Genomic DNA, 56,398 nt, shown 5'->3' on the forward strand with positions numbered 1-56,398 from the left:
CGCCGTCTCCCGCCTCGACGACGGCCGCACTCGTCGCATGGAGACGGTCCTGGTGCCGCATCTGGTCGTCCGCGGCAGCACCGCCCCGCCCAGACCCGAGTACGGGCCAGGTGGCGCCTAGCAGCGGAGCAGCCCCGCCCTCTTCTTGGCCTCGAGCACGTGCCGGGCCGCGTCGCCGACCCGCGCCCGGAATGCGGCGTCGTGTTCGGCCCGGTCGATCAGGGCCCCCGCCATCGGCGCCGCGTCCGACGGCCTGATCGTCAGCACCACGTCTCCGCCGGCGGCGACGAACCGCACCGCCCGCTGCCCCACCGGCACCGCGCTCACCGCGCCGGCGGCGCCGAGGTCGTCCGACATGATCAGCCCGCGGAACCCGAGCCGCTCCCGCAGCAGCCCCGTGACGATCGGCCCGGAGAACGCGGCGATCGCCGAGGGGTCGAGCCGCGGATACTTCGCCGACGACATCATCACCGCGGCCGACCCCGCCTGGAGGCCGGCCTTGAACGGCGCGAGGTACGGATCATTTACGGTCGCCGTGGTGTCGACGGCCCTGGTCGACGTGTCGGTGTTTGCTCGCACCCGTCCGAGCCCGGGGAAGTGCTTGAGCACGGTGAACACGCCCACGTCCTGGCTGGCGGGCACCACGGTGCGGATGTCGGCGGCGACCCGCGCCGGGTCGGAGCCGAACTGCCGGTGCCAGTAGCCGATGGGCGGGTTTCCCTCGCCCAGCGACGCGGGCACGGTGTCGGCCACCGGCGCGAGGTTGATGTTCACCCCGATCCCGGCGAGGCGGCGCGCGCTGTCGCGGGTCGTGTCGCGCAGCGCCGACGGTGAGCCCGCGCCCAGCTTTTCCGCCGACGGCAGGAGCGGGAAGTCGGCGCCCTTGAGGGTCTGCACGTTGCCGCCTTCCTGGTCGAGCGAGATCAGCAGCGGCAGCCCGGCCCGCTTCTGCAGTCCCGCGATGCCGCCGCGCAGCGACGCCGCGCTGCGCGTGCTGCGCCCGTGCAGGAAGACGCCGCCCAGCTGGTACCGGCGCACGGTGTCGCCGAGACCGCTCGGCGCGTCGACCGAGGTGCCGACCATCAGCACCTGGCCGGCCCGCTGGGCGAGCGTGAGCCCGTGGAGCGTGCGCGTGACGCAGTCGGCGCTCGGCGCGGGCGACGGCGCCGGCGAGGGTGTGGGCGATGCGGAAGGTGACGGCAGCGCGGCCGAGGTGGGCACGGTGGACGGCGCGGACTCAGGCTCGGGCGGCGGCGAGGTGCTGCACGCGGCCAGAGCGAGCACGGCACTGCAGGCGATCACACGGGTGCGCATCGCAGGCAACGCTAGCCCGTCGACGCACCCCCGCGAAGGTCGACGATGCGCCGCATCTTGCCCATCGAACGTTCCACCCCATCGGGTTCGATCACTTCCACCCGTACGGAAACGCCGATGTTGTTCTTGATCGCGGTGACCAGATCGTGGCCCGCTTGCGTGGCCACCGCGGGATTGGCCTCGGCGCGCCGCTCCACCTTGACCGTGAGCGCGTCGAGACGGCCGTCGCGGGTGAGCACGCACTGGAAATGCGGCGCGAGCGCGGGCGTACGGAGGATGAGCTCCTCGATCTGGGTGGGGAAGAGGTTGACGCCGCGGAGGATGATCATGTCGTCGGTGCGGCCGGTGATCTTCTCCATGCGGCGCATCGGGCGCGCGGTGCCGGGGAGCAGCCGGGTGAGATCGCGCGTGCGGTAGCGGATCACCGGCATGGCCTGCTTGGTCAGCGACGTGAAGACCAGCTCGCCGGCCTCGCCGTCGGGCAGGACCTCGCCGGTCAGCGGATCGATGATCTCGGGATAGAAGTGGTCCTCCCAGATGTGCGGGCCGTCCTTGGTCTCGATGCACTCGTTGGCGACGCCGGGGCCCATCACCTCGGAAAGGCCGTAGATGTCGAGCGCGTGCATGTCGAGCCGCTCCTCGATCTCGCGGCGCAGATCTTGGGTCCAGGGCTCGGCGCCGAAGATGCCGACCCGCAGCGACGTGCCGCGCGGATCGACGCCCTGCCGCTCCATCTCGTCGACGATCGCCAGCATGTAGCTGGGCGTGACCATGATGATCTCGGGTTCGAAATCTTGGATCAGGCGGACCTGGCGCTCGGTCATGCCGCCGGAGACCGGGATGACCGTGCAGCCCAGCTCTTCGGCGCCGTAGTGTGCGCCCAGACCTCCGGTGAAAAGGCCATATCCGTACGCGATGTGCACCCGATCGCCGGGCCGGCCACCGGACGCACGGATCGAGCGCGCCATCAGTTTTGCCCATGTTCGCAGGTCGTCGCGGGTGTAGCCGACGACGGTGGGCTTCCCGGTGGTGCCCGAGGAGGCGTGCACCCGGGCGATCTGCTCGCGCGGCACGGCGAACATGCCGAACGGATAGTTGTCGCGCAGCGTCGCCTTGCCGGTGAACGGGAACTTCGCCAGATCGGCGAGATCGCGCAGGTCGCCGGGGTGCACCTGATGCTCGTCGAACATCTTGCGGTACTGCGGCACATTCTCGTACGCGTGCTGGAGCGACCATCGCAGGCGGCCGAGCTGCAGCTCGCGCAGCTCGTCGACGGAGGCGCGCTCGATCGGGTCCAGATCTTCGGGGCGGGGGGAGCGGTCCTGCACGGGTGACCTCCTAGAGGCGCAGTCCGTCGAAGGCGATGGCGGTGACGGCGTCGGCGATGGAGCCGGCGCCGCCGGGGCGGGGTTTGTACCACTCGGTCAGCGAGTTGACCATGCCGAGGAGCAGGCGGGCCGCGGTCGCCGGTTCGACATCGGGGCGAACGCCACCCTCGGCCTGTGCCTGTTTCACGAGCTCGGTGACAACGGCATCGAACTCGCGCCGGCGGGCGAGGGCATGCTGCTCGGCCTCGGTGTTGCCACGCACTCTCAGCAGAACCGTCACGAACTCGAAGCGCTCGGCCAGCACGATCACGCTGCGCCGGATCAGCCGCTCGAGGCGGTCGAGCGCGGGCACGTCGAGATCGCGCACCTCCTCGGCCGCTTCGAAGAGTCCGTCGAGCGCCCGGTCCATCGCCATCTGCAGCAACTGCTCCTTGCCGCTGATGTGGTGGTAGACGCTCGATTTCGTGATGCCGAGCGACTCGGCGATATCGAACATGCTGGTGGCGTCGTACCCGCGCTCGTTGAACAGGCGCACGGCGGCGGTCAGCACCGCGTCTTGATCATGGCCGGGGCGCCCGCGGCGTCGGGGCGCGGTCATGAGGCGCCCTCCGCGCCGACGGTGCGGCTGCGCCCGCGGAACTCGGCGACGATGTCGCCGTCGCAGGTCACGGTCACGTCGTAGATTCCGCTGCGTCCCGAGGTCGCTCTTTCTTTCGCGTACGCGATGAGCACGTCGCCCGCCCTCGTGGCGCGCAGGAACGAGATGTCGGCGCCGGCGGCCACGGTGACCGGGCCATGGCTGTTGCAGGCACACGCGAAGGCCGTGTCGGCGAGGATGAAGACGTACCCGCCGTGGGTCATGGCGTGCCCGTTGACCATGTCGCCGGTGACCGTCATCTGCACCGTGGCCTGCCCGTTCCCGGCGTCGAGCAGCTCGATGCCCAGGGATTTGGACGCGGTGTCGCGGCCGAACATGTCGTGCGCCGCCGTCTTCCCGGACGCCGCCGGCTTCCCGGAACTGGTGTGTGCCACCCTGACTCCCGAGGGTTGATTACCGACCGAACGGACGGTAGATAATGAGGAACAGCCAACCGCAATGGAGCGCAGATGACAACCCCCACCGAGTTGTACGAGACGCATCGCGAGCTGCTCGACCGGGCCATCAAGGCCGCGCGCGAGCGCGACTACTGGTCCGCCTTCAACGAGTCGCCGAGCAAGTCCGTCTACGGTGAGGACGCCGCGCCCTCGGGCGAGCGCGCGTTCACCTCGCTGCTCGGCAACACGTTCCCGATCGACGTGCCCGGCGCGGTGGGCACGGTCGCCACCGAGCGCTCGCCGTACGGCATCGAGCTCGGCGTGAGCTACCCCAAGGCCGACCCGCTCGCGTTGGTCGCCGCCGCCCGCGCCGCCACCCCCGCGTGGCGCGCCGCCGGGCCGTACGGCCGCGCCGGGGTCGCCGCCGAGATCATCAAACGCATCAACGCGCGCAGCTTCGAGCTCGCCCACGCCGTCCAGCACACCACCGGCCAGGCGTTCGTGATGGCGTTCCAGGCCGGCGGCCCGCACGCGCAAGACCGGGCGCTCGAGGCCGTGGCGTACGCGCTGGCCGCCTCCACCCGCATGCCGGCCGACGCCGGCTGGGCCAAGCCGCAGCGCGGCGCCGACCCGCTGCGCCTCGAAAAGACCACGACCGTGGTGGGCCGCGGCGTCGCCCTGGTGATCGGCTGCAACACGTTCCCCACCTGGAACAGTTATCCGGGACTGTTCGCGAGCCTGGTCACCGGCAATCCGGTGATCGTCAAGCCGCATCCGGGGGCGGTCCTCCCGCTCGCCATCACCGTGCAGGTCTGCCGCGAGGTGCTCGCCGAGGCCGGGCAGAACCCCGACCTGGTCACGCTCGCCGCCGAGGAGCCCGGCGACGGCATCGCGGCCACCCTCGCCACCCACCCCGACGTGCGCATCGTCGACTTCACCGGCTCCAGCGACTTCGGCAACTGGCTCGAGGCCAACGCGCGCCAGGCCGTCGTCTACACCGAGAAGTCCGGGCTCAACACGGTGATCGTCGACTCGACCGACGACTACAAGGGCGTGCTGCGCAACCTGTCCTTCTCGCTGTCGCTCTACAGCGGGCAGATGTGCACGACGCCGCAGAACATCCTGGTTCCCCGCGACGGCATCGAGACCGACGCCGGCCACAAGAGCTTCGACGAGTTCGGCGCCGACCTCGCCGGCGCGCTCGGCAAGCTGCTGGGCGACCCGAAACGCGCGGCCGGCACGCTCGGCGCGATCGTCAACGACGGCGTGCTGGGCCGGCTCACCGAGGCGGGCGCCTCGCCGTCGGTCGTGCACCCGTCGGCCGAGGTCGCCGACGAGCAGTTCCCCAACGCGACGATCCGCACGCCGGTGGTGGTCCGGCTCGACGCGGCCGACGACAAGGTCTACACCCGCGAGTGGTTCGGCCCGGTGTCGTTCCTCATCGCCACCGAGTCCACCCCGGCGAGCCTGGCTCTGTTCGTCGAGACGGTCCGGGCGCACGGCGCGCTGACGGCCGCGGTGTACTCGGCCTCGCCCGACGTGCTGGCCGCGGCCCGCGAGGCGGCGCTCGACGCAGGCGTCCACCTGTCGGAAAACCTGACCGGCGGCGTCTTCGTCAACCAGACTGCGGCCTTCAGCGACCTGCACGGCACCGGCGCCAACCCGGCCGCCACCGCCTCGCTGACCGACGACCACTACGTCACCGGCCGGTTCTTCGCCCTCCAGTCCCGCCATCACGTCCCGGCTCCGGAGTCGGCGGATGTCTGAGGTCCACCGGGTCGTGGCCATGGTCCTGGAGCGGCCGTGAGCACGGCGACGCTGCGCATCGAGGAGCTCGACGACCGGGTCGTGGTGACCCTGTCACGGCCCGCGGCGCGCAACGCGATCAACGCGGCGATGGTGCGCGAGCTGCACGACGTGTGTGCCGGGCTCGAGGAACGGCCACGGCTGCTGCTGCTCACCGGCGACGGGGGCACGTTCGCGGCCGGGGCCGACATCGGCGAGCTGCGTGAACGCGGGCGCGACCAGGCGCTCCAGGGCATCAACAGCCGGTTGTTCGACCGCATGGCCCGGCTGCCGATGCCGACCGTCGCCGCGGTCGACGGGTATGCGCTGGGCGGTGGAGCCGAGTTGGCGTACGCGTGCGACGTGCGCCTCGCCTCCCCGGCCGCCGTCTTCGGCAACCCGGAACCCGGCCTCGGCATCCTGGCGGCGGCCGGCGCCTGCTGGCGGCTGCGCGAGCTGGTCGGCGCGTCGGTCGCCAAGCAGGTGCTGCTGGCCGGCAAGCGGCTCGACGCCGACGACGCCCTCCGGTTCGGCCTGGTCACCGAGATCGTCCCGGCCGGCGAGCTGCTCAAGCGGGCGCACGCCCTGCTCGACCGGATGACGCGGTCGGGCCCGCTGGCGCTGCGGCTGACCAAGCTGGTCGCCGACGCGCCCGGCGGCCATCCGATCGCCGACGACCTCGCCCAGGCGATCCTCTTCGAGTCGTCCGACAAGCGCGACCGGATGGACGCCTTCCTCGCCGGAGGCCGCCCATGACCGACACCATCTCGCCCGCGGTGCCCAAGCTGGTCGGCGTGATCGGCGGTGGGCGGATGGGCGCCGGCATCGCGCAGGTCTTCGCGGTGGCGGGCTCGGTGGTGTGCCTCGCCGAGCGTGACCCGGCCGCCGCGGTCGCCTCCCGTGACCGGGTCGCCATGGGCCTGCTGCGCGCTGCCGAGAAGGGGAAGCTCGCCGAGTCGGCCGACGCCGTGCTCGAGCGGCTGGTCCTGGTCGACGCCGTGTCCGCGCTGCCGGCCGACGTCGACCTCGTCGTCGAGGCCGTGCCCGAGGACGCCGCGCTCAAGGTGCGGGTGCTGGCGGCGGCGGAAGAAGCGGTCGCCGAGCAGGCGGTGCTCGCCAGCAACACCAGCTCGCTCTCGATCGCCGGCATCGCCGGCGGGCTGCAGCGGCCCGAGCGGTTCCTCGGCCTGCACTTCTTCAACCCGGTGCCGGCCAGCAGCCTCGTCGAGGTCGTGATCGGGCCGGCCACCGGCGACGACACCGCCGGCGCGGCGCGTTCCTGGATCGCCGGGCTGGGTAAGACCGAGGTGGTGGTGCGCGACTCGCCCGGGTTCGCCACCAGCCGGCTCGGCGTGCTGCTCGGCCTCGAGGCGATCCGCATGCTCGAGGAAGGCGTGGCCGACGCGGCGTCGATCGACCGGGCCATGGAGCTGGGCTATCGCCACCCGATGGGCCCGCTGCGCTCCACCGACCTGGTCGGCCTCGACGTGCGCCTCGCCATCGCCGAGCATCTGCATCGCGAGCTGGGGGAGCGGTTCACGCCGCCCGCTCTGCTGCGCGACAAGGTGGCCCGGGGCGAGCTGGGCCGCAAGACCGGGCAGGGCTTCTTCACCTGGGAGGCATCATGAGCGAGCGGGTCTTCGCCGAGACCATAGAGAAAGACCAGCGGGTCGAGCCGCGGGACTGGATGCCCGACGGCTACCGCAAGACGATGATCCGGCAGATCGCCCAGCACGCGCATTCCGAGATCATCGGGATGCAGCCGGAAGGCGCGTGGATCACCCGGGCGCCGTCGTTGCGCCGCAAGGCGATCCTGCTCGCCAAGGTGCAGGACGAGGCCGGGCATGGGCTCTACCTCTACTCGGCGGCCGAGACGCTCGGCGCCGACCGGGGCGATCTCACCCGGCGGCTGATCGAGGGCCGGCAGAAGTACTCGTCGATCTTCAACTATCCGACGCTGACGTTCGCCGACGTCGGGGTGATCGGCTGGCTGGTCGACGGCGCGGCGATCTGCAACCAGGTGCCGTTGTGCCGCAGCTCCTTCGGGCCCTACGCGCGAGCGATGATCCGCATCTGCAAGGAGGAGTCCTTCCACCAGCGGCAGGGCTACGAGCTGCTGATGACCATGATGGGTGGCACGCCCGAGCAGCGCGAGATGGTGCAGGACGCGACGAACCGCTGGTGGTGGCCGTCGCTGATGATGTTCGGCCCGCCCGACGCCGACTCGCCCAACAGCGCGCAGTCGATGGCCTGGAAGATCAAGCGGCACAGCAACGACGAGCTACGGCAGCGATTCGTCGACATGTCGGTCCCGCAGGCCGAGGCGCTCGGCGTCACCCTGCCCGACCCGGCGCTGCGGTGGAACGCCGAGCGCGAGCACTACGACTTCGGCGCGATCGACTGGGTCGAGTTCAAGCGGGTCATCTCCGGCGGCGGCCCGATGAACGAACAGCGCATCGCCCACCGGCGGCGCGCCGACGAGGAGGGCGCCTGGGTGCGCGAGGCAGCCGCGGCGCACGCCGCCAAACGAGCAGCCGCGGCGCACGCCGCCAACCCAGCAGCCGCGGCGCACGCCGCCAACCCAGCAGCCGCGGCACACGCCGCCAACCCAGCAGCTGCGGCGCACGCCGCCATATCAGCGGAGGTGCGCGCATGAGCGACGAGATCAAGCACGAGTGGCCGTTGTTCGAGGTGTTCGTGCGGGCCAAGCGCGGCCTCAACCATGTGCACGTCGGGTCGCTGCGCGCCGCCGACCACGGAATGGCGCTGCACCACGCGCGTGACCTCTACACCCGGCGCAACGAGGGCGTCAGCATCTGGGTGGTCCGCTCCGACGACGTCGTCTCCTCGGGGCCCGGCGACAAGGACGCGTTCTTCTCGCCCAGCGGCGACAAGGTCTACCGCCACCCGACGTACTACTCCATTCCCGACTCGGTTCCGCACATCTGAGGCCGCCATGTCCTTCGACGACGACGCCTACGGCGCACTCACCGACCACGCGGACGACGCACGCTGGGCCTACGGCACCGGCTTCGCCGACCCCCTCGCCGGCGTGCCGACGGCCGTGCCCGACGGGGTCGACCGCGCCGGCCTGGCCACCTACTGCCTGATGCTGGGCGACGACGCCCTGGTCATGTCGCACCGGCTGCAGCAGTGGGTGACCCGCGCGCCCGAGCTCGAGGACGAGCTGGCCCTCGCCAACATCGGCCTCGACCTGCTCGGACAGGCCCGCCTGCTGCTCACCCGCGCCGGCGAGGTCGAAGACGCGGGCCGCGGCGAAGATGCGCTCGCGTATCTTCGCGACGCCGGCGCCTTCCGCAACGTGCGACTCGCGGAGCGCGACGACGACGACTTCGCCCACCTCGTGGCCCGGCTCCTGGTCTTCTCGTGCTGGCGCCTCGCGTTGCTCGACCGGCTTGCCGCGTCCCGCGACCCGGTGCTCGCCGCGATCGGCGCCAAGGGCGTCAAGGAGGTCACGTATCACCGGGAGTACGCGGCCCAGTGGGTCGTCCGCCTGGGCGACGGCACCGATCTCTCCCACCAGCGCATGCGCGCGGCAATCGACGCGATTCTGCCGCTGGCCGGCGAGCTGTTCGAGCCGCACGAGGTGGAGACCCGCCTCGCGGCCGCCGGCGTCGCGGTGGACCCGTCGCTGCTGCGCCCCGAATTCGACGCCGCGATGACCCAGGTCCTCGACGCGGCCACCTTGAGCTCGCCGTCCGGCCCGGCTGCGCCGACCGTGACCGGCCCGGCGGCGTCGACCGTGACCGGCCGCGGGCGCGACGGCGTCCACGGGCCCGAGCTCACCGAGATCCTCGCCGAGATGCAAGAGCTCGCGCGGGCGCTGCCCGGAGGTGTCTGGTGAGCGCCGCTGCCGACGTCGTCGCTACCGTGACCGACCCCGAGCTGCCGATGGTCACCCTCGCCGAGCTCGGCATCGTCCGGGACGTGCGCGAGGAGCAGGACGGCGTGGTGGTGGCGATCACGCCGACGTACTCGGGGTGCCCGGCCATGGAGGCGATCCGGGACGACATCGTCATCGCTTTGCGGGCGGCCGGGTTCGGGCACGCGGAGGTCCGTACCCAATTGTCGCCGGCCTGGACGACCGACTGGATCAGCGAAACCGGCAAGGCGAAGCTCGCCGCCGCCGGGATCGCGCCGCCCGGAGCGGCGCCTCGGCGATCCGCGGGACCGGTGCCGCTCGCGCTCGGCCTGCCCACGGAGTCCGTCGCGTGTCCGCAGTGTGGGAGCCCCACGACGGAGCGGATCTCCGCCTTCAGCGCCACCGCCTGCCGTGAGCTGCGGCGATGCCCGTCCTGCCGGGAGCCGTTCGAGCACATGAAGGAGATCTGACGTGGTCGTGCGTGACTTCCATCGGCTGCGCGTGGCCGGGATCGAGCGGCTGTGCGACGACGCCGTGGCGGTCACCTTCGATGTGCCCGAAGATCTGGCGACCATCTATGCGTTCCGGGCGGGGCAGTCGCTGACGGTGCGACGGCCGGCCGATCCGGCGGACGAGCGCCGCAGCTACTCGATCTGCGCGCCGGTCGGGGCGCGGCCGCGGATCGGGGTGCGCGAGGTGCCGGGCGGCGTCGTGTCGTCGTGGCTGGTGCGCGACCTGCGGATCGGTGACGAGGTGGAGGTGGCGCCGCCGACCGGGACGTTCACCCCCGACATCGATGCGGGCGGCCGGCACGTGATGATCGCCGCTGGGTCGGGGATCACGCCGGTGCTGTCGATCGCGGCGTCATTGCTGCGGCGGCCGGGGGCGCAGGTCAGCATCCTGTACGGGAACCGGCGCGCCGACACGGTGATGTTCGCCGAGGAGCTTGCCGACCTCAAGGACAGCCACCCGTCCCGGCTCGAGCTGGTGCACCTGCTGTCGCGGGAGGCGCGCGAGGTCGAGCTGCTCAGCGGGCGGCTCGACGCGGCCAAGATGCGCACGCTGCTGCCCATGCTCATCGATGTCGGCGCGGTCGACCACTGGTGGCTGTGCGGGCCGTTCGGCATGGTCACCGACGCGATCGAGGTGCTGACCGAGCACGGGGTGCCTCCGGCACGAATCCATCGCGAGCTGTTCTGGGTCGACGAGCTGCCACCCGAGCCGCGTCGCGAGGAGCGGGCGATCGAGGGGCCGAGCAGCGAAGTCACCGTGGTGCTCGACGGGCGGGCCACGACGGTCACGGTCGCGGAGGGCGACACGGTGCTGGAAGGCGCGCAGCGGGCGCGGCCCGACCTGCCGTTCGCCTGCAAGGGAGGGGTGTGCGGCACGTGCCGGGCCCGGGTGACCGAGGGGGAGGTGACGATGCGTCGCAACTTCGCGCTCGAGCCGGCCGAGCTGGCGGCCGGGTTCGTGCTGACGTGCCAGTCGCGGCCGGCGAGCCCGAAGCTCGAGGTGACCTTCGACGACTGAGAAGAGTGAGGGCTGACGCTGGAGCGCCCCAACAACGCCCCAGCGGCAGCGGCTCATCCCCGCTTACAAGGCTGCGCCAGTGCCGAGCTCCGGCGCCTCCCTGGCCGGGGAGGCTACCGCCATTAGTGGATCTTCTCCACCATGTGATCGTCCTCATTAGAACGCCGAACGGAGGAGGCCACGCGAGGACGGGGTACGAGACGGGGCAAGACCACGGGTCAGGCGCCCGAGGTCACCCCGCCGCGGCGAAGACCTTGGTCACCCGCTCCGACGCGATCCGTTCCTCGACCCGCGCCCGATCCGGATTGGCGCACAGCACGATCGACGCCCCCGCCGACAGCGGCGCCATCAGCCAGATCAGCGGTTCCTCGCTCACCGCCGTGTCGATCAGGACACGGTCCCCGCGCGAGATGCCGCGCGACGAAGCCATCTCGAGCGCCACCGCCCCGTACTCGCCGAACGTCACGCCACCCGCGGCCGCGACGTCATCGACGGCGACCGACCACGACGGCGCGGCCGAGCCGAGGTGCGCCCGCACCGAGGCCACATAGTCGCGATAACCGGACGGCGTGTTCCCGAACAGTGAGAACTGGTGCCGCCCGCCCGGAACGTCGTCGAGCCAACTCCCGGCCCGCCGCGACGCCACGAACGTCGCATCCAACGGCGCCCCGGCCGGCGACAACCCGGCCGCACCCCACCCGCGGAACGACACTTCCATCCCGGCCGACCACGCACCCAGCAACACGACGGCGGTCTGCCAATGCGGCGGCAACAGCACACCCACCTGCCCGCCCGCCGCAAGCCCGCACTCCGACGTGAGCAGCGAGGCCGTCGCCGCCGACCACGACCCGACCTCGGCGGAGGTGAGCCCGACCCGCTCACCCGAGTCGTCGTCGTAGTAGGTGATCAGCTCGGCGGGCAACTCAGAGCTCATGCGGGCACCCTATCGGCCGCACATCAGGCAGCCATTCCCTGATTGAGCTCTCGAATCTCGTTCGCATACCGCGCCAGCAGGTGCACTGTCCGCGGTCCCGCGACCCCATCGGCGTCGAGCCCGACCCGTTCCTGGAATGCCCGCACCATCAACGCGAGCGATTCACCCTCACCCACCGGCATACCGACCTCGGCGAGCAGCGACCGGACCACCTCCGGGTCGGCCGGCGGCGGCTGATCCGACCACCCGATCAGCCCACCGACCGCGGTGCCGACCACGCTGAGCATTCCTCGTGCGGACATCGTCTGCCTCCTCCGGGAAGCCGCAAGCTCCTGAAACCCAGCTTCCGCGGAAAGGCTGTGCCCCGCATCGGACCACGGTCTTGGCTCTCTGTGCCCCGGCTCAGACTTTCGGCCGACCCTCACACGCCGTGGTCCGCGCCAGCGTGACGAGCTTCCGTGCGTCCCCCAGCGCCACCCCCTGCTCGCTGATCACCCCGGCCACGACCGCGTCCTTCTCGCCGGCCGCAAGGCCCTGACAGGCCTGAACCCCCAGCGCCTCGACCTCCTCATCCCTTCGGTCGAGCGCGATGGCCGGCAGTTGCCGCTGCACCGCCGCCACGAACCGATCAAGCCCGGCGTCCCCGCTGCCCGCCGCACCGGATTCCGCGGCCGTCCGCGCCGGCTCCGGCTGTCGCGCGCGAGGCGCCGGCGTGGTGCCGCGAGACCTGGGCGTCGCGCTTTCGGCCGGCTGCGTTTTTCTTTCCCGTACGGGGTGAAGCGCCGCACTCGCCGAAACGACAGGAGCGGCCGCCGTCCGTTCGGCGGCCTCCCCACATCCAGCCAGCCCCGACACCACCACCGCGACCACGGCAAGCACCCCCCTCACGACCGCACCCTTTCGCCGGCCCCCGCGGGGGCGCCCGGAACGACCGGCAAAAGAGCCGTCTCCCCACCAGCGACCGGCGCGACCGCCGGTGAGCCCGCACCGTCGACCCGCGTCGGTCGCATCGGCACGGTCTCACCCGCCCAGCCGGGCAGGCGGCCGCCGGCCGGGCACGCATCCGGCTGAGGCTGAGGATCCGGCTGAGGCTGCGCGTCCCGCTGAGGCTGCGCATCCGGCCGAGGCGTCAAGTAGGCGGGCCGGCGAGGCGGCAGCGGCACCAAGATGGTCGAAAATCGGGCGAAAGGCACCGGAAGACCCTAGGCCGCCTCCGCCCGTGACCGTCCCGCCGCGCCCACCTGCGGGTAGCGACGCGACCCGACCGGGTGACCCGGTGATCCAGGGCATACAGCGAACCCACAGAGGCCTCACCGCTGGCCAACAAGAACCCGGGCAACTGTTGAGGCACCAGCCCAACGAAGCGAGGCGTCGCCATGACCGACCTGATGACCCGGCCCCGGGACGACCGGGACGAGACGTACTCCAGCGACCAGACGTTCACCGGGAACCGCGACGACCACACCATGCCTCCGCCGCCGCCCGCACCGCCGTACGCGAACCCCCCGGCCTCGGGCGGAAGCCGCTGGCCGCGCCGCATAGCCGGTGGGGCCGCGGTGCTCGCGCTCGTCGCCGCCGGAGGCACCGCCGGTGGCGTGCTCGCCGAGCGTTACCTCATCGACGACCAGCCCGTGGCGGCCGGCAGCACCACGGTGACCACCACCTCCGCGACCGTGACCGATGGCGACTCCCTGGCCTCCGTCGTGAAGGCCGTACAGCCGAGCATCGTGACCGTCATGGTCGACGGCGCGCGCTCGTCGGCGCTGGGCTCCGGCGTGATCATCAGCTCGGACGGCCTGATCCTCACCAACAACCACGTGATCGACTCGGACGGCACGGTCAGCGTGCGGCTGTCGAGCGGCAAGACCGTCCCCGCCAAGGTCGTCGCCACCGACTCCACCCACGACCTCGCGCTGGTGCAGGCGACGGGACTGTCCGGCCTGACCCCGGCCACCTTCGGCACCGATGACAGCGTGGTGGTCGGCGACACCGTGCTGGCTTTCGGGGCGCCGCTCGGCCTGGAGAACACCGTCACCTCCGGCATCGTCTCGGCCCTCGACCGCAGCGTCGACACCGGCACCGAGAAGCTTTCCGGCCTGATCCAGACCGACGCCGCGATCAACGAGGGCAACTCGGGCGGCGCGCTGGTCGACACGTCCGGTCAGGTGATCGGGATCAACGTGGCGATCGCCACCGCCAGCAACACGGACTCCGGCAGCATCGGCGTCGGCTTCGCCATCCCCGCCGGCACCGTCACCAGCGTCATCAAGCAGCTGGAAAGCCAGATCAACTGACCACCGGCGCGGGTCGCCGCCTTCCCCGGGGCGGCGCCCACGCCGGGCCGATCAGCGCGGCGCGCCGAACCATTGCGTGAGGGACGCTCGCAAAGTCTCAGCATCCGGTGTGGTCTCTTCGGAAGCCCACGCCACGTAGCAGTCGGGGCGGACGAGCAATGCTGTCGCGCCGTCGACCGGCACGGTCACCACGTCGACCCGGTCGCTCCACGGCGCGGCGACCGAGCAGAGCGTTCCGGTGCTGTCGACGAGCAGCGGACGGCCCGAATGGGTGGCCGGGCCCAGGTCGGGGACGAACCTTCCCGCCAGCGGCGATGCGGGGCTCGACCCGTACCGGATGTCGGCCCCGGCAATGAGGTCGGCGATCTGCTGGAGCACCGCGGGTTTTTCGAGCAGTTCCCCGAAGAGCGTGCGCAGGGCGGTGACCTGCGGACCCGGCCCGATCAGCACCGACTGCGCCTGGGTGTGCATGGTGACGCGCTCGCCGGCGGGGCGGCGCTCGGTTTCGTAGGTGTCGAGCAGGCCGTCGGGCGCCCAGCCCTGGACGGTCGCGGCGAGTTTCCAGGCCAGGTTCACCGCGTCCTGCAAGCCGAGGTTGAGGCCGGGACCGCCGATCGCCGAGTGCACGTGCGCGGCGTCACCGACCAGCAGGACCCGTCCTTCCCGGTATCGTTCGGCCACCCTCGTCTGACCACCGGAGAGCCGGCGCAGCAAGTGCGGGCCGTCGCCGGCCGGCGGCCCGAGCGGCACCTGGACGCCGAGCACGTGGGCGAGCGCGTCTTGGAGCTCGGCGATGCTGAACGGCTCGTCGCCCTCGGGCAGGTCGAATGTGTTCACGCTCAGCAACGTCCGGCCGTCGGGGAACGGTGCGTAGGCGATCAGCCCCCGCTCGGTGCGATGGTGCAGGAACGGCCGGATCACCCCGTAGCCGGGCACGCGCAGGCCGCCGGTGACCGCGTCCCGGTACTCCGGCGGCACCGTGACGTGCGCCGTCCGGGCGACGGTGCGATCGTTGGTCACGCCCGGGAAGCCGATTCCGGCCAGCTTCCGCGTGGTGCTCTTCCCGCCGTCGGCGCCGACGAGATAGCGCGCCTCCATTTCGTAGGAACCGTCCGGCCCATCGACCGCGACAACGACGGCGTCGTCCTTCTGCGTCAGACCGGAGACGGCGTGGCCGCGCCTGACCTCGACGCCGAGTTCCGCCGCCCGCGCGTCGAGCATGGCCTCGATCTTCCGTTGCGGAACCATGACCGTGCAGACCGGATTGTCGGCGAGTTGATGCAGCGGAAGCGGAAAGGCCGCAAACATGAACTGCGGCGCCGGCGTGGGTGGCGCGGCATTCCCGGTCAGCCGGCCGAGGAGCCCACGCCGCTCGAACAGCCGGACCACCTGCCCGACCATCCCGTTGGCCCGCTGCTCGTCCGTGGGTGCTGTCCGCTGCTCGAGCACCACCGGCCGGACCCCGGCCAGCGCCAGCTCGCAAGCCACCATGAGCCCATTCGGCCCACCACCGGAAATGACAACGTCGAAAGACATGACAAACCTCACCGCCCATTCATAAGAGGCCGTGCGTTTTCTGTGTCAGGAGGTAATTCAGTGGGACGGAGGGGGCAGACCCGCGGAGATCTGCTGCAGCGCATCCGTGATCAGCACGTCGATGCCCTGGTGGGTGGTCATGAACACCCGCCTGACCACGTCCTCCGCGGCCAGAGCGGCCGCCGCCACCAGATTCGGATACATGTCGCCGGCGGGGTCTGTTCCCGTGCGGGCGCCCACCGCCGCGGCCACCGCCTCGGCTGCCTGCGCTGCCGCCCGTAGTGTCGCTGCCTGGATCGCCGGCACCTCGAACATCAGCCTGAGCCCCGCCGTCCAGGCGTCCGGGTCGGGCCGGGGGTGCGCGGTGACCTCGGGCCCCGGACGATACTGCTCGATCATGGCGTGGGTGATGGCCTCCCACAGCGGCTCGCCGGCCGGCCTTTCCCGCAGCGTGTCGGCCATCCGTTGCATCCGGTCGAGGTGGCGCGACGCGACCGCCTCGGCCTTGCCCCCGAAGTAGTTGTTGAACGTGCGGGGCGAGACACCGGCTTCGTTGGCGATGTCCTCGACGAGCACGCGGTCGTAGCCCCGCTCGACGATCAGCCGAATGGCCGCCCAGCTGAGCGCCGCCCGGGTCTCTTGCTTCTTCCGCTCCCGCAATCCCACACCAGGAACGCTATCAAAAACTGCGTGCCCCGCAAAGATGCGGGGCACGCAGTTTTCTCAGCCCACTCTCAGCCCGCCAGGTGGCCCCAGCGGTCCTGCAGCTCCTGCCACGTGCCCTGGTCCTCCACCTTGCCGCCGATCAGGACGACCACCCGGTCGGCCTGGGCCAGGGCCGCCCGCTTGGACGTCGAGCCCACCACCGTGACCCCGTGCGAGCGCAACGCCTGCCAGAGTTCCAGCTCGGTGGTCACGTCCAGCGCGGACGACACGTCGTCGGCGATCAGCAGCTCGGTTCGCGGCGCCAGCGCCCGGGCCAGCGCCAGACGCTGCAGCTGGCCGCCGGAGAGCCGCGTTCCCTTGTGGCCGATCAGCAGCTGCAGGCCGCCGCCCGACGCCGTCAGGTCGTGTTCCAGCTGAGCGGTCGACACCGCGTCGGCCGCGTCCAGCTCGTGGCCGAGCTGAATGTTGTCGGCGACCGTGCCGGACAGCACCCGTGGCAGCTGGGCGACGTAGCCCACCTGGTTGGGGCGCAGGAACAGCTCGGGCTCGTCGACCGGGTTGTCGTTCCAGCGCAGCTCGCCCGTGTGGTGCACGATGCCGGCCAGGGCGCGCAGCAGCGACGACTTGCCCGAGCCGACCGGGCCGACCACCAGGACCAGCTGGCCCCGGTCGACGGTCAGGTCGACGTCCTGCGCGCCGACCGTGCCGTTCTCGTGGACCGCGCTGAACTGCCGCAGCTCGAGCGTGCGCAGCGGGTTGCGGGCCGCGGTCGGCGGGGCCGGCGCGGTGCCGGCCGAGATGTCGACCCCGGGCACCTCCGACGTGTACTCGGCGGTGCCCGACATCGCGACCGTCCGCCTGGTCCACACCCGGGCCGACGGCAGCTGCGACACCAGCGACGCCGTGGTCCACGCGAACCACCGGGCCGCGCCGAGCGTCGCCACCGCGATCAGCGTCGCTCCCGCGGTGAGGTGGCCGCCGAGGTACAGCGCCCAGGCCGCGATCGGCAGCAGGCCGCTCACGATCGACGGCGTGGACCGCGCCCAGACCTGGATCACGATCTCGTGCCGCTGCCGGTCGCTGCGTACCGCGTCGAGCCGCGCCAGGTGTTCCAGCACCGGCCCGGTCGCGCCGGCCAGCTTGACCGTGCGGGCCGCCGACAGCGACGACACCAGCGCCGTCGCGAAGGCCGCCCGCCCGGCGACCGTGCGACGCGCCGCCTTCTCGAGCCGCGGGCCGAACAGCGTCGCCGCCAGCCCGGAGATCACCATCGTGCCGAGGAAGAACAGACCCGGCACGATCGACTGCGACACGGCCGTCATCACCACGATGAGGATCAGGCTGGTCACGTTGTCGATCAGGTTGTCGGCCAGCATCACGACCCGCTCGGTGTCGCCGCCCTGGGCGACCACCTCGGCCGGCGTGTACTTGCTGACCCGGCGCGGGCCGATCTGCCCGTGCACCAGGCGCAGGCTGATCCGCAGCATCTGCCGCACCCACCACTCGGGGAACCAGGCGCCGGTGTAGTAGAGCGTCGGGATCGCCACGACCAGCCCGGCCGCGATGCCGATCGCCGGGTAGAGCGGGTTGCCCACCCCGTCGACCACGTCGGTCCAGAGCAGCGGCAGCACCGGGCCGTCCAGCCCCAGCACCATCAGCACGATGAACAGCGCGACCGCGCCCATGCCGAAGCGCGGATCGTTCATCGCGAGGCGGACGATCTCGCGCATGGTTCGGGTCTGCGGCGGGTCGGGCAGCGGCGGCGGCTCGACCGGGGGCAGCGTGTTGGCCAGCACGTCGGCGCCCAGCTCGACCTGGACCGCGCCGATTTCCGAAGGCTCGGCCCAGTCGCGCTCGGCGATCAGGACCCCGCCGCCGGCGGCCGAGGCGGCCGGCACGGCCAGGTTGCTCGACGCCATCAGCTCGGCGAAGCGCACCGACTCGCGCAACGGCCCGGCCTCGAGGACCTCGCCGTCGGCGAGCACGACCACCTCGTCGCAGCGCTGCACCGAGGAGAGCCGGTGCGCCACGATCACGCCGATCCGGCCCTCGAGCAGGCGGTCGGTGGCCCGCTGCACCCAGCTCTCGGTCACCGGGTCCATCCGGGCGGTGGCCTCGTCGAGGATCACCACCTGGGGGTCGCGGACCAGGATCCGCGCGAACGCGACCAGCTGCTCCTGCCCGGCGGAGAGCTTGTAGCCACCCTCGCCGAGCTTGGTGTCGATGCCGTCGGGCAGGCTCGCCGCCCACGGCGTGAGCCCGAGCTCGTCGAGCGCCGCCTGCGCCCGGTGGAGCAGGTCGGGGTCGAACAGCGCGATGTTCTCGGCCAGCGTCCCCGCCAGGATCTCGGTGCGCTGCGGCACGATCGCCGTCCACCGGCGCAGGGCCTCGACGTCGAGGTCGTTGAGGTCGGTGCCGCCGAGGAACACCGTGCCGCGCGGCACGTCGACCGCACGGGTGAGAACCTTGGCGAGGGTGCTCTTGCCGGAGCCGGTGCGGCCGATCAACGCGTACGACCGGCCGCGCGCGAAGGCCAGCGAGACGTCCTTCAGCGCGGGCGGACGACCGGAGTCGGACTCGCCGTACCGGAAGGTGAGGTCGCGCACCGCCAGGTCGCCGTCGACCGGCTCGAGGCCGCCCGTCGGCTCCTGCGGCACGTCGCGCAGCAACTGCACCCGGCTCCACGCGCCGAGAGCGTTCTGCAGCTCGGGAACCATGCGGGTGACGTGTTCGAGGGTGCCGCCGAAGCCGAGCGCGAGCAGCCACACCGCGGTCAGCCGCGCGCCGCTGATGGTGCCGGCGTACAGCGCCCACGCCCCGACCACGACGAGCGTCGCGATCAGCGAGCGGGTGATCGCGCCGGCGCCCATCGTGATGCGCGCGCTGGTGTGCCACACCAGCCGCCCGCGGCGCAAGACCTCGGCCGCGCGTTGCGCATAGAGCCTTCGCACGTACGGCGCGGCCAGGCTCGTCCGCACGTCGTCCTGCCCGTGGATGGACTCCTCCATCACCGCGGCCAGGTCGGACCAGGACTCCTCCTCGGAGATACGCAGCGGCGAGAGGCGCTGGATCGGCTTGTTCATCGTGAGGTACAGCAGGATCGACACGAGGATCATGCCGATCGCGGCCGGCCACCAGGCGAAGAACGCCGTCACGATCGACAGCGTCGCCACGGCGATCGACTGGACGATACGCACGCCGCTGCCGCGCAGCTCGGAGCCGACCTGGTAGACGTCGGAGTCGATGCGGTCGAGAAGCTCGCCGACCGGAGTGTTCTCGAGGGCCGGCAGATCTTGCCCGAACGCCACCCGGTTGAGCCCGCGCCGCTGCCGGGCCGCCCAGTCGGCGGTGAGCCGCGCCGAGATCAGCCCGACCACGACGTCGCTGAGCACCGAGACGACCAGCGCGCCCGCGAGGACCGTGAAAACCGACATCGACCGATTGACGAGCACGGCCCCGGCGAGCGCGAGCGCGGCGGCCTGACCGGCGGCCCCGACGAGGATGAGGAAGGCCACCAGCGCCGTCCGGCTACGGGACGTGGCCCATAGGTCACGAAGCAGACGCATCAGACACCCCGTTGTTCGGCGATTGGCGGTATCCCCATCCTCCGGATGAGCAGGAAAGTCTTCAACGCAATTACGTGGCCGGTGGATATCGCGTGTGTCACCATCGGCGTTCGTGCGAGGCCTTCCGCTCGTCGCCTCTGTCGTCCACGGACAGCCGGGCGACGAATACCGGGCCGGCGTCGCGGCGGCCCGTTGCCAGCCCCGCGCCGCGCGGCTCGCGCAGCAGCGATTCGCCGTCGCGCGAGACGCTGAAGTACACGCCGGCGCCGCCGCCCGCCCCCTGCAGCGGCGGCAGGACGGTACGGCGGGCGGCCGCCGGGTCGTACTCGATGCGGAACCGGCCCTCGTCGTCGGTGACCGACGAGCCGAGCGGATCGTCGTGCACGAGACCGGCGTCGCGCGCCGTGACCCTGGCCCCGGCGATCGGCTCGCCGCCCGGGTACGCGACCAGCCGGCCGGCGATGACATAGCGGCCGAGCCGCCGGCGAATCGACGCCCAGTCGTCCGCCGGCACGATGTGTTCGAGGCTCGCCGGCGGCTCGACCGTCGCGGCGGTGAACTCCACCGACGGCGCGAGGCGGACGTCGACGCGCAACGGCCCGGAGTCGTCGCCGACCGAGAGCTCCGTGACGCCCTGCCGATCGGTGACGGCATCGGCCACCACGAGGCGCGGGGCCGCACGCGGCGCGACCAGGGCCACCGTCGCGGCGGCGATCGGCTCGCGCAGGTCCGCGCTCAGGGCTCCGAACAGCTGAATCCGTACCAGGGCAATGGTTCAGCCTTACCGGCTGCCGCCGGAGCCGGTCAACGCTTCTGGTCGATGTCCGACACCGCGGACGACATCCCGGAGCGCAGCGTGAGCAGGGTGATCTCGCTCGGGGCGAAGACCCGGAACGGCGGCCCCCAGAAGCCGGTGCCCCGGCTCGTGTAGAGCTGGGTGCGCTCGGAGTGCCGGGACAAGCCCTGCAGGACCGGCTGGTCGAGGCGCACCAGGTAGTGGAACGGCCACATCTGGCCGCCGTGGGTGTGGCCCGAGATCTGCAGGTCGACGCCGTGGGCGACGGCGCCGGTGATCTGGGCGGGCTGGTGGGCGAGCAGCAGGACCGGCAGCGACGGGTCGGCGCCCTCCAGCGCCGCCTCGTGATCGGCGTGGTGGCCGGGCACGCCCGATCCCGCCGCCGTCCGGTCGTCGACGCCCGCGACCACCAGGGAGTCGCCGTCGCGGGACACCACCAGGTGGCGGTTGTGCAGGGCCTCCCAGCCCAGCGCCGCCATGTGCTCGACCCAGCGCTGGGCGCCGCTGAAGTACTCGTGGTTGCCGGTCACGTACACCCGGGCCAGGGTCGCCGAGATGTCGGCCAGCGGCGCCGCCTGCTCGCGCCGCTGCGACACCTCGCCGTCGGCGATGTCGCCGGTGTGGGCGACGACATCGGGCCGCAGCTCGTTGACCGCCGCCGTCACGCCGCGCGACCAGCGCACCCGGTCGATCGGGCCGTAGTGCGTGTCCGTGATCAGCACCAGGCGGAGGCCGTCGAGACCGCGGCCCAGGCGATCGATGGTGACCTCGACCCGGCGGATCCGCGGGACACGCATCGCCTCGGCGTACCCCCAGAGCAGCAGAACCAGGGCGACCACGGTGACCACCACGGTGGCGATGCGGTAGCGAGCCGGCGCCCCGACGCCGGCCGCCCAGAGGATCGCGGTGAGGATCTGCCCGAGGATCGACCAGACGAACAGGACCCAGACGACGCCGAGCGTGGTGTCGGCGATGCGGGCGGGCGTGTCGCGGTGGCCGCGCCCGTGCCCGGCGAACATCAGCAGCGGGAAGCTGACCAGCACCAGCGCGAAGACGACCGTGCCGGCGACGAGCACCGGGGTGGGCCAGTCGTTGCCGGAGGCGATCAGCGTCCACCAGGGCACGCCGAACAGCAGCAGCAGGATCGCGGCGATGATCAGCGCGAAACGGATGACTCGGGAGGCGCGACGGCGCGGGCGGGATTCGACGGATTCACCGACTGACACGACTGAAGCATGCCACTCAGTCCGGGGCCGTGCCGACGCTGTGGATCAGGCCGGCCGGAATGACGAGGTCGGCGCGGTCGCGGGTCGCGGCGATCAGGGCGGCGTTGCGCTCGTCGGTGCCGGTCGCCCAGGCGATCGCGGCGGGCTCGGGCTTGCCGAAACGGACATGCCGCAAGATCAGGCGCTCGAGGCGGGTGTCCTGGTCGAGGTCGGCGTACCAGACCTCGTCGAGCCGCAGATCGTTCCAGAGGAGAAGGTAGTTGCCCTCGGTGATGATCAGCCGGGCTTCCCGCTCGATCGGGATGGCGCCGGCGATGGGCTGCTCGATGACCCGCTCGAAACCGGGCGCGTAGATGATGTCGTCCTCGTCCTCGTGCAGGCGGCGCAAAAGGGCCGCGTAGCCCCGCGAGTCGAACGTCTCCGGCGCGCCCTTGCGATCACGCAGGCCCAGGCGGTCGAGTTCGACGTCGGCCAGATGGAAGCCGTCCATCGGCACGTGCGTCACCCAGCGGCCGGCGGTCAGGCCCGGCGGCGGCGCGGGGGCGAGCGCGGCGACCAGCTCCTCGGCCAGGGTGGTCTTGCCGGCCGCGGGCGCCCCGGTGATGCCGAGGACGGCTCGGCGGCCATCGGCCACCAGGCCTCGCGCCCGCTTCGTGAGCCCCTCGAACGTCAAGCCGTCCAACCGCTCCACCCGTCAACCAAGATCGGACTGAAGACTATCCCGCGGGGGAACACAATCCGAGGCGCAGGCCGGCGACGCCGGCGGGGGAGAGCGGTCGCGTGGTCGCGCGGCCCAATTCGTCGCGTACGGCGGCCGGCAGCTCGTCCGCGAGCGTACGCAGCCGCGGATACAGGTCGAGCACGTCGCGATGTGTCAGCGCGCCCACCCCGATCAACAGCCCGTTGATCGATCCCGGGTCGCGGGCCAGCTCGGCGCAGAGCTCCATCCGCCAGATCGGGTCGTGCACGTGCGCGGCGAACTCGCGGGCGATCCGGTTGCCCGACGGCGAGGCCATCTCGAGGCGGGCGTGGCGGCCGGAGCGGGCCAGCACGGGCGCGAGGCGGCAGGCGATGCCGAGCAGCCGGGCGAGCTCGGGGACGGTCAGCACCTCGAGGCCGAGCGAGCAGGTGGCGCAGAGTCGCTGATAGCTGCGGGCGTGCACGACGGAGGCGGGCCGGGGGCAGTCGCCGAGCGGGCCGCACAGCCGGTCCAGGATGATCTCGGCCAGCGTGCCCTCGTGGTCGAAGCGGCCGACCCCGAAGTAGGCGGCGGGCTTGCTGCGGTAATGGGCGAGCGCCGTACGAGCGCTGACATAGCCATCGGCCTCGACGCCGATGCGTGGTGCGCCGTTCTCGGTGTGGAGTTGTATCAAGCGAAACATCTTCGGTCCGCTCCCGGTGGTTGAAGCGCCAACGTTGTGACCGGGATTACGAGCGCGGCCTTAGGACGGTTCACTCCTCACTGCGAGTGAAAGAAAAAATCCTCTTGCGGTGCTGACCAGTAAGCCGGAGGCAGTCGAAGGTTACGGCGTGTAGCGCGTACACACCAGAGGTGAGCATCATCCAGACGGCCGCGAGGACCGTCGCGAGGCTGGGATCGAGCGCGTGCCACGCGGCCGGGAGGGTCGCCGAGCCGAGCACGAGGGCGGCCGCGGCGCCGGCCTCGGCGAGCCGGAACGGATCGATGAACATGGCGCTCAGCCTGCCGGTCGGGGGCCGCCGGTCGCTTCGGCCCCCAGCCGGATCTCCGCTATGACTTTCGGCAGATGCACAAAAAGGATTTAACCCGACGATCAGGACTTCGTCTGTTCCTCGGCCGAGTGGCGCGGGACCGGGATCCCGCCCGACGGCTCGTCCGCCTCGAACACCCGGTCGGGGTCGCGGGTCAGGTTCTCCCCACTGACCGCGTCGAAGACGTGCATCCGCTCCGGGTCGAACCACAGCTCCGCCGGGACGCCGGACCGGATCCGGCTCGACGCGTCGAGCGCGACCACCAGCTGGGTGCGCATCTGCTCGCTGTCCAGCTCCCGCTCCAGTTCCTCGAGCCGCTCGGTGACCTCCGGCGCCGACTCGTACGGGACGTACGCGTACAGCTCGTGGCCGAGCCACTCGGTGACGTCTACCTCGGCGGTGAACGTCTGCCCGCGGGCCCGCTTGTCGGCGGGCACCAGCGCGACGTCCTCGAAATGCTCGGGGCGCAGGCCCAGGATGACCAGCTCCCGGTCGGCGACCTTGTGCAGCCGCTCGCCGGCCGGGCTGACCGTGCCGAACGGCGTGTCGATCTGGCCGTCGTGGACGCGGCCGGGCACGAAGTTCATCGGAGGCGAGCCGATGAAGCCGGCCACGAACAGGTTCGCGGGCTCCTCATACAGCTGCCGGGCGCTGCCGACCTGTTGCAGGACGCCCCGGCGCAGCACCGCGATGCGGTCGCCGAGCGTCATGGCCTCGGTCTGGTCGTGCGTCACGTACACGGTGGTGGTGCCCAGCTGCTTCTGTATGCGGGCGATCTCGGTGCGCATCTGGCCGCGCAGCTTCGCGTCGAGGTTCGACAGCGGCTCGTCGAAGAGGAACGCGTCGGCCTGGCGTACGATCGCCCGGCCCATCGCCACCCGCTGGCGCTGCCCGCCGGAGAGGTGGGCGGGCTTGCGCTCCAGATGTTCGGTCAGCTGGAGCAGGTTCGCCGCCTCGGTCACCCGCCGCTTGACCTCGTCGTCGGGCATCTTCTTGAGCCGCAGCGGGAACGCGATGTTCTCGAAGACGCTCAGGTGCGGGTAGAGCGCGTAGTTCTGGAACACCATGGCCAGGTTGCGGTCCCGGGGCGCCTTCTGGTTCACCCGTTCGCCCCCGATGAGCATGTCGCCCGAGGTGATGTCCTCGAGGCCGACGATCATGCGGAGCAGGGTCGACTTCCCGCATCCCGACGGGCCGACCAGGATGACGAACTCGCCGTCGGCGATGTCCAGGCTCACGTTGTCGACGGCCTGGTAGCCGTCGCCGTAGCGCTTGACGATGTTGTGCATGCTGATCGCGGCCATGGGTCGCGCCCTCCTCCAGCTCAGCCCTTGACGGCGCCGGCGGTGAGGCCGGCCATGATCCGGCGCTGGAAGACCAGCACCAGGATCACCACGGGAATGGTCACCACCACGGAGGCGGCCATGATGTACGTGATCGGCGACTGGAACTGCGAGGCGCCGGTGAAGAACGACAGGGCGGCCGGCACGGTCCGGGCCCGGTCGGTCGAGGTCAGCGAGATGGCCAGCAGGAACTCGTTCCAGCAGAAGAAGAACGTCAGGATCGCCGTGGTGAACACCCCCGGCGCCGCCAGCGGGATGATCACCTTGCGGAACGCCTGCCAGGCGGTGGCGCCGTCGACCTGGGCGGCCTGCTCCATCTCCCACGGGATCTGCCGGAAGAACGCCGACATCGTCCAGATCGACAGCGGCAGCGCGAACGTCAGGTACGGGATGATCAGCCCGATCCAGGTGTCGTAGATGCCGAGGTTGCGCCACATGTTGAACAGCGGTCCGACCAGCGCCGCCTGCGGGAACATGGCGATGGCCAGCGCCATCGAGAGCAGCAGCTTCTTGCCGGGAAAGTCCATCCGCGCGATCGCGTACGCGGCGAACATGGCGATGACGACGGCCAGCGCGGTCGCGATCAGCGCGATGCCGACGGAGTTGCGCAGCGCGCTGGTGAACAGCGAGTCGGTGAAGACGGTCTTGTAGTTGTCCCAGACCCAGTCCTTCGGGAAGAACGTCGGCGCGGCGCTGCGGAACGTGTCCGGGTCCTTGAACGAGAGCGAGAACATCCAGAGCAGCGGGAACAGCGCCCACACCAGGATCAGCACGCCCCAGACGGTCCACCAGTTGCTGACCTTGCGGCCGTCAGTGCCAGCCATCACCGATCACCTCGCACCTGCGACAGGTCGGTCCGGAAACCCTTCACGAAGATGAACGCGATCACCACGACCGTGAGGAACAGCAGCACCGAGACCGCGGAGCCGGTGCCCAGGTTCACCAGGGTCACGTTCTGCCGGTAGGCGAGGAACGACAGCGTCTCGGTCTTGTTCGCGCCGGACGTCATGATGAACGGGTTGTCGAAGATCCGCCACGCGTCGAGCGTGCGGAACAGCAGCGCCACCATGATGGCGGCCTTCATGTTCGGCAGCGTCACCCGCTTGAGCCGCTGCCACGCCGTGGCGCCGTCGACCTTGGCCGCCTCCTGCATCTCCTCCGGCACCTGGACCAGGCCGGCCAGCAGCAGCAGCGAGATGAACGGCGTGGTCTTCCAGATCTCCGAGAGCGTGATGACGACCAGCGACGACCAGCGCTCGCCGAAGAAGTTGAAGTCGCCGAGGCCGAGCCACTGGTTGACGAAGCCGGAGTCGAGCTGGAACGCGTACCGCCAGATGTACGCGGAGACGACGGTGACGATCCCGTACGGGATGAGGATGCCGGTCCGCACCCAGGACCGCCCGCGGATGATCCGGTACATCACGAAGGCGAACGCGAAGCCGAGCACCAGCTCGACCGCCACGCTGGCCACCGTGATGATCAGGGTGGTGGAGAAGTCGGTCCACCACACCGGGTCGGTCAGCACCGTCACGTAGTTGCGCAGGCCGACGAACGTGCGGCCGGCCGGGTCGGTCAGCCGGTAGTTGTAGAGCGACAGCACGACCGCGTAGATCAGCGGGTAGGCGGTCACGAACACCATGACCAGGAACGCCGGCGCGGACAGGGTCAGGCCCAGCCGCCGCTCGTGCCGCGCCCGGTCGGAGACCTCGGCGGGACGCGGCGCGGGTGCGGCGACCTTCTCCTGGGTCAGAGTCATCGGGGTGCCCCTCTCACAGGAGTCGCTTGCCCTGCAGGACGTCGGACATGAAGGACGCGGTCTCCTGGGGCGTCTGCGGGGCGCGGACGTCCTGCGGCGGATGCCAGGTGATCTGCACCGAGGTGGAGACGTCGTTGTAGTACGGCGTGACCGGGCGCGGCCCGGCGTCGTTGATCGACTGCCGGATCACGTCGGCCATCGGGAACGCCTCGCGCACCTTCGGGTCGTCGTACGCGGCGGCTTTCGCGGCCGGATTGCCGGCGTCGAGCATGTAGGCGATGCTGTTCGGCAGCGACGTCACGCACTTCACCAGGTCGAGCGCCTGCTGCGGGTGCTTGGTGTAGTTGCCGATCGCGAGGTTGATGCCGCCCAGCGGGGGCCGGCTCGGCTGGTCCGCCGCGACCCGCGGGTATCGGGCCCAGCCGATGTCGTCGACCACGGACTGCGCGATGCCGCCGCCCTCCACGTCGCCCTTAGCGGCGCTGTACACGTACGGCCAATTGACCATGAAGCCGCCGGTCGGACCCTGGAACGCCGACCGCGCCTCCTCCTCGCCGGCGTTGGACATCGCGGGCGGGGCCGCCGGGGACCGCGCGAGGTCGCCGATGATCCGGGCCGCCTCGTCACCGGCCGGGGAGTTGATGGCGGGCTTGGCGTCCTTGCCGGCCTCGACGTTCGTCACGATCTCGCCGCCGGCCGACACCACCAGCGCGTTGATCCAGACCATGTAGCCCTCGTACCGGTTGGCCTGCACGCCGATGACCTTGCTCTGGCTCGTCGCCGCCTCGATCATCTTGTCCCAGGTGAAGTCGGCGGCCGCCGGGTCGACGCCGGCCGCGCTCGCCACCGACTTGCGGTACCAGAGCAGCTGCGTGTTCGCCCAGAACGGCGCCGCGACCAGCTGGTCCTTCCAGTACGTGGTGGTCAGCGGCCCCTTGAGCACGCCGTCGGTGAGCGCCGCCTCGTCCGCCTTCTCGAACGGGCGCAGGAAGCCGGCGTTCGCGAACTCGGCCACGAACGGCGGGTCCAGGCTCATCACGTCGATGGAGCTGTCCTTGGCCGCGAGCCGCCGCACCAGCTGTTCCCGCTGCTGGGAGGCGTCGTTGGGGAGAACCTGCACGTCGACCCGGTAGGCGCCGTTCGAGGCGCCGGCGCATTGCTCGGCCAGGCGGCCCTGACCGCCGTTGTCCGGGTTGATGTACCAGGTGAGCGTGGGCGGGCCGCTGTCCTCGCCGCACGCGCCGAGCATCGAGGCCGACAGCGTCAGCGCCGCCAGAGCAGCGAGACGGCGGCGATTGTTGGAGCGTCCGCTGAGCACACGCACCTCCTAGGACGAGCCGTCGTCCCAGCATCCGGACGGTCTCTCAATGTGTTCCCGTCGATGCGGTGCGTCATCATCCTGGGCGAATGAACCATGCCCTATGGCTTGCGGGCGAGGACCAGCTGCCACCGCCCCGGCAGATCGAGGCCGGCGGTGCTCACGCTGAATCCGGCCGCCATCAGGTCGACGCTGAGAGCCGGCAGCGGGCTGGTGCGGTAATACATGACGAACGGTGGCCGCCACACCGCGTTGCGAACCCGCATGACCACGTCGAACCCGAGCGTCGCCCAATGCGCGAATGAGGTGAGCGGCGGTGGCGCGCCGATCGGAAAGGCGAAAAGGCCGCCGGGCCGCAGCGCGCGATAGACGCCTTCGAACACCGCGGGCCGCTCGGCGGGCAGGAAGTGGCCGAGCGCCCCGAACGTCACCGCCAGGTCGAAGTCGCCGGCGAAAGGCAGGGCGCGGACGTCGGCGCGGACCAGGGCGGCCTCCGGATGGGCCTCGCGCGCCTGGGCGAGCATGCCGGCGCTGAAGTCGACGCCCGTCACCGAGGTGCACACGCGGCTGAGAACCGCGAGGCCCGCGCCGGTGCCGCAGCACACGTCCAGCCCTCGGTCGAAAGGCCCGGGCAGCGCGGAGGCGGTCGCGTCGAGGATCACCGACGGCGTACGGAACGGAGTGTGGTCGAACTTCGGGGCCAGGAGGTCGTAGCCGCGCTCGACCGAGGACAACGCCTGGACGGTCAGCTCGCGCAGGGACGGGCCTTGGGGCGAGAACACCGTCCGAGGCTATCGGGTCAGCGCGTCGACCTGGTCCCTCGCCAGGGAGATCGAGGTGGCGGCGACCGCGCCGCGCACCGAGGAAGGCCGGGTGGCGCCGACCAGCGGGATGACGGCGAGGCTCAACAGCCAGGCGAGCGCGATCTGCTGCGGGGTCGCGCCGTGGGCGTCGGCGATGGGTTGAAGATCGACCCCGCTGCCGCGAAGAGGGGAGTACGCGAGGAAGGTCGTCCCCGTCTCGGCGCAGTGCCGGGCCAGCGGCAGCGACGTCTGGTCGAAGACGGAGAGGCGGTTCTGCACGGCGGCGATCGGAGCGACGCTCCGGGCCCGCTGGAGCTGGGCAAGGTCGACGTTGGAGACGCCGATCCGGTCGATCTTGCCGGCCTCGCGCAGTTCGGCAAGGGCGCCGACGCTCTCCTCGATCGGCACGTGCGGGTCGGGCCAGTGCAGGTGGTAGAGGTCGATCCGGTCGACGCCGAGGCTGCGCAGGCTCGCCTCGCAGTGCGCGCGCAGGGTCGCCGGGCGGCCGTCGATCGGGAAGGTGTCGCCGTCGCGGTAGTGGCCGCCCTTGGTGCTGATCGTCACGGCGGGGCCGGCGAACTCGCGCAGCAGCCGCTCGTTGTGGTTCGCCACGCCGGCCGGGGTGTAGACGAGCGCGGTGTCGAGGAGGCCGACGCCCGCGTCGAGGGCGGCGCGGATCGTCTCCCGCGCCCGGTCCGGCTGGTCGGCCAGGTCGAGGGAGAAGGCGGCACAGCCGAGCCCGATCATGTCGACGGAGCCTACTTCCAGGTCACCTGATCCTGCGCCCGGGCCGCCCGCCGGCCGCGAAGGTAGGCGCGCGGCCCGGCCAGCAAACCCCACCGCCCGGCCCGCACGAGCTTCCAGGCCAAGGCCGGCTTTTCGAAGACCATCCTCGTGTACGCGGCCGCGAGCCCCCGCTGTCGCGCCGCGATCCGCCGTCGCACGTCGTCCCGGTCGCTCGGGTGATAACGCCAGGTCACCACGCTGGGCTGGGTGACGACCTTCCCGCCGCCCGCCAGCACCCGGTTGACCGCGAGAAGGTCCTCCGCCGCCGTCAGCGCCGTGTCGAACAGGCCGGCCCGCTCGATCACTCCCGGCCGGAACGCCAGTCCGGCCCTCCCCGCATAGGGGAAACGCACCGGCTCGTTCGCCGGCGCCTGCTGCTCGAACCACAGCTGAGCTCGCGACTCCAACTCGGCCGGCATGACCGCCCCGGCGACGACATCGGCCTGCGGGTGCTCGTCGAGCGCCCGGGCGATCTCGGCGAGCCAATGCGGATCGGCGACCGCCTCGTCGTCGATCCAGGCCAGGATCTGCCCCGGCGCGGCGCGCACGGCCGCGTTGCGGGCGAACGCGATCCCGGCCCGGTTCTCCACCAGATACTCGACCGGCCCGCGGCGCGCGGCGGCCCGCGCCACCTCGGCGCAGGCGCCGGTGATCGGCGCGTTGTCGACGACCAGCACCCGGAACGCCGGGTACCGCTGGGCGAGCAGGCTGTCCAGGCACCGGGCGAGGGCGCCGGGCCGCTCCCGGGTGCAGACCACCGCGGTGATGTGCGGGGCGGTCGCGAGCACCGCACGGCGGCGGGCCAGGAACGCGGGCTCGGTCGCCGGCGTGTACCCGTCGAGCGGCACCGGCAGACCGCCGAGCCGGTCGCCGAGCGCCTCCTGGATGGCGGCACCCAGTTCGGCGGGGCGCAGCCCCCGGCCCGGCACGTCGACCAGCATCGTGCCGAGCGGCTCGTTGAACAGGCGGACCAGGGTCCATGCCCGCAGCACCCGCCGGCCGTCGGTGTGCACGGCCGCGACCGACGGCAGCGGGTCGGCCAGGTCGAGGTCGAGCACGACCGCCGGGAGCTCGCCGCCGTTCGGGGCGACCTCGGGAGCGGCGAGCAGGCGATCGGCCTTCACCGGCGCACCATCGCGCCGGCGCCCGCGGCCGCCATCGCGGCGAGAGCGCCGCCGGCCCGCAGGGCGTGGTCGACGCTGCGGCCGCGTACGGCGGCCCCGACGTTGCGGGCCACGGTCGCCGGCATCGGCCGGATCGCGGCCCGGCCACCGCGGAAGCAACGCCGCAGGAACGCGCGGAACGATGCCGAGCCGCCGGGCACGTCGTGGCGGAGCACGGCGTCGGGCACGTGCCGCCAGCGGCCGCCGCTCAACGCCCGCATGCGCGCCGGCAGCTCCGCCTCGCGCCGCCCGAAGCCGCCGACCTCGCGGAACAGCGAGCGGCGCACGACCATGCCGGCCGGGCCGGTGCGCGGGGCGACCGTCCACATCAGCTCGTCGGCGAGCCAGCGCGGCCGTCCGTCCCGCCAGTGCGGGCGCAGGCCGCCGCCCGCCCCGACCACGACCGGGTCGGCGAACGCGCGGGTGAGCCGGGCCAGCCAGTCGGGGTCGGCGACCACGTCGCCGCCGAGGAACGCGATCAGCTCGGTCCGGACGTGGAACGCGCCGGTGTCGCGGCTGCCGGCGAGGCCCGGCGCGTACCCGTTCTCGAGGACGGTGGCCCCGGCGAGGTCGCGGCGGACCCGGCGGAAGTACGCGGTGTCGTGGTCGACGACGACCACCACCTCGGTGGGCCGGTGGGTCTGCGAGCGGGCGGACGCGACCGCCCGCACCAGCTCGGGCCAGCGGCTCGGCGGACCGGCCGGGATGACGACCGTGACTTCGGTGTGCTCCACGTCTGCCCTCAGTCCTCGAGTACCGGCATGGCCAGCGGCTTGCGGTCGGTGACCGTGCGGCGCCGGGCGTTCGTGTTCAGGTCGAGCGACATGGCGCCGACCGCCGGGCGGTTGACCATGAGGCCGCGCGACTCGGCGGTGACGCGCTGGTGGTCGACGGCGGCACGGCGGTTGCGGCGGGAGCGCGCCCGGCCGTACTCGCTGAGGATCGTGCGCAGCACCCGGAAGCCGTCGCGGAAGGTGTTGAGGTTGCTCTCGCCGTGGATGCGGGCGTGCTCGACGCTGCCGACCTCGCCCACCTTGAGGCCGTCGGCCGCGGCGCGGATGTTGATCATCGTCTCGATCTCGAAGCCGTCGCCCCAGAGCTTGCCGCCGCCGGCCGGCTGCGGCAGGCGGGTGTCGGGCAGGCCGAGGGTCGGCACGACGCTGCGCCAGAAGGCGTTGTAGCCGTAGCAGAGGTCGGTGAAGCGGGTGCCGAACAGCACGTTCACCACCAGGTTGAGCCCGTCGTTGCCGAGCTTGCGCAGCGGGGTGATGTCGTCGCTGCGACCGCCGTGCGAGAAGCGCGAGCCCTTGACGAAGTCGGCGCCGTCGATCAGCTGCTGGACGAAGAGCGGGATCTCGGCCGGGTCGGTCGAGCCGTCCGCGTCGATCATCACGATGATGTCGCCGGTGCTGGCCGCGAAGCCGCAGGCCAGGGCGTTGCCCTTGCCCTTGCGGGTCTGGCGCACGACGACCACGTCGGGGCGCAGCTCGCGGGCGACGGCGACGGTGCGGTCGACCGAGCCGCCGTCGACCAGCACCACCTCGTGGATGCCGGCGGGCAGGGCGGCGAAGACGTGCGGAAGGTTGCGCTCCTCGTTGAGCGCCGGGATGACCACGCTTACGGTCGGTGACTGAAGGCCATTACCGTACGTGTTGACTGCGCCGTTCGAAAGCTTCATCGTCGGCCCCTTCCCGGGCTCGCGAATCGACTTTTACCAGCGGATTCGGGGGAGATCCGCAAGTCGCTCGCTCTGGGACCAACTTACGGTCGACATTACGGAGCGTCAACTGGCGGTGGTTGGCGACTGAACTCGAGGTCGGTCTTTCAGCTGCATGAACTTCGACTAGGCCGTGATCACGCCTGCCTCATTGGTTACCTGGAGTTACCGACGATCCGCGGTTGGCCGGGCGTTGGCGGGGCGAAGTGGGCGATGGTCGCCTTGGCTGACAAACTACGATTTTCTATGACATAAAAAATATGTCCGAAAAGGTACGAGTGGCCAAGGTCACCGAACGTCGACATCACGGTACGTGATGCGACGGGTGCGCGCTGGCGCCGGAGCCCGTCACGCTGGTCAGTTACTGTGAGGACCCCGTCAGCCGGGGCCCGTAGCTTTCGGGCCCCATCACCGTTGGTGAAGCGATGAAACCCGAAAACGCCCTCTGTGTCTGTGGCCACCCGCATCAAGCGCACGAGCATCACCGCCGCGGCACCGAGTGCGCGCTGTGCGGGCCCGACCAGTGCCCTCGCTTCCGCCGTGCCAGCTGGTGGCGCCGCCTGGTCCCGAGTCGCTGAGCGCCGGTGTCTCAGCAGGTGGTGGCGGGTCGCGAAAGCCTATTAAGCCTGTAGGCTAACTCCACTTCGAGCGTGCGGGCGCGCCGTGGCACCCGCCTGCGCACGACAGGAGGGACCCCTCGCATGCCACTTCCTGACTTCCTCATCGCGGGCGTGCCCAAGGCCGGGACGACGGCGCTGCACGCGGCGCTCGCGCCGCACCCGGGGCTGTACCTGTCCCCGGTCAAGGAGCCCAAGTTCTTCCTCTCCGACGGCCCGCCGCCGCGCCACGGCGGCCCGGGCGACGTGCAGACCTACCAGGAGCACGTCTGGCGGCGCGAGGAGTACGAAGCGCTGTTCGCGGCGGCGCCCGACGGCGCTCTGCTCGGCGAGGCAACCCCGTTCTACCTGCACGACCTCGGCTCGCACGCGCGGATCAAGGCGCTCGTACCCCAGGCGCGGCTGATCCTGCTGCTGCGCGACCCGGTCGACCGCGCGCACTCCAACTGGACGCACCTGTGGAACGCCGGGCTCGAGCCGGAGGCCGACTTCCTCGCGGCCTGCCGCGCCGAGCCGGCCCGGGTCGCCGCCGGCTGGGCCCAGTTCTGGCACTACACCGGCCTCGGCCTCTACGGGAAGCAGATCGAGCACCTCTACCGGCATTTCCCGCGCGAGCAGGTGCTGCTGCTGCGCTACCGCGAGCTCAAGGACGCGCCCGCCGCCACCCTCGACCGGGTCTGCGTGTTCCTCGGGGTGCAGACCGGCGCGCTCGCCGCGATCCCCAAGGAGAACGTCAACCGGCATGTCGTCGAGGACAACACGGTCAACGGTGTGCTGCGATGGCTGCTGCGTGCCGGCGGATCCTTCGGCCACCGCTTCCCGGTGCCGCTCCGGCTCGCGGCTCGCGGCCCGCTGCTGACCGTCCTGCGCCGCAAGCGCGGCACGAGGCCGGTGACCACGCCCGCCGAGCGTGCCGAGCTGCTGCCGCTGTTCGCCGACGACATCTCGCTCTTGCAGGAGGTCACCGGAGAGCGCTATGAGGATTGGTTGGCCGTGGACCGTCACGCCAAGACTGGATAATGTCAGTTATGTCCAGATATGTTCGTTTTCGATCCGCCTGAGGAGCCGACTTGACCACTGGAATCAGCACGCTGCCGCTGCCGCGCTGGGAGGAGTCCGTCGTCGTGGTCGAGCCGCCCGGTGACGAGCCGGGCGCCTGGGCCGGCGCGCCCAGCACGATCGTCGCCGACGGGTGGGTCTACCTCGCGTACCGGCTGCGGCTGCCGATCGGCGAGGGGCGCGGCATCGCGAACGTGGTGGCCCGCTCCCGCGACGGGCTGAAATTCCAGACGGTGGCCGAGGTGGGCAAGGACCGGTTCGGCGCCGAGTCGCTCGAGCGACCGGCGTTGACGCGTACGGGCGACGGGAAATGGCGGCTCTACGTCAGCGCCGCCACGCCTGGCACCAAGCACTGGCGGGTCGACCTGATCGAGGCCGACACCCCCGAAGGCCTGGCCACCGCCCCCGCGCGCACGGTGCTGCCCGGCGACGAGACCGCCGGCGTGAAGGACCCGGTGCTGCACCACGACGAGTTCGGCTGGCACCTGTGGGCGTCCGTGCACCCCCTGGAGAGCTGGGACGACGCCGACCGGATGACCACCGAGTACGCGGCCAGTCCCGACGGCGTGCACTGGACCTGGCGCGGCACCGCCCTCGCCCCGCGGCTGGGGGAGTGGGACGCCCGCGGGGTGCGGGTCTCCTCGGTGCGCGTCGAAGGCGACGAGATCACCGTCGCGTACGACGGCCGGGCCACCGCCGGGGAGAACTGGGAGGAGCGCACCGGGATCGCCCGCGGCAAGCGCCTCGCGGACGGCTCGTTCGGCGAGCTCACCGCGGTCGAAGGCCCGGTCGGCAGCCCGCACCCGCCGTACGGGCTGCGCTACCTGAGCCTGGTGACGCTGCCCGGCGGCGGCGAGCGGATCTACTACGAGGCAACCCGGGCCGACGGCGCCCACGACCTGCGGACCGAGCCCGCATGACCGCTTGTTACCAGTAGGTAGCGGTGTGTCCGGCCTGGTGAGAGCGCCATCACCATCGGCAGGGGTGCGCGGATCGCCCCGATGCGGGTGGCTTAGCGTCCTTGATTGACGCAAGTGTGCGCGGTAAACGGCCGCACTGTCGGTGGCGGGGCTCGTCCCACAAGGACGAGGTCCGCCATTCTCTTTGTACGGCTCTGCCTCCTGCGGGTCGCACCCGTCGCGCAACCAAGATTCTCCTGCCGGTCGGCCGACCCCCGCCGATCTACCTGCCGCTCCCCGGAACAGCAGCCCACCTCGGTCAGGAGAACGCAGTGGTTGTAGCCGCCACGTCCACCGTCCCCGGTCTCACCGTGCCGTCGCTGTCGCTGGTCGCCCCCGTCGCCGACTGGGCGACCGACGTGACCGAGCCGACCATCCTGGTAGCCGACGACGACGAGACCGTACGCGACCTGGTCGCCTTCAAACTGGTCTCGGCCGGCTACCAGGCGATCACCGCGGAGGACGGCAGCACCGCACTCGACATGGTGCACCGCGAGCAGCCCGACATGGTGATCCTGGACATCACCATGCCCGGCATGGACGGCCTGAGCGTCTGCTACGAGCTCCACTCATCGGCAACAACCGCCCAGATCCCGGTCCTGATGTTCAGCGGCCGCGACCGCCAGGTAGACATCGACCTGGGCCTGACCGTAGGCGCCGACGACTACCTGATCAAACCTTTCAGCCCCGCCGAGCTGATCCGCCGGGTCCGCTGGCTCCTGCTCGCCAACGACTAGCCACCCCGCCAGCAGCAAGCCACCTGTGGACGACGCCGAAAACTTGTCACACCCACCTGCTTAACTGGCCCCGCCCACAAGGGTGGGGGAGGTCCGTGGGCCGGCCCAGCAGCTTCGAAATCAAATTCCTGCAAACGCTTCCGACGGCTCGAATAATTGCGGTCGAGCCCGATCCCACCCCGTCGGCAAACTCTGATTCGATCGGCATCAGCCGTCGGCCGGCACAGAATTCCCAGAATCGTGCTGTCCGCGGAAAGCAGCACGGAAACGCCATCGACCGAATGGCGCGACTGACGATTGAATGCGGCACCTCTCGTGTGCCGAGCGGTGTGCGGCCGCTTGGTTGTCGACCTGGGCGGTGTTGGTCGGGCGTCGGGCCGCGATGTCTGTGCCGCACCGTCGATTGCCGGTAGGGGCTCGACCCGCCCGGCCGCGACCCGCCCGGCCGCGACCCGCCCGGCCGCGACCCGCCCGGCCGCGACCCGCCCGGCCGCGACCCGCCCGGCCGCGACCCGCCCGGCCCGCCCGGCGGACACAGGTTGCGCCGCATGCTCGTTCGCCGCTGGTGTTAGCTGGAGCTCGGCCGGGCCGGCGCCGCGCTCGGGGGCCACAGGTTGCGTCGCCTGCGTGCGCGTTGGGCGGGCTGGCTGCCCGATGGCTGGGCGCGTTGCCTGCCCGGCTGCCGAACCAAGGTGCTGGCTGGTGCGGGTGGCCGGCGCCGCTGGCGACGGCGGTGGTGCGTCCGCGCGGCCCGGCGACGGGGGCGGAGTGCCCGCGCGGCCTGGCGGCGGCGGTGGAGTGCCCGCGTGGCCCGACCAGAGCCTCCGCTCGGCTGCCGTCAACGCAGTACCGTCGTCTCCGCCGTGCAGGCGGCGCATCTTGCGGGCGTGCCGCTCGACGAGACCCCAAGCGCGATGCCGGGCGTGCTCTCGGCGAAACGCTTCACTCGCCGGAGAATAGCGGCGTGACCGAGTGCGATCACGCATTTCCGCCACTTGGGCCTTGGTGAAGAATTCCATCTGTCGCACCCCAATATTGTCCCACCTCAACGAATCCGGCGGTAAGTCCAAAGTCTTGTTGGATCATGCCAATCCCGCCGCCGTCGCCATCAAAGAATGGCACCGGGCGGGCTGGGGCGACATTCCTCGACAAACGGGCCCTTCACAACGTGGGGTGTAGTTGGGGACCGAAATGCGCCGGGGCGCCCGTCAGGGATCGGCGCCGGCTCGATGCTGGCGGCGGCGCGTGATGCCGGATGGGGCGTCGGCAATGATGTCGGCGTGGAGTATGTATCCAGGGTGCCCGGTCCGCCGCTGGACGGGCTGATCAACGACCTCTACTACCTGGAGGGCGCCCCGCCGTACTCCCGGTTGATGCTGCCGGCGGCGCCCGCGCCATTGCTCATCGTCAACCTCGGGGCGCCGTTTCTCATCCGCGCAGGCACCGACGTAGACGCCGTGGAGTACGCCGACGGCTGCGCCGTCACCACGCCCACGCGTGCGTGGGAGTTCAGTTACCCAACCCCGACCCGGTCCGTGGGCGTCCACTTCAGGCCGTGGGGCCTGGCACCGTTCCTTCCGATGCCCGCGGCCGAGTTGTGCGACCGACCTGCGACGGTGGAGCGGATCTGGGGCCAGCCCGCTATCGCTGCATTGCGACACCGACTGACCTTGGCGAACGCACCGCACGAAATGCTGATGTTGCTCGAGGAGGAACTGGTGCGACGGCTGCGGGTGATCGACGGTCTTGACCTGGTCCGCCAAATGAGCAGCGCCGTCGCGGCGACAGGCGGGACAGTGCCGATCAGCGACATCGGTGTGGCGGCCCGCGCCAGCAGCACGTACTTGGCGAAGCGGTTCAAGGCCGTAGTCGGTGTCACGCCAAAACGGCTGGCTCGCAGCTACCGCTTCAGCTCCGCCGTGTTGGCGCTCGACGTCGCTGCACCGATCGACTGGGGAGACGTTGCCGCTGGCGCGGGCTACTCCGACCAGGCCCACTTCGTGCGCGAGTTCCGGGAGTTCACCGGGCTCACGCCGACCCGGTACGCCGAAGTCCGGCGGCGATTCCTGCGCGATCATCCCGACCACGTCCTGGACGGCTGGCCGCTCCCGGCCGATTGATTTCGTACAAGAGCGACAGCTCACGCCGCACAAGACTTGGGACTCCAACAGAGGAGGAATCCATGGGGAAAGTGGTCATGAACGCGTCGGTTTCGGTGGATGGTTACATCGCGGCTGAGAACGACGATCCCGGTCCGATCTTCGAGTGGCTGGTCAGCGGTGACGTGCCGTTGGACGACAGTGGCGTTCTGAAGGTGTCGCAGGCTTCGTTCGACTACGTCCGGCCGTACTGGGACGAGGTCGGGGTTACCATTGCCGGCCGTCATGCCTTCGACATCACCGACGGCTGGGATGGGACGCCTCCGAGTGGGATCGACCATGTGGTCGTGGTGAGTCACCGTGGTGCGCCCGAGGGCTGGGACCTCCAGGCGCCGTTCCACTTTGTCGACGGCATCGAGGCGGCCGTGGCCAAGGCGCGGGAGCTTGCGGGTGACCGCACTGTCGAGTTCGCTGCCGGCGACGTCGGCGGCCAGGCGCTCGCCGCAGGTTGGGTCGACGAGGTACGCATGGACGTCGCACCCGTCGTGCTCGGGTCCGGTAAGCGTTACTTCGGCTCCGTCGACGCGCAGCACCTGCTGGAAGGCCCAGACGTAGTTGTTCAGGGCAACCGGGTGGTTCACCTGCGCTATCGGGTGCGCCGTTGACCGATCTGAGTGGGTACGCGAAGAAGACCGCTGCGACGCGCAGCCGACGTGCTGGCCTACTTCGACCGTCCCGGCACCGGCAACGGCCCCACCAAGGCGATCAACGGCCGGCTCGAGCACCTGCGCGGTTCCGCACTCGGGTTCCGCAACCTCACGAACTACATCGCCAGATCGCCGCTCGAGACCGGAGGCTTCAGGCCGCAATTACACCCTCGATCGAGAAGAGCCGCCAAACGCGCGCAGAAACCCGACAAGCGCATCGTGATAGGGCTGCAGCGTCGTCAGGTCGACGTACTCGGCCGGCCCGTGCTGTCCGTCTCCGCCGGGTCCGAAGATCACCGCGTCGATGCCGAGCGCGTGGTAGTACCGCCCATCGGCCGCGCCGTGCTTGCGCAGCAGGTCGCCCGAGTAGCCGACCGACCGCGAGGCCGCCCGCAGCGCCACGACGCCCGGTCCCGCCGGGTCGGCGAAGTGTGGTGGACCGAGCGCGTCCACGGTCGCCGCGAGGCCGCTGACCTTGCGCAGGTGCCTGGCGACCTCCTCGCGGGTGCGCCCCTCGAAGTCGGGGTCGGTGGGCGGGTAGCGGATGTCCAGCCACGCCGAAGCCGCCGCCGGCACCTGGTTGTAGGCCTGGTTCGGCGTCGCGATCCGCGCCACGTTGACGGTGGTGGTCCACGCCTCCGCGGCCGGCACCGGATACCGCTCCAGCAGGCGCCCGATCCCCGCGGTCAGCGAGAGCAGCGCGTTCTCCCCGAGCCAGGGGTAGGCGGCGTGCGCCCCGAGCCCCGAAGTCTCCAGCCGGGCGTGGCAGATCCCCTTCGACTCGTTCACCACCTTGAGGCCGCTCTGCTCGCCGATCACGACAAAGCCGGCCCGCACGCCCGCCGCGAGCTGGTGCCCGGTTCCGTCGGCGCCGCCGACCTCCTCATCGGTGACGAGCTGCAATCCCATCGCGTACGGGAGTTCGCCCGCGACCTCGCGGAACACGCTCGTCATCACCAGCGCGGCGGCCTTCATGTCGTGTGCACCGCGCCCGTAGAGCCGATCCCCGTCGCGCCGCGGCACGAACTGTTCGTCCGGGGCCGGCACCACATCTAGGTGTGCGTTGAGGATGACCCGCAGTTCCCCGTCCGCGCCGGGCGGGTGAAGGAGCGCGCTGGGCTTCCCGTTCGATGCGAAGCGGCGCACCGCGAACCCGGGCCCCGCCTCGCCGACCACGAATTCGAGCGCCCGCCCGAGCTCGTCCGGCCGGTCGGCCGTGGAGGGTAGCGCGATCAGCTCGGCAAGGCGCTCCGTCCACGGCGTCATGCCCCCAGGATCCCGGCGCCGTCAAGACCACGCCCGGGTCCCGCCGAACTTTCCCGGCCGCCGGCCCGGCGGCAGGGTATGGCCGGATGGGTCGGTGAGCCGGTCCGCAGCGCCGGGTGCTGGTGCTGAGCCCGTACCAAATGGTGATAGACATGCGCCGTGAGTGACGTGACCCGTAACGGCGGGCGCCGGGCTGCGCGCAAGCGAGACGACGTGCTTGCCGCCGCCTGCTCGGTGGTCGCGGAACGCGGCGCCGACGCGACCAGGTTCACCGACGTCACGGCCGCCACCGGGGTCGGCGTGTCGACGCTGCAGTACTACTTCGGCAGCCGGGAGGACATGCTCATCGCGGTGTTCCGGTTCGCGGCGCAGAGCGACTTCGACGCGGTGGAGGCTCGGCTCGGTGGGGTGACGGGTCCGTGGGAGCGGCTTGTCGTGATCGCCTCGCATCTGACGGGGGCGGTGGGCAGTGACGCGGGGTGGCGGCTCTGGGTGGAGTCGTGGCGGTGGGCGCTGCGCGACCCGGACGTGCGGGCCGAGGTGCTCGGCGACTACACGCGGTGGCACGTGCTGATCGCGGAGATCATTGCGGCGGGGGTGGCGCAGGGAGTGTTCCAGACCGATGCGGCTCCGATGGACGTGGCGCGGCAGGCGCTGGCGCTGGTCGACGGGCTGGCGTTGCCGGTGGCTCTGGGCGACCCGCAGGTCACCGGGGCGATGGCCGGCGACCTGCTCGCCGATGCGCTCGGACGGCTGGTGGGACTGCGCCCGGCGGCAGCGCCCTGACCGCCGCGGGCGGGCCTACGCCTGGTCGGCGGGCCGGGCCTACGCCTGGTCGGCGGGCCGGGTGCCGCGGCCTTCCAGCAGCGGGGTCGACCGCTTCCAGCGCGGGCCCTCGCCGTCCTTGCGGCGGCGCGCCATGCCGGAGAGGGCCTCGAGGACGACGCGGTTGCCGAGCATCGCGGTGATCTCGGCGTGGTCGAACGGCGGGGACACCTCGACGATGTCCATGCCGACGACCGGGAGCTCGTGGCAGATGCGGGAGACGGCGTCGAGCAGCTGGCGGGCGGAGAGGCCGCCGGGCTCGGGGGTGCCGGTGCCGGGGGCGTGGCCGGGATCGCAGACGTCGATGTCGACGCTCAGGAAGACGCCGTCGCAGCCGTCCATGGCGATCTCGAAGGCGCGGTCGAGAATCGTGTCGAGGCCGTGTTCGACGATCTCGCTCATGTGGAACGAGTTCATGCCCTGGTCGGCCATCCAGTCGAGGACATCGGGGCCGGGCCAGTAGCCGCGCAGTCCGAGCTGGAGGAAGCGGTCGCCGCGGACGGCGCCCGACTCGATCAGGCGGCGCATGGGCTGGCCGTGGCCGTAGAGGCTGCCGAACTCGATGTCGCCGGTGTCGGCGTGGGCGTCGAAGTGGATCACCGAGATCTTCCCGGGGCCGTACTTCTTCGACACGCCCGTGACGTCGGGCCAGGTGACCGTGTGGTCGCCGCCGAGGATCAGCGGAATGGCCCCATTTTTCGCGATAAAGGCGACGGCGTCCTCGATAGTCTGGCAGGACCGCTGGATCTCGCCGGAGTAGACCTCGAGGTCACCGGCGTCCTTCACGGTGAGATCGCCGGTCAGGGCGTCGACGCGCATCGCCATGTGCGGGCGCGATCCGTCGTGCGGCAGGTAGTCCGTGCCGCGGATCATTTGTGGCCCGAACCGGGCGCCCGGCCGGTGCGAGGTGCCGCCGTCGAACGGCGCCCCGACGATCACCACATCCGCATCCGCAAAGGTCGCGGGCTCCTGCCAGTCGCAGGCGGGCACGCCGAGGAAGGTGTAGTCCGGGCCGAACATGGGGCCGTATCTGGTCACTCCGCGGACTGTATCGCCATACAGTATTGGTGTACAGCGTTTGTGCCCTGTTGGCGGCGGGTACCGGCCCGCTCATGGCGACGCGGACCTTGGGCAACCGATACCACCTGGTCCGGCGCATCGGCCGCGGCGGCATGTCCGAGGTATGGCACGGCCACGACGAGGTCCTGGACCGCCCGGTCGCGGTCAAGGTGATGGCGCCGGGTCAAGAGATTCCCATCGATATCGTACGGGCGGAAGCCCGCTCCGCCGCACGCCTGGCCCATCCCAACGTCGCGGGCGTCCACGACTTCGGAACCTCCGCCGACCAGCCGTACATCGTGATGGAGCTGGTCGAGGGCCGTACCCTCGGCGCCCACCTGTCGGCCGGGCCGCTCGACTGGCGCATCTCGGTCCGGATCTGCGCCGAGGTCTCGGCGGGTCTGGCCGCCGCACACGCCGAGCACGTCGTCCACCGCGACATCAAGCCCAGCAACATCATGCTCACCCCATCGGGCGCGAAGGTTCTCGACTTCGGTATCGCGGCCGCGGTCGGCTCGGCCGACCCCGACCCGGACGGCCCGGTGATGGGCACGCCGGCCTATGTGGCGCCGGAGCGCTTCGCCGGCCATCCCGCCACGTCGGCGACCGACATGTTCGCCCTGGGCACGCTGCTCTACCAATGCCTTTCGGGCCGCCTGCCCTGGTTGGCGACCTCGCCGACCGAGCTGGTCGAGGCGACGTGCAAGCTGAACCCCGAGCCGCTGCCCGAGATCGACGGCCTCCCGCCCGAGGTGGTCGACCTGTGCTCGCGCTGCCTGTCGAAGGAGCCGTCCGAGAGGCCGACCGCCCTGGTGGCGGCGCTGCTGCTGGGCGAGGCGGTCGACGCGCGGGTGTACGTGCCGATGCGCGACCTCGCTCCGATCGTGGTGACGGACTGGGCCGACGAGCCGACCTCCCAGGCGGGCCGCCACCGGGCGCCCTGATCCCGGCGATCGGCCGCCGGCTTTCTGTGGCGCCTTTCCGGGGCGCCGCCTTTCCGGGGCGCCGGCTTTCCGGGGCGCCGGCTTTCCGTGGCGCCGGCTTTCCGTGGCGCCGGCGAACGGTCAGCCGCTGCGGGGGACGACCACCACCGGGCGGCGGGCGCGCCGGATCAGCCGGGCCGACACGCCGCCGAGCAGCACCCGCCGGGCCGGCCCGTAGCCCCGGGACCCGCAGAACAACACGTCCACCTCGTCCAGGTCGGCGAGGGTGTCGACCACGTCGCCGGGGACGATGCGCCAGTCGGCGTCGCACGCCGGGACCGAGGCGGCCGCCGACTCCAGGGACCGTTCGTAGGTCTCGCGGGCGGTCTCCAGGAACGCCCGCTCGGCGTCCTGCCCGATGAGGAACGGCTTCGCCGCGTCGCCGGTGGCCACCACGGTGTACAGGCGCAGCCGGGCGCCCGTCCGGGCGGCGAGCCGGGCGGCCTCGGCGAGAGCCGCGCGGCCGTCGGGGGTGTCCACGTACGCCACTCCGATCACGCCCAGCGAGCCGGGCGCCGGGGACAGCTCGGCGGGCGCCACTGCGATCGGGCAGATGCTGCCGGAGAGCAGGCGTTCGGCAGTGCTGCCCGGATACAGGCGCTCGCGGGGCGCATCTTTGCCCGAACCCACCACGATCAGCGATGCGCCCACCTCCTCGGCCAGATCGTGCAGGCCGTGGGCGGCCGACGACGAGGCGACGCTGCGATACTCGGCCGGCGAGCCGGACAAGACCTTGCGGGCGTCGTCGAGGATGCTCTCGGCGGCGCTATGACGGTCGGCGACCCACTCGGCGTCGACGCGGCCCGAGCCGAGGGCGGCGGGCGCGGGATGAACCACCGCGACGATCAGCGGCACGTCCTGCACGGAGGCGGCCCATCGGCCCAGGGTCAGGGCCCCGGCGCCGGGCGCGCCGGCAATCACCGGGCCGGTCACGACTGATCACCAGGCCCGGGTTCCCGGGTGCCAGGCGAAGGAGCGCCGGGCGACGGAGTGCCGGGCGACGGAGTGCCGGGCGACGGAGTGCCGGGCGAAGAGTCCTCGGCGGACGCGTCGCGCGCCCAGCCCGGCGTGCTCTCCGGCTCGGAGCGCAGCCGGGAGTTCCGGTAGCCGTAGAGGGCGTAGATCAGGATGCCGATCACGAGCCACACCACGAACCGCAGCCACGTCTCCCACGGCAGATCGCTCATCAGATAGACGGCGAACGCCACGCCGAGCAGCGGCAGCACCGGCGACCACGGCACACGGTACGGCCGCGGCATCTCGGGGCGGGTGCGGCGCAGGATGATGACGCCGATGTTGACCAGGACGAACGCGAACAGCGTGCCGATGTTGACCAGCTCCACGATGGTGCCGAGCGGGACCAGCGCGGCCAGGATGGAGATCAGCACGCCCAGACCGACGGTCAGCAGCACCGGGGTGCCGTACCGCTGGTTGACGGCGGCGAGCCGCTGCGGCATCAGGCCGTCGCGGCACATGGCGAAGAAGATGCGGGTCTGGCCGTAGAAGATGACCAGCACCACGCTGGTGATCGCGATGACCGCGCCGAGCGCGAGGATCCCGGCCGCCCACGTGATGCCGGCGCCCTCGTCGAGAGCGGCGGCCAGCGGGGCGTCGCTGTCCTTCATCTGATCGGGCGAGGCGATGCCGAGCGCGCCGACCGTGGTGAGCACGTAGAAGACCGTGCAGATCAGCAGCGAGCCGATGATCGCCCAGGGCAGGTCCCGTTCCGGCTTGCGGGCCTCCTCGCTGCCGGTGGAGACCGCGTCGAAGCCGATGTAGGCGAAGAAGATGATCGCCGCGGCCGCGGTCACCCCGTCCACGCCGTCCGGGGCGAACGGGGTGAAGTGGCCGGTGCCGAAGTTCGCGAACGCCACGACGATGAAGAACAGCAGCACGGCCAGCTTGATGACAACCATGACGAGGTTGACCCGCGCGCTCTCGGTCACGCCACGGACCAGCAGGAACGTGATGGCGAGGACCACGAAGACGGCGGGCAGGTTGAACACGCCGCCCTCGGAGGGCGATTTCGAGATCGCGTCGGGCAGCGTCCAGCCGAACGCGGCGTCGAGGAACGCGTTGAGGTTGCCGCCCCAGCCGACGGCGATGCCGGCGACCGACACGCCGTACTCGAGGATCAGGTCCCATCCGATGATCCAGGCGACCAGCTCGCCGAGAGTCGCGTACGTGTACGTGTACGCGCTGCCGGAGACCGGAATGGACGAGGCCAGCTCCGCGTAGGACAGCGCCGAGAACGAGCAGGCCACCGCCGCGAGGACGAAGGAGAGGATGACGGCGGGCCCGGCTATGCCGGCGCCCTTGCCGATCACCACGAAGATGCCGGTGCCGATGATGGCGCCCACGCCCATCGCGGTCAGCTGAGTTGCGCCGACGGCCTTCTTGAGACCGTGCCCCTCCTCGGAGGTCTCGGTGATCAGCGATCGCACGTCGCGTACCGCGAAGATTCCAGGTCTGTTGGTTGACACAAGCCCACCCACCCTCAAAATCGGCGGCCACCGATTTCACCTTGTGCCCAGGTCGTTACTGTCCGCAAGTCGAGAGTGAGGGTTGTCCGGGGCCTACCTTGAGTCGCACCCGCCGCATGCAAGCGGCTTGGTCTCCACCGCCCCGGACAATCCTCATTGGTACCGAAACGCGTGGCGGCCTGCGAGGCGCCGGATCGTCGTTGTACCGTGGGGCGATGGGCGAGGCTGCGGTGACGACACGTCGGCACGCCGACGGGGCCATCGTCATCGAGGTCCGCGGCAGCCTCGACGCCGCCACGGTGGACTCCGTGCGCGAGACCCTGCTGGGCACGCTTGCGCGGGAACGCCCGGTGGTGCTGATCGTCGACCTGACCTTCGTGGTCTTCATGGACTCGATGGGTGTCGGCATGCTGGTCAGCGGCTACAACGTGGCCCGCAAGACGGGCACGAGGTTCGTGCTGCGCAACCCCAGCGAGTTCGTCCACCACCAGTTGCGCGTGACCGGCCTCGCCGAGATGTTCGGCCTCCCGCCCTCCTCGTCTCCCCGGCAGACGTTCACCCCCTGAGCCTTCCTCGGGCTTCCCGCGCGAGATCGTCCGGCGACGGCTACTGTGCGGTCATGGAACGGGTGGCCGGGGCGTGGTGTGACGCCGCCGCCGTCTGTTTCCGCCTGCCCGATCAAGATCAAGAGCTGTCGGGTGTACGGCTGGTGTGCGGTTTCCTGGGCTACCCCGAATTCACGTACGCCGCCGGGCAGAAGCGCTGGGAGCTGCGGGTGCCCCGGCCCGAAGCGGCCCGCATCGAGTACAAGCTCGAGCTGACTCACCGCGACGGGCGCCGCGAGACGATCTGCGACCAGGCCAACCCGCGGCGCGCCCCCGGCGGCTACGGCGAGTCGTCGGTGCTCTGGTGTCCCGGCTACCGTGAGCCCGACTGGCTGAGCCTGCCCCCGGCGGCCGGAGATTGGCGAGACGCCCGCGCGGCCGAGGCGCGGGTCTGGTCGCCGGCCCACCCCGCCGACCGGGTGCTCCTCGTCCACGACGGCCCCGACTACGACAAGTACGCCGAGATCGGCCAGTACGCGGCGGCGTCCGTGGCAGCCGGACGCGTGCGGCCGTTCCACCTCGTGCTGCTGCCCGCGCCCGACCGCTTCGAGACGTACTCGGCCTCCATGCCGTACGCGAAGAAACTGACCACCGAGACCCTGCCCGCGCTCGCCGCCGAGCTGGGCGCCCCGGCGCCGATGGTCGGCGCCGGCGCCAGCCTCGGCGCCCTTGCCATGCTGCATGCCCAGCGACACGCGCCGGAGCTGTTCGCCGGCCTGTTCCTGCAGTCCGGCAGCTTCTTCCAGCACCGGTTCGACTCGCAGGAGTCCGGCTTCGTGCGGTACCAGCGGATCGTGCGGTTCGTGGGCAGGGTGCTGCGCGCGACCGGCGGTCCCGGCGTGCCGGCCACGCTGACCTGCGGCGCCGTCGAGGAGAACCTGGCCAACAACCGCAGCATGGCCGGCGCCCTGCGCAAGCAGGGATACGAGGTCACGTTCGCGGAGAACCGCGACGCGCACAACTGGATCGGCTGGCGGGACGCCCTCGATCCGCATCTGACCACGCTGCTGCAGCGGGTGTGGCCGTAGCTCTTCAATCCCCCGGGAGGACGACGTGGCCGACGTCGAGCACACCATCGGACTGTTGCTGGGCACCGAGGACGACTGGCCGCGGGCGTACGAGGCGTTGCTGCGCCGCCTGGGCGTGGTCACCGGCCCCGGCGGCCGCACCCACCGCACCAGCTCGGTGCGCGTCACCATCGAGCCGTTCAACCTGCGCTACCAGCCGAAGCACGACCTGGTCATCGACCGCCTCGCCTACTGGTACTACCACCCGCGCGAGTGGCTCAAGAAGATCGCGCTGATGGACGACGTGTACCTGCTGAACAGCCCGTTCACGTTCCAGTCGATGGAGAAGCACGCCGCGTACTGCGCGATGATACGGCTCGGCCTCAAAGTGCCCGAGACGGTGCTCGTGCCGTACAAGAACCCTCTCGACAATTCCCGGTACGCCTACACCGCGGCCCGGTACAACCAGGCCTTCGACCTCGACAAGACCGCCGCGCAGGTCGGCTATCCGATGTACATGAAGCCCTACGACGGCGGCGCCTGGGTCGGCGTGTCGCGGATCCGCAACCAGCAGGAGCTGCACGCCGCCTACGACGCCTCCGGCGAGCGGCTCATGCACCTGCAGGCCGCGGTCGAGGGCTACGACGTGTTCGCGCGCTCGCTGACCATCGGCCCCGAGACGATGGTGATGAAGTTCCGGCCCGAGCAGCCCATGCACTCCCGGTACGAGGTCGACCACGGCTTCCTGTCGGCCGACGTCGGCCATGAGGTGGTCACCATCTCCCGCCTGGTCAACGCGTTCTTCCGCTGGGAGTTCAACTCGTGCGAGAGCCTGGTGCGCGGCAGCGACGTCCACCCCATCGACTACGCGAACGCCTGCCCCGACGTCGCGATCACCTCGCTGCACTACTACTTCCCATGGGCGATGGCCGCGCTGCTGCGCTGGACGGTCTTCTGCGTGGTCACCGACCGCAAGCCCCGCCTCGACACCGACACGTCGATGTACTTCGCCGTCGCCGACGACAACTCCCTGTCGTACGCCGAGAAGCTGGTCGAGTACCGCCGCCTGGCCGACGAGTACTTCGAGACCGACCGCTACCGCGACTTCTGTGACACCCACCTGTCGCACGTCAACGAGATCGTCTACGACTGGGTGAGCTCGGAGGAGTTCCGCTCCCTGCTCCGCGAGACCGTCCGGGCCACCTACCCGGTCCACGAGCACGAGAAGTTCGAGGGCCACTTCGGCGGCCTGATCGACGCCTGGGTGCGTGACAACGGCTGATTCCAGTCTTGTCGGACCCCCGGCCTAGAGTCGTTACCGTGCTGATGCGGATCGAGGGGCGAGACCTGCCGACGGGCGATGAGCTGCGGCTGCGCAACGTGCACGTGGGGGTGCAGCGCAAGGCCGAGGTCGTCGACCGGGTGCCGGTGTCGGCCGCGTCGGCGGTGTGGGAGCTCGAGGTGACCGCGCGCGAGGTCGACGGGCTGCTCGACGTGGGCGGCCCGTTCGTGCACGGCCGTCCAGGGGCTCGGTTCCTCTACCTGAGCTGGGGAAACGTCTCCGATTCCGGCTTCGAGATGTTCCGGCGGGCCAAGCTGATGTTCGGTGACATCCCGACGGCGCTGCTGCGCGGCGCCTTCGAGGACGGCGGCGTCCTGGTGGGCGAGCTGGGGCTCACCGACGCGTACGGCGATCCGAAATGTGCCCGCGTCCGGCCGCCCGACATCGTCTGGACGCTGCGATGACCGCTGTCGTCCAGGCGGGGGTGCGGGTCCTGCACGGTTTCGTGGCGGCCGACGGCGCGCTCTGTCTCTGGGGCGAGTCGGATATGTCGCCGGAATTCCGGCGGGGGAGCGGTCATCCGTTCGCGGTCGAGCGTGACCGGCTGCCGTGGGGGGAAGACCTGGCGCGCGCCACGCTCGTGCTGCCCTCGACCAGCGCGGGGCCGCTGCCGTCGCCGCAGCTCGGGCTCGCGCCCCGGCGAGGGACGCCGCGGCCGCGGCCCTGGCACGTGCCGGCGGTGGCGGTGCCGTTCGTCGACGACGACCTGGTCGACGAGTTCGACGGGCGGGCCGGCCATGACGCGCGGTGGCTGATCGAGCTGTGCTCGTTCGCGGCCGACCTCGTGCGGCGCGGGCGGGTGCTGCCGTCGGTGCTGCCGCACGGGCCGATCACGCGGTGGCGGCCGGTGCTCACCGGCTTCGACGCGATCCACCGCGGCGAGCTGCTGCGGCGCATGCCGGCCGCCTGCCGGGCCGCGACCGGCGACCTGCCGGCGGCCGACGTGCTCGGGGCGGCGCTGAACAGATTGGTCGACGGCCTGGTCCGCACCCGCCTGGCGGTGGCCGGAGTCGACGTCGGCGACGGGTGGCTGGCGTCGCTGACCGGCGACCCGGCGTTCACGGCCGCGCCGGCGCTCGCCGACGAGCTCGCCGACCGGCTCGACGCCTGGCACGCGAGCGCCGCCTCCGGCGCGGCGGTGCGCCTCTGCTTCCGGCTCAGCCACTTGCACGAGCTCGACGAGGAGCCGGACGCCACCGACGCGGCGGCCGCCGCCGGTGCCGACGCGTCCGGCCTGGGGTCCACCGCCGGGGGCCGGGACGCCTGGCTGCTGGAGTTTCTGCTGCAGGCGGTCGACGAGCCGAGCGCGCTGGTCACCGCCGCCGACATCTGGCGCGACGAGTACGCCCCGCTGCGCCGCTGGACCCGCCACCCGCAGGAACGGCTGCTCGGCGGGCTCGGCCGGGCCGCCCGGCTCTACCCCGAGCTGCGGGCCGCGCTGCGCGTGCCCCGGCCGATCGACATGGTGCTCGACACCGCCGAGGCGCACACGTTCCTCAGCCAGGCCGCCGTGCTCGAAGAGGCCGGGTACGGCGTGCTGCTCCCCACGTGGTGGCGCGAGCGGCAGGGGCTCGGCCTCGCGCTCGAGCTGCGCGGCCGCGACCCGATCACCCCGGTGCTGCGCGACGAGGCGGCCGACCTCGCGCACATGGTCGATTACCAGTGGGGGCTGGCCGTCGGCGGGCAGTCGCTCACCGAGACGGAGCTGACCGATCTCGCCCAGGCCAAGGTGCCGCTCGTGCGGCTGCGCGGGCGCTGGGTGCACCTCGACCCCGATCATCTCGCGGCCGGCCTGCGGTTCCTCGAGCGCGGCGGCGGCTCGATGACGGCGGGCGCGGCGCTGCGGATGATCAAACTGCTGCCGCCCGAGGAGCTGCCGCTGCCGGTCACCGCGGTCGGGGGCAAGGGATGGCTCGCCGACCTGCTCTCGGGCGAGCTCGACCGGCGGCTCGAGCTGCTCGAACCGCCGGAAGCCCTGGCCGGCGTGCTGCGGCCGTACCAGACAAGGGGTTTCTCCTGGTTGGCCTTTCTCGACGGCCTCGGGCTCGGCGCCTGTCTCGCCGACGACATGGGCCTGGGCAAGACTGTGCAATTGCTCGCGCTGCTGCTGCATCGGCGGTCGGGGCCGGCCCTGCTGATCTGCCCGCTCTCGGTGCTCGGCAACTGGCAGCGCGAGTGCGAGCGGTTCGCGCCGTCGCTGGTCGTCAAAATGCTGCACGGCGCCGAGCGGCCCGCCCCGGCCACGCTCGCCGGCGCCGACATCGTGCTTACCACCTACGCCACCGCCGTCCGCGACGCCGACGATCTGGCCGCGATCTCGTGGGACCGGGTCGTGCTCGACGAGGCGCAGCACGTCAAGAACAGCGGCAGCGTCGTGGCCAAGGCCGTCCGTCGCTTCCCCTCGCGGGTGCGCATCGCCTTGACGGGTACGCCGGTGGAGAACCGCCTCGCCGAGCTGTGGTCGATTCTCGACTTCCTCAATCCGGGCGTGCTCGCGTCGTCGCACACGTTCCGGGCGCGGTTCGCCGTGCCGATCGAGCGGTTCGGCGACGAGGACGCGGCGGCCCGGCTGCGCCAGGCGACCCGGCCGTTCATGCTGCGACGCGTGAAATCCGATCCGGCGGTCATCACCGACCTGCCCGACAAGCGTGCGGTGCGCCACCTGTGCGGGCTGACGACCGAGCAGGCCACGCTGTACCGGGCGGTGCTCGAGGACATGACCACGCACCTGGCCGAGAGCAGCCACAAATGGAACAAGGGCATCGTGCTGGCGGCGATGACCAAGTTGAAACAGGCGTGCGTGCACCCGGCCCTGCTGCTCGGCGACGGCTCGCCGCTGCCCGGGCGCTCCGGCAAGCTCGAGCGCCTCGAAGAGATCCTCGACGGCGCGCTGGCCGACGGGGAGAGCGTGCTGTGCTTCACCCAGTTCGCGAAGTTCGGCGCGATGCTGACCCCGCACCTCGCGGCCCGCTTCGGTGTGCCCGTGCGGTTCCTGCACGGCGGCACCTCGCGTCCGGAGCGCGACGCGATGGTCGCCGCCTTCCAGAACGACCCGCGCCCCGGCATCTTCGTGCTCTCCCTGAAGGCCGGCGGCACCGGCATCAACCTGACCGCGGCCAACCACGTCGTGCACGTCGACCGCTGGTGGAACCCGGCAACCGAGGCCCAGGCCACCGACCGCGCCTACCGCATCGGCCAGCGGCGTGACGTGCAGGTGCACACGCTGGTCTGCCTCGGCACCCTCGAGGAGCGGATCGACCGGTTGCTCGCCGACAAGGGTGTGCTCGCCGAACGGGTGGTGGGCAACGGCGAGGGCTGGCTCACGGCGCTCGACACGGCTTCGCTGCGGGAGCTCGTCCAACTGGCCCCGGAGGCGATCGTTGACTGACGACCGGCTGGCGCTCGCGTTCCTCGGCACGTTCGAATCGCTGCGGATGGGGCCGACGTTCGCCCGCGGGCGGCGCGACGAGCGCGCGGGGCACGTGCGACAGCTGACCATCTCGGGAAGCCTCGTGGTGGCGCTGGTTCGCGGGCCGGACGACCCCAAGGCGTTCCGGGCGCGCATCGCGGTGCGGTCCTTCGGCGCTTCGGAGTGGGCGCGGGTCGAGCAGGACCTGGTGGCCGAGGCGCGGTTCGCGGCCGATCTGCTGGCCGGGCGGATGCCGGCCGGGATCGGGGAGGTGTTCGCGGGGGCGGGGCTCAGCCTGGTGCCGTTGTCGCTCGACGAGGTGGCGATGGATTGCGCCTGCGAGCGCTGGCCCATGCCGTGCGTGCATCTCGCGGCCACGTGTTACGCGCTCGCCCGGTCGTTCGAGGAGGACCCGTTCGGGGTGTTCGCCTGGCGCGGGCGGCACCGGGACGAGTTGCTGCTGCATCTGCGGGAGCTGCGCGCGTCGGCGGCCGCCGCGACCCACGACACCGCCCGCCCGGCCGGAATTCCGGATGTTTCCGATCCACCGATCTCGGCCGCGGAATGGGCTGATGCTTTCTGGGGTGGACAGCCGGCTACCCAGGCCGCCGTCAGTGGGCGGCCGGGGGCCGCCACCAGACCCGATGCGCTGCTCGACCAGCTCGATCCACCGCCGCTCTCGCATGACGGTCGTCCCGTTGTCGACCTTTTGCGTCCGGCGTACCTCGCCATGCCCGAAGAGTAGGCGGAGTCCGTTCTTCCACGATCGGGGTATACCCGGCGAAACCCACTGATCACATTCCGTGAGCGTGGTCCCCTTGTCAAGGCATAACTCTTTGTCAAGAGAAGGTGTGACATGAACCGATTTACCCGGATGCTTATGATGACCGGCCTCGGCCTGGTAACGGGCGTCACGGTCGGTGTGGGACCGGCCATGGCCGCCTCCAGCACCGATCAGGGGGCGGCGCGGTCGGAGGGCGGTGCCAGCGCTCAGTCGCGCAGCGACCGGGGCGACCGACTCGTCGGGTTCTTCCGCAGCTGGCGGATGTGTGAGCGGGCCGGCGACTACGGCCAGGACGAGGGCTTTTGGGAGGACTACGACTGCATCACCGTCCGCACCGGCGCCTTCCGGAAGCGCATTGCGCTGGTCGTCGACTACGACGACTGGGGCCACGGCTGGTCGGGTCACTGGCCGGGCAAGTGGTGGGTCGGTGGATGGTGGCCGGGCCACGGCTCCTGGAGCAACGGCTGGGGCAACAACGGCTGGGGCAACGGCTGGGGCAACAACGGCTGGGGCAACGGCAACGGGAACAACGGCTGGGGCAACGGCAACGACAACAACGGCTGGGGCAACGGCAACAACAACGGCGGCTGGGGCAACGGCAACGGCAACAACGGCAACAACAACGGCAACAACAACGGGAACGGCAACGGGAACGGCAACGGCAACGGCAACGGGAACGGCAACGGCAACGGGAACGGGAACGGGAACGGGAACGGGAACGGGAACGGCAACGGGAACGGCAACGGGAACGGCAACGGCTGGGGCAACGGGAACGGCAACGGCTGGGGCAACGGAAACGGCAACAGCTTCGGCCCGGGCAGCACCCAGGGTCTTCGTGGCTGATTCCCTCAGTCGCACATGACCGGGCGAGCCACACCCCACCGGGTGTGGCTCGTTTCGTGTCACCAGGCGACGGGCGCGTAGTCCTTGAGGAAGCAGCCGTACAAGTCTTCGCCGTGCTCGCCGCGGACGATCGGGTCGTAGACCCGGGCCGCGCCGTCTACCAGGTCGAGCGGGGCGTGGAAGCCCTCGCCGGCCAGCCGCATCTTGGCCGGGTGCGGCCGCTCGTCGGTGATCCAGCCGGTGTCGACGCTGGTCATCAGGATGCCGTCGGCGAACATGTCGTCCGCGCTGGTGCGGGTCAGCATGTTCAGCGAGGCCTTGGCCATGTTGGTGTGCGGGTGGCCGGCGCCCTTGTAGCCGCGGGTGAAGATGCCCTCCATGGCCGAGACGTTCACGACGTAGCGGCGCGGGAACGCCGACCTCGTCATCGCCGGGCGCAGGCGGCTGACCAGGATGAACGGCGCCGTCACGTTGCAGAGCTGCACCTCGAGCAACTCGAGGGGGTCGACTTCGTGGACGCGGTCGCTCCAGCTGTTGGTCGTGGTGACGTCGGGGACCAGCCCGCCGGCGTCGATCGCGGCCGAGCGGGCGACCAGCGCGAGCTCGGTGACCTGCTGCGCGCTCAAGGAGGACCCACCGCCGGCGGTGAGCACGGCCGCGGGCGAGACGCCGGCCGTCCCGAAGTACTCGAGCTCGGGCAGCGGCCCGTCGGGCAGCGCCTCCCGTTCGGCGGCCGCGATCGCCGCGTAGGCGCCGGCCGTGCGGCGTACGGTCTGGGCGGCATTGTTGATCAGGATGTCCAGCGGGCCGCGCGCGGCGACCGAGTCGGCGAGGCCGACGACCTGGGCGGGATCGCGCAGGTCGAGGCCGACCACCCGCAGCCGGTGCAGCCAGTCGGCGCTGTCGGGCATCGCCGCGTAGCGGCGGACCGCGTCGTGCGGGAAGCGCGTGGTGATGGTGAGGTCGGCGCCGTCGCGCAGCAGGCGCAGCGCGATGTACATGCCGATCTTGGCGCGTCCGCCGGTCAGGAGGGCCCGGCGACCGGTCAGATCGGTGCGGGCGTCGCGCTTGGCGTGGTTGGTGGCGGCGCAGTCGGGGCAGAGCTGGTGGTAGAACGCGTCGACCACGGTGAAGCGCTGCTTGCAGACGTAGCAGCCGCGGGCCTGGCGCAGCACGCCGGCCGTGCCGCCGGTGATCGTGGTGCGCAGCGGGATGCCGGCGGTCTCGTCGTCGATGCGGCCCGGAGCGCCGGTGGCGGTCGCCTCGGTGACCTCACGGTCGGCCGTGAGGACCGCGTCGCGCCGCTCCCGGCGGCGCTGCAGCTTGACGGTCTTGAACAGCCCGGCGGTGGCCCGCCGGACGGCGACCGCGTCCGGATGCTCGGGCGGGAGCATCTCGGCCTCGGCCAGGACGGCCAGGCAGATCGCCAGCCGCTCGGGGTCCAGCCCCGCGCTCTTGTCGGCGTCGCCCGCCATGTCCGTCCGTCTCCTTCGCTGATGGCCTACCCCAGGAACTCTACTGAGCCCCTCTGATCGGCCGCGAAGTCGCCCGCTTTACGTGAGCGTCGCCATCCGCGCCACCGGGCGGGTGGCATAGCGGCGCGAGTTGAGCCGCTTGGGCACGACCTCGATGCGGGGTTCCCGATCGGGGTCGAGCTGGGCGGGCGACGACACGACGATCACCGACGCCAGCCCGTCCTTGAGCATCCGCAGCGCGGCGGGCCAGTCACCGCAGATCAGGCCGGCCACCGCATAACGGCGGACGGCGCAGTAATCGAGGCAGCGTGCGGCGTTCACCTCGAATCTGTCCGCCTGAACGAAAACAACCGCGTTCGTCACCGTGACCATCTCCTCCACCCCGGGTCGCTGTGCGAGCGAGCCCCACCCTGCCGTGCCGGTGCCCGGATTCCCATCGACCGAACCGGACGACTCGCCGCCGCGCATCCCGACTATCGACCCTCTCTGGTCGTAGAAGGACTGTCCGGACGGACATTTCCCTTGTACTGTCGGGTTGCTGACTGAGCCAAACGGCCTTAGCCTCTTTCAGTGGCGGCACGTATTGACGAGCCTCGCGATGACGGGCAGTGTTGGAGCGTTCGCCCACCGTGGAGCACATGTGGAGCTGCCCCATGAAGGTAACGGTCGACACGAGCCTGTGCATCGGCTCGGGGACGTGTGCGCTGACCGCGCCCGCCGTCTTCGGCCAGGACGAGGAGCAGGCGGTGGTTGTCGTCCTCGACGGCTCGCCGCCCGAGTCGCAGCGCGAGGCGGTCGAGCTGGCGGTCAAGAGCTGCCCGGCCGCGGTCATCCGCCTGTACGCCACCACGGGCTGAGACGTTCCGGCATACATTCAGTAACTTCGATAGCTTGAGGGTCATGCGCGCACCGGGGGAGACCGAGGATTCGCTGCTGTTCGCGGCGGCCGAGACGTTCGGGCGGGACGGGTACGCCGCCACGTCGCTCGACGAGGTGGCGCGGCTCGCCGGGGTCGGCCGCGGCGCCGTGTATCACCGCTACGGCACCAAGTCGGCCCTGTTCCGCGGCGCACTCGTCTTCCGGCAGCGGCGGCTCGCCGAGCGGTTCGTGTCGGCCTCCTCGGTACGGATCGGGTGGGACGCGCTGCGCGCCGGGTGCACGGTGGTGCTCGACGCCTATCGCGACCCCGGGGTGCGGCGGATCCTGCTGATCGACGGCCCGGCGGTGCTCGGCCCCGAGCAGGTCCGGACCATCGAGGACGGGTATGTGGGCGACCTGCTGCGGCGCGGGCTGCAGCAGGCGACCGGCGATCGGGACGTCGAGGCGCGGCTGTCGGTGCTGCGCGGGGCGCTCGCCGAGGCCGGGCTGCTGCTGGCCCGCGATCCCGCGGCGCTGGGCGCGCTCGGGCGCGAGATCGAGGTGCTGCTCGACGCGTTCGAGCGGAACCCGGCGCCGGCGTAGCGCTTTTCATCTCCGCCAAACGTAACTACGATCGTCGATGTATGGGAGCGCTCCCAGCAGGTGGGGGGGGGGGCCCCCCAAAAAGGGCAGCGCCCCCCCCCAAAACAACCCCCCGAGACGAAGCCGCCCGTAGGGGGGATGGGGGGGGGGGCCCGCCGGCCCCGCCCG

55 protein-coding genes and 2 pseudogenes (1 of these 57 only partly in view) are annotated in these 56,398 nt (G+C 71.3%); 27 read left to right on the top strand and 30 right to left on the bottom strand.

The features are described 5' to 3' along the window. Nucleotides 1-121 carry the end of a LacI family DNA-binding transcriptional regulator gene (locus tag ACIA5D_RS15405; protein WP_396030549.1) on the top strand. Its footprint begins 893 nt before the window's first position, so only the last 121 of its 1,014 coding nucleotides appear in the window; its start codon lies off the left edge, out of view; it ends in the stop codon at nt 119-121. Here the strand turns inward: ACIA5D_RS15405 and ACIA5D_RS15410 are convergent. From ACIA5D_RS15410 to paaI, 4 genes are read right to left on the bottom strand one after another with little or no spacing between them, the layout of a single operon-like run. Next, on the bottom strand, nt 118-1,314 hold the full coding sequence (locus ACIA5D_RS15410; protein ID WP_396030550.1) for a glycoside hydrolase family 3 N-terminal domain-containing protein: 1,197 nt from the start codon (nt 1,312-1,314) through the stop codon (nt 118-120). The genes ACIA5D_RS15405 and ACIA5D_RS15410 overlap by 4 nt on opposite strands. A gap of 11 nt (nt 1,315-1,325) precedes the next feature. After that, nucleotides 1,326-2,642 (bottom strand): phenylacetate--CoA ligase PaaK, encoded by a 1,317-nt coding sequence (gene paaK / locus ACIA5D_RS15415; RefSeq protein WP_396030551.1) that lies wholly within the window; start codon nt 2,640-2,642, stop codon nt 1,326-1,328. 10 nt (nt 2,643-2,652) lie between these two features. Then, complete coding sequence (locus tag ACIA5D_RS15420) at nt 2,653-3,240, bottom strand: TetR/AcrR family transcriptional regulator (protein WP_396030552.1); 588 nt, start codon at nt 3,238-3,240, stop codon at nt 2,653-2,655. Continuing rightward, nucleotides 3,237-3,617, bottom strand: a complete 381-nt coding sequence (gene paaI / locus ACIA5D_RS15425; RefSeq protein WP_396031002.1) for a hydroxyphenylacetyl-CoA thioesterase PaaI — start codon at nt 3,615-3,617, stop codon at nt 3,237-3,239. Before paaI ends, ACIA5D_RS15420 begins: the two co-directional genes overlap by 4 nt. 132 nt (nt 3,618-3,749) lie before the next feature. On the opposite strand from paaI, the gene paaN reads away from it, so the two are divergent. From paaN to paaE, 8 genes and pseudogenes are all read left to right on the top strand, one after another. Further along, nucleotides 3,750-5,444 (top strand): phenylacetic acid degradation protein PaaN, encoded by a 1,695-nt coding sequence (gene paaN, locus ACIA5D_RS15430; RefSeq protein WP_396030553.1) that lies wholly within the window; start codon nt 3,750-3,752, stop codon nt 5,442-5,444. A 36-nt stretch (nt 5,445-5,480) separates the two neighbouring features. Then, the gene (locus ACIA5D_RS15435) at nt 5,481-6,218 is read left to right on the top strand and encodes an enoyl-CoA hydratase/isomerase family protein (protein WP_396030554.1); all 738 of its coding nucleotides are present in this window, start codon (nt 5,481-5,483) and stop codon (nt 6,216-6,218) included. Further along, entirely contained in the window at nt 6,215-7,090 is an 876-nt protein-coding gene (locus tag ACIA5D_RS15440; protein WP_396030555.1) for a 3-hydroxyacyl-CoA dehydrogenase family protein, read from the top strand. Before ACIA5D_RS15435 ends, ACIA5D_RS15440 begins: the two co-directional genes overlap by 4 nt. Continuing rightward, nucleotides 7,087-7,998, top strand: a pseudogene (paaA, locus tag ACIA5D_RS15445) (1,2-phenylacetyl-CoA epoxidase subunit PaaA); the annotation flags it as partial. The gene ACIA5D_RS15440 and the pseudogene paaA, both read left to right, overlap by 4 nt. Nucleotides 7,999-8,114: 116 nt before the next feature. Continuing rightward, entirely contained in the window at nt 8,115-8,411 is a 297-nt protein-coding gene (gene paaB, locus ACIA5D_RS15450) for a 1,2-phenylacetyl-CoA epoxidase subunit PaaB (RefSeq protein ID WP_396030556.1), read from the top strand. A 7-nt stretch (nt 8,412-8,418) separates the two neighbouring features. After that, entirely contained in the window at nt 8,419-9,327 is a 909-nt protein-coding gene (paaC, locus tag ACIA5D_RS15455) for a 1,2-phenylacetyl-CoA epoxidase subunit PaaC (protein ID WP_396030557.1), read from the top strand. Continuing rightward, nucleotides 9,324-9,815, top strand: a complete 492-nt coding sequence (gene paaD, locus ACIA5D_RS15460; RefSeq protein ID WP_396030558.1) for a 1,2-phenylacetyl-CoA epoxidase subunit PaaD — start codon at nt 9,324-9,326, stop codon at nt 9,813-9,815. The genes paaC and paaD overlap by 4 nt, the downstream gene beginning before the upstream one ends. Before the next feature lies 1 nt (nt 9,816). Then, nucleotides 9,817-10,875, top strand: a complete 1,059-nt coding sequence (gene paaE, locus ACIA5D_RS15465) for a 1,2-phenylacetyl-CoA epoxidase subunit PaaE (protein ID WP_396030559.1) — start codon at nt 9,817-9,819, stop codon at nt 10,873-10,875. Nucleotides 10,876-11,107: 232 nt separating this feature from the next. On the opposite strand, the gene ACIA5D_RS15470 is transcribed toward paaE, so the two are convergent. From ACIA5D_RS15470 to ACIA5D_RS15480, 3 genes are all read right to left on the bottom strand, one after another. Further along, nucleotides 11,108-11,809, bottom strand: coding sequence for a TIGR03089 family protein (locus tag ACIA5D_RS15470; RefSeq protein ID WP_396030560.1), 702 nt, complete (start codon nt 11,807-11,809; stop codon nt 11,108-11,110). Nucleotides 11,810-11,832: 23 nt separating this feature from the next. Next, on the bottom strand, nt 11,833-12,111 hold the full coding sequence (locus ACIA5D_RS15475; RefSeq protein WP_396030561.1) for a peptidoglycan-binding protein: 279 nt from the start codon (nt 12,109-12,111) through the stop codon (nt 11,833-11,835). Between the two features lie 100 nt (nt 12,112-12,211). Further along, on the bottom strand, nt 12,212-12,679 hold the full coding sequence (locus tag ACIA5D_RS15480) for a DUF732 domain-containing protein (RefSeq protein WP_396030562.1): 468 nt from the start codon (nt 12,677-12,679) through the stop codon (nt 12,212-12,214). A gap of 506 nt (nt 12,680-13,185) precedes the next feature. Here ACIA5D_RS15480 and ACIA5D_RS15485 point away from each other — a divergent pair. Beyond that, nucleotides 13,186-14,103 (top strand): S1C family serine protease, encoded by a 918-nt coding sequence (locus ACIA5D_RS15485; protein WP_396030563.1) that lies wholly within the window; start codon nt 13,186-13,188, stop codon nt 14,101-14,103. 51 nt (nt 14,104-14,154) lie between these two features. On the opposite strand, the gene ACIA5D_RS15490 is transcribed toward ACIA5D_RS15485, so the two are convergent. The 17 genes from ACIA5D_RS15490 to ACIA5D_RS15570 form a co-directional block, all read right to left on the bottom strand. Next, on the bottom strand, nt 14,155-15,639 hold the full coding sequence (locus tag ACIA5D_RS15490) for an FAD-dependent monooxygenase (protein ID WP_396030564.1): 1,485 nt from the start codon (nt 15,637-15,639) through the stop codon (nt 14,155-14,157). Between the two features lie 57 nt (nt 15,640-15,696). Continuing rightward, nucleotides 15,697-16,305 (bottom strand): TetR/AcrR family transcriptional regulator, encoded by a 609-nt coding sequence (locus tag ACIA5D_RS15495; protein ID WP_396030565.1) that lies wholly within the window; start codon nt 16,303-16,305, stop codon nt 15,697-15,699. Nucleotides 16,306-16,373: 68 nt separating this feature from the next. After that, a complete protein-coding gene (locus ACIA5D_RS15500; RefSeq protein ID WP_396030566.1) occupies nt 16,374-19,871 on the bottom strand; it encodes an ATP-binding cassette domain-containing protein in 3,498 nt (1,165 codons plus the stop codon). Between the two features lie 97 nt (nt 19,872-19,968). Next, a complete protein-coding gene (locus ACIA5D_RS15505) occupies nt 19,969-20,571 on the bottom strand; it encodes a hypothetical protein (RefSeq protein WP_396030567.1) in 603 nt (200 codons plus the stop codon). 104 nt (nt 20,572-20,675) lie between these two features. After that, on the bottom strand, nt 20,676-21,893 hold the full coding sequence (locus tag ACIA5D_RS15510) for a metallophosphoesterase (RefSeq protein WP_396030568.1): 1,218 nt from the start codon (nt 21,891-21,893) through the stop codon (nt 20,676-20,678). 16 nt (nt 21,894-21,909) lie between these two features. Next, the gene (locus tag ACIA5D_RS15515; RefSeq protein ID WP_396030569.1) at nt 21,910-22,584 is read right to left on the bottom strand and encodes a nucleoside/nucleotide kinase family protein; all 675 of its coding nucleotides are present in this window, start codon (nt 22,582-22,584) and stop codon (nt 21,910-21,912) included. A 25-nt stretch (nt 22,585-22,609) separates the two neighbouring features. Continuing rightward, the gene (locus tag ACIA5D_RS15520; RefSeq protein WP_396030570.1) at nt 22,610-23,275 is read right to left on the bottom strand and encodes a hypothetical protein; all 666 of its coding nucleotides are present in this window, start codon (nt 23,273-23,275) and stop codon (nt 22,610-22,612) included. Between the two features lie 70 nt (nt 23,276-23,345). Then, on the bottom strand, nt 23,346-23,585 hold the full coding sequence (locus tag ACIA5D_RS15525; protein ID WP_396030571.1) for a hypothetical protein: 240 nt from the start codon (nt 23,583-23,585) through the stop codon (nt 23,346-23,348). A 101-nt stretch (nt 23,586-23,686) separates the two neighbouring features. Further along, the gene (locus ACIA5D_RS15530) at nt 23,687-24,928 is read right to left on the bottom strand and encodes an ABC transporter ATP-binding protein (RefSeq protein ID WP_396030572.1); all 1,242 of its coding nucleotides are present in this window, start codon (nt 24,926-24,928) and stop codon (nt 23,687-23,689) included. Between the two features lie 20 nt (nt 24,929-24,948). Then, nucleotides 24,949-25,791, bottom strand: a complete 843-nt coding sequence (locus tag ACIA5D_RS15535) for a carbohydrate ABC transporter permease (protein WP_396030573.1) — start codon at nt 25,789-25,791, stop codon at nt 24,949-24,951. Continuing rightward, nucleotides 25,791-26,723, bottom strand: a complete 933-nt coding sequence (locus ACIA5D_RS15540; RefSeq protein ID WP_396030574.1) for a carbohydrate ABC transporter permease — start codon at nt 26,721-26,723, stop codon at nt 25,791-25,793. Before ACIA5D_RS15540 ends, ACIA5D_RS15535 begins: the two co-directional genes overlap by 1 nt. A gap of 13 nt (nt 26,724-26,736) precedes the next feature. Further along, nucleotides 26,737-28,041: an extracellular solute-binding protein gene (locus ACIA5D_RS15545; RefSeq protein ID WP_396030575.1), complete on the bottom strand. Its 1,305-nt coding sequence runs from the start codon at nt 28,039-28,041 to the stop codon at nt 26,737-26,739. Nucleotides 28,042-28,142: 101 nt separating this feature from the next. Beyond that, entirely contained in the window at nt 28,143-28,823 is a 681-nt protein-coding gene (locus ACIA5D_RS15550) for a class I SAM-dependent DNA methyltransferase (RefSeq protein ID WP_396030576.1), read from the bottom strand. A 9-nt stretch (nt 28,824-28,832) separates the two neighbouring features. Then, entirely contained in the window at nt 28,833-29,591 is a 759-nt protein-coding gene (locus ACIA5D_RS15555) for an aldo/keto reductase (protein WP_396030577.1), read from the bottom strand. 11 nt (nt 29,592-29,602) lie between these two features. Then, on the bottom strand, nt 29,603-30,754 hold the full coding sequence (locus tag ACIA5D_RS15560; protein WP_396030578.1) for a glycosyltransferase family 2 protein: 1,152 nt from the start codon (nt 30,752-30,754) through the stop codon (nt 29,603-29,605). After that, nucleotides 30,751-31,527, bottom strand: coding sequence for a glycosyltransferase (locus ACIA5D_RS15565; protein WP_396030579.1), 777 nt, complete (start codon nt 31,525-31,527; stop codon nt 30,751-30,753). The genes ACIA5D_RS15560 and ACIA5D_RS15565 overlap by 4 nt, the downstream gene beginning before the upstream one ends. Before the next feature lie 8 nt (nt 31,528-31,535). Beyond that, nucleotides 31,536-32,471 carry a glycosyltransferase family 2 protein gene (locus ACIA5D_RS15570; protein ID WP_396030580.1) on the bottom strand — a complete coding sequence of 312 codons (936 nt, stop codon included), beginning with the start codon at nt 32,469-32,471 and terminating at the stop codon, nt 31,536-31,538. 740 nt (nt 32,472-33,211) lie between these two features. Here ACIA5D_RS15570 and ACIA5D_RS15575 point away from each other — a divergent pair. The 6 genes and pseudogenes from ACIA5D_RS15575 to ACIA5D_RS15600 form a co-directional block, all read left to right on the top strand. Beyond that, complete coding sequence (locus ACIA5D_RS15575; protein WP_396030581.1) at nt 33,212-34,147, top strand: sulfotransferase family protein; 936 nt, start codon at nt 33,212-33,214, stop codon at nt 34,145-34,147. A gap of 50 nt (nt 34,148-34,197) precedes the next feature. Beyond that, on the top strand, nt 34,198-35,106 hold the full coding sequence (locus ACIA5D_RS15580; RefSeq protein WP_396030582.1) for a hypothetical protein: 909 nt from the start codon (nt 34,198-34,200) through the stop codon (nt 35,104-35,106). A gap of 311 nt (nt 35,107-35,417) precedes the next feature. Beyond that, nucleotides 35,418-35,882 (top strand): response regulator transcription factor, encoded by a 465-nt coding sequence (locus ACIA5D_RS15585; RefSeq protein WP_396030583.1) that lies wholly within the window; start codon nt 35,418-35,420, stop codon nt 35,880-35,882. Nucleotides 35,883-37,111: 1,229 nt separating this feature from the next. Continuing rightward, complete coding sequence (locus ACIA5D_RS15590; RefSeq protein WP_396030584.1) at nt 37,112-38,002, top strand: helix-turn-helix domain-containing protein; 891 nt, start codon at nt 37,112-37,114, stop codon at nt 38,000-38,002. Between the two features lie 62 nt (nt 38,003-38,064). Next, entirely contained in the window at nt 38,065-38,646 is a 582-nt protein-coding gene (locus ACIA5D_RS15595) for a dihydrofolate reductase family protein (protein ID WP_396030585.1), read from the top strand. Nucleotides 38,647-38,679: 33 nt separating this feature from the next. Further along, nucleotides 38,680-38,862: pseudogene (locus ACIA5D_RS15600) on the top strand (transposase); the annotation flags it as partial. Here the strand turns inward: ACIA5D_RS15600 and ACIA5D_RS15605 are convergent. Continuing rightward, on the bottom strand, nt 38,851-39,954 hold the full coding sequence (locus ACIA5D_RS15605) for a M20 family metallopeptidase (protein ID WP_396030586.1): 1,104 nt from the start codon (nt 39,952-39,954) through the stop codon (nt 38,851-38,853). The pseudogene ACIA5D_RS15600 and the gene ACIA5D_RS15605 sit on opposite strands and share 12 nt — an antisense overlap. Before the next feature lie 159 nt (nt 39,955-40,113). Between ACIA5D_RS15605 and ACIA5D_RS15610 the strand changes: the two genes are divergently transcribed. Next, complete coding sequence (locus tag ACIA5D_RS15610; protein ID WP_396030587.1) at nt 40,114-40,740, top strand: TetR/AcrR family transcriptional regulator; 627 nt, start codon at nt 40,114-40,116, stop codon at nt 40,738-40,740. Between the two features lie 39 nt (nt 40,741-40,779). On the opposite strand, the gene speB is transcribed toward ACIA5D_RS15610, so the two are convergent. Next, nucleotides 40,780-41,817, bottom strand: coding sequence for an agmatinase (gene speB / locus ACIA5D_RS15615; RefSeq protein ID WP_396030588.1), 1,038 nt, complete (start codon nt 41,815-41,817; stop codon nt 40,780-40,782). Between the two features lie 74 nt (nt 41,818-41,891). Here speB and ACIA5D_RS15620 point away from each other — a divergent pair, with 74 nt between their 5' ends. Next, complete coding sequence (locus ACIA5D_RS15620; RefSeq protein ID WP_396030589.1) at nt 41,892-42,782, top strand: serine/threonine-protein kinase; 891 nt, start codon at nt 41,892-41,894, stop codon at nt 42,780-42,782. Between the two features lie 120 nt (nt 42,783-42,902). Here the strand turns inward: ACIA5D_RS15620 and ACIA5D_RS15625 are convergent, their stop codons facing one another. Both ACIA5D_RS15625 and ACIA5D_RS15630 read right to left on the bottom strand, forming a co-directional pair. Further along, the gene (locus tag ACIA5D_RS15625; protein ID WP_396030590.1) at nt 42,903-43,754 is read right to left on the bottom strand and encodes a universal stress protein; all 852 of its coding nucleotides are present in this window, start codon (nt 43,752-43,754) and stop codon (nt 42,903-42,905) included. Then, nucleotides 43,751-45,304, bottom strand: a complete 1,554-nt coding sequence (locus tag ACIA5D_RS15630) for an amino acid permease (protein WP_396030591.1) — start codon at nt 45,302-45,304, stop codon at nt 43,751-43,753. Before ACIA5D_RS15630 ends, ACIA5D_RS15625 begins: the two co-directional genes overlap by 4 nt. A 215-nt stretch (nt 45,305-45,519) precedes the next feature. On the opposite strand from ACIA5D_RS15630, the gene ACIA5D_RS15635 reads away from it, so the two are divergent. The 7 genes from ACIA5D_RS15635 to ACIA5D_RS15665 all read left to right on the top strand — a co-directional run bounded on the left by ACIA5D_RS15635 (nt 45,520) and on the right by ACIA5D_RS15665 (nt 53,294). Next, nucleotides 45,520-45,870: an STAS domain-containing protein gene (locus ACIA5D_RS15635; RefSeq protein ID WP_396030592.1), complete on the top strand. Its 351-nt coding sequence runs from the start codon at nt 45,520-45,522 to the stop codon at nt 45,868-45,870. A 53-nt stretch (nt 45,871-45,923) separates the two neighbouring features. Further along, the gene (locus ACIA5D_RS15640) at nt 45,924-46,937 is read left to right on the top strand and encodes an alpha/beta hydrolase (RefSeq protein WP_396030593.1); all 1,014 of its coding nucleotides are present in this window, start codon (nt 45,924-45,926) and stop codon (nt 46,935-46,937) included. Nucleotides 46,938-46,962: 25 nt separating this feature from the next. Beyond that, a complete protein-coding gene (locus tag ACIA5D_RS15645; RefSeq protein WP_396030594.1) occupies nt 46,963-48,198 on the top strand; it encodes a RimK family alpha-L-glutamate ligase in 1,236 nt (411 codons plus the stop codon). Between the two features lie 44 nt (nt 48,199-48,242). Next, a complete protein-coding gene (locus ACIA5D_RS15650; RefSeq protein WP_396031003.1) occupies nt 48,243-48,662 on the top strand; it encodes a DUF5990 family protein in 420 nt (139 codons plus the stop codon). Next, nucleotides 48,659-51,646 carry a DEAD/DEAH box helicase gene (locus ACIA5D_RS15655; RefSeq protein ID WP_396030595.1) on the top strand — a complete coding sequence of 996 codons (2,988 nt, stop codon included), beginning with the start codon at nt 48,659-48,661 and terminating at the stop codon, nt 51,644-51,646. Before ACIA5D_RS15650 ends, ACIA5D_RS15655 begins: the two co-directional genes overlap by 4 nt. Beyond that, nucleotides 51,639-52,412, top strand: coding sequence for a hypothetical protein (locus tag ACIA5D_RS15660; protein WP_396030596.1), 774 nt, complete (start codon nt 51,639-51,641; stop codon nt 52,410-52,412). The genes ACIA5D_RS15655 and ACIA5D_RS15660 overlap by 8 nt, the downstream gene beginning before the upstream one ends. Before the next feature lie 111 nt (nt 52,413-52,523). Next, nucleotides 52,524-53,294 carry a hypothetical protein gene (locus ACIA5D_RS15665; RefSeq protein WP_396030597.1) on the top strand — a complete coding sequence of 257 codons (771 nt, stop codon included), beginning with the start codon at nt 52,524-52,526 and terminating at the stop codon, nt 53,292-53,294. Nucleotides 53,295-53,353: 59 nt separating this feature from the next. Here ACIA5D_RS15665 and ACIA5D_RS15670 read toward each other — a convergent pair whose 3' ends face one another. Both ACIA5D_RS15670 and ACIA5D_RS15675 read right to left on the bottom strand, forming a co-directional pair. After that, on the bottom strand, nt 53,354-54,769 hold the full coding sequence (locus ACIA5D_RS15670) for an SDR family NAD(P)-dependent oxidoreductase (protein WP_396030598.1): 1,416 nt from the start codon (nt 54,767-54,769) through the stop codon (nt 53,354-53,356). A gap of 78 nt (nt 54,770-54,847) precedes the next feature. Further along, nucleotides 54,848-55,141, bottom strand: a complete 294-nt coding sequence (locus tag ACIA5D_RS15675; RefSeq protein ID WP_396030599.1) for a hypothetical protein — start codon at nt 55,139-55,141, stop codon at nt 54,848-54,850. A 281-nt stretch (nt 55,142-55,422) separates the two neighbouring features. Between ACIA5D_RS15675 and ACIA5D_RS15680 the strand changes: the two genes are divergently transcribed. Both ACIA5D_RS15680 and ACIA5D_RS15685 read left to right on the top strand, forming a co-directional pair. After that, a complete protein-coding gene (locus ACIA5D_RS15680; protein WP_396030600.1) occupies nt 55,423-55,626 on the top strand; it encodes a ferredoxin in 204 nt (67 codons plus the stop codon). Nucleotides 55,627-55,669: 43 nt separating this feature from the next. Further along, nucleotides 55,670-56,230, top strand: coding sequence for a TetR/AcrR family transcriptional regulator (locus ACIA5D_RS15685; protein ID WP_396030601.1), 561 nt, complete (start codon nt 55,670-55,672; stop codon nt 56,228-56,230). Nucleotides 56,231-56,398: the final 168 nt, after the last annotated feature.

Origin of the sequence: Actinoplanes sp. NPDC051513 (assembly GCF_044454685.1) — a bacterium.
In the GTDB taxonomy this organism is placed as follows: domain Bacteria; phylum Actinomycetota; class Actinomycetes; order Mycobacteriales; family Micromonosporaceae; genus Actinoplanes.

Excerpts from the sequence above, each read along its gene's own strand:
- ACIA5D_RS15410 (WP_396030550.1), bottom strand. The coding sequence starts at position 1,314 with ATGCGCACCCGTGTGATCGCCTGCAGTGCCGTGCTCGCTCTGGCCGCG.
- ACIA5D_RS15420 (WP_396030552.1), bottom strand. The coding sequence starts at position 3,240 with ATGACCGCGCCCCGACGCCGCGGGCGCCCCGGCCATGATCAAGACGCG.
- paaI (WP_396031002.1), bottom strand. The coding sequence starts at position 3,617 with ATGTTCGGCCGCGACACCGCGTCCAAATCCCTGGGCATCGAGCTGCTC.
- paaN (WP_396030553.1), top strand. The coding sequence starts at position 3,750 with ATGACAACCCCCACCGAGTTGTACGAGACGCATCGCGAGCTGCTCGAC.
- ACIA5D_RS15440 (WP_396030555.1), top strand. The coding sequence starts at position 6,215 with ATGACCGACACCATCTCGCCCGCGGTGCCCAAGCTGGTCGGCGTGATC.
- paaB (WP_396030556.1), top strand. The coding sequence starts at position 8,115 with ATGAGCGACGAGATCAAGCACGAGTGGCCGTTGTTCGAGGTGTTCGTG.
- paaC (WP_396030557.1), top strand. The coding sequence starts at position 8,419 with ATGTCCTTCGACGACGACGCCTACGGCGCACTCACCGACCACGCGGAC.
- ACIA5D_RS15470 (WP_396030560.1), bottom strand. The coding sequence starts at position 11,809 with ATGAGCTCTGAGTTGCCCGCCGAGCTGATCACCTACTACGACGACGAC.
- ACIA5D_RS15475 (WP_396030561.1), bottom strand. The coding sequence starts at position 12,111 with ATGTCCGCACGAGGAATGCTCAGCGTGGTCGGCACCGCGGTCGGTGGG.
- ACIA5D_RS15485 (WP_396030563.1), top strand. The coding sequence starts at position 13,186 with ATGACCGACCTGATGACCCGGCCCCGGGACGACCGGGACGAGACGTAC.
- ACIA5D_RS15490 (WP_396030564.1), bottom strand. The coding sequence starts at position 15,639 with ATGTCTTTCGACGTTGTCATTTCCGGTGGTGGGCCGAATGGGCTCATG.
- ACIA5D_RS15500 (WP_396030566.1), bottom strand. The coding sequence starts at position 19,871 with ATGCGTCTGCTTCGTGACCTATGGGCCACGTCCCGTAGCCGGACGGCG.
- ACIA5D_RS15520 (WP_396030570.1), bottom strand. The coding sequence starts at position 23,275 with ATGTTTCGCTTGATACAACTCCACACCGAGAACGGCGCACCACGCATC.
- ACIA5D_RS15525 (WP_396030571.1), bottom strand. The coding sequence starts at position 23,585 with ATGTTCATCGATCCGTTCCGGCTCGCCGAGGCCGGCGCCGCGGCCGCC.
- ACIA5D_RS15530 (WP_396030572.1), bottom strand. The coding sequence starts at position 24,928 with ATGGCCGCGATCAGCATGCACAACATCGTCAAGCGCTACGGCGACGGC.
- ACIA5D_RS15535 (WP_396030573.1), bottom strand. The coding sequence starts at position 25,791 with ATGGCTGGCACTGACGGCCGCAAGGTCAGCAACTGGTGGACCGTCTGG.
- ACIA5D_RS15540 (WP_396030574.1), bottom strand. The coding sequence starts at position 26,723 with ATGACTCTGACCCAGGAGAAGGTCGCCGCACCCGCGCCGCGTCCCGCC.
- ACIA5D_RS15555 (WP_396030577.1), bottom strand. The coding sequence starts at position 29,591 with ATGATCGGGCTCGGCTGTGCCGCCTTCTCCCTCGACCTGGCCGACCAG.
- ACIA5D_RS15570 (WP_396030580.1), bottom strand. The coding sequence starts at position 32,471 with ATGAAGCTTTCGAACGGCGCAGTCAACACGTACGGTAATGGCCTTCAG.
- ACIA5D_RS15575 (WP_396030581.1), top strand. The coding sequence starts at position 33,212 with ATGCCACTTCCTGACTTCCTCATCGCGGGCGTGCCCAAGGCCGGGACG.
- ACIA5D_RS15590 (WP_396030584.1), top strand. The coding sequence starts at position 37,112 with ATGCTGGCGGCGGCGCGTGATGCCGGATGGGGCGTCGGCAATGATGTC.
- ACIA5D_RS15595 (WP_396030585.1), top strand. The coding sequence starts at position 38,065 with ATGGGGAAAGTGGTCATGAACGCGTCGGTTTCGGTGGATGGTTACATC.
- ACIA5D_RS15605 (WP_396030586.1), bottom strand. The coding sequence starts at position 39,954 with ATGACGCCGTGGACGGAGCGCCTTGCCGAGCTGATCGCGCTACCCTCC.
- ACIA5D_RS15620 (WP_396030589.1), top strand. The coding sequence starts at position 41,892 with ATGGCGACGCGGACCTTGGGCAACCGATACCACCTGGTCCGGCGCATC.
- ACIA5D_RS15635 (WP_396030592.1), top strand. The coding sequence starts at position 45,520 with ATGGGCGAGGCTGCGGTGACGACACGTCGGCACGCCGACGGGGCCATC.
- ACIA5D_RS15640 (WP_396030593.1), top strand. The coding sequence starts at position 45,924 with ATGGAACGGGTGGCCGGGGCGTGGTGTGACGCCGCCGCCGTCTGTTTC.
- ACIA5D_RS15650 (WP_396031003.1), top strand. The coding sequence starts at position 48,243 with ATGCGGATCGAGGGGCGAGACCTGCCGACGGGCGATGAGCTGCGGCTG.
- ACIA5D_RS15655 (WP_396030595.1), top strand. The coding sequence starts at position 48,659 with ATGACCGCTGTCGTCCAGGCGGGGGTGCGGGTCCTGCACGGTTTCGTG.
- ACIA5D_RS15665 (WP_396030597.1), top strand. The coding sequence starts at position 52,524 with ATGAACCGATTTACCCGGATGCTTATGATGACCGGCCTCGGCCTGGTA.
- ACIA5D_RS15670 (WP_396030598.1), bottom strand. The coding sequence starts at position 54,769 with ATGGCGGGCGACGCCGACAAGAGCGCGGGGCTGGACCCCGAGCGGCTG.
- ACIA5D_RS15675 (WP_396030599.1), bottom strand. The coding sequence starts at position 55,141 with ATGGTCACGGTGACGAACGCGGTTGTTTTCGTTCAGGCGGACAGATTC.
- ACIA5D_RS15680 (WP_396030600.1), top strand. The coding sequence starts at position 55,423 with ATGAAGGTAACGGTCGACACGAGCCTGTGCATCGGCTCGGGGACGTGT.
- ACIA5D_RS15685 (WP_396030601.1), top strand. The coding sequence starts at position 55,670 with ATGCGCGCACCGGGGGAGACCGAGGATTCGCTGCTGTTCGCGGCGGCC.